A 40,966-nucleotide genomic window follows, 5' to 3' on the forward strand; every position below is an offset into this window, starting at 1 on the left:
TCTCAGGTATTCCACTTCTGTGTTACATCGATTTAAAAGGGAACAACCATTTCTACATCAATGTGCCTTGAATTGAAAAACCTGAGAGACTCTGAACTGACCAGATATTTAATGAGATTGGTATTACCTAAGGTGTTTGTTAATACAAGGTGCTAAAGCGGTTGCATCAAGAACTGGCACCAAGCATGACAAGTTGAGCCAATGGCTCAATGAGCTTGTGCAAACTCGGGGACATAACCGCGCATGTGTGGCTTATGCCAACAAAATGGCGAGAATGTCCTGGGCTATAACGGTATCAGGCAAAGATTATTCAACCATAGAAATATAAGTAGCAATAAAAAGTAAACCGCTCTTCAACGAATTGCGTGGGTAAAATGAAGCGATGACATAACAGGCAAAACCTGCATATTGAAAACCTGGCGAGTTCAGTGGTAGCAAATACCGATAACCTGATAAAGACAATATGCGCGGAATACATCGAGGTCAGAAGTAACAAACTTCATTTAAAGACCGTTAATATGACAGCAATCCTGTCCCTGTTATCGATGAATGACACCTTGCAATAAGGGAGGAGACCATATATGAACTCAGTCATTCATACTTCGCTCGATAGCAATATCCGCATAACGATAACCAAACTTGTTCATAACATTATGCGATACGTTGACGAGATGTCGTCACGTAAAAACGGGGATACTTTTAATTTGAAATGTCATCAGGGGGATATTTTGCTGTTAATTATTATTCTATTCCAATCCAGATTGAATAAGTTAACCACAGCAACCGTATCGCTACTACGAAGGCTCTTCGATACACCAAACCTACAGAGATAGCACATAGGGCGTAAAAACGCCGTTAACGGCGTTTCAGACCAATTAAACAAAAAAGCCACTCTAATGAGTGGCTTTTTTGTTTAATTGGTCGGTGATAGAGGATTCGAACCTCTGACCCTCTCGTCCCAAACGAGATGCGCTACCGGGCTGCGCTAATCACCGTAAATCTATAATTCATTAAACTATAACAGCTTAATACGCTTAAAGGCGTCAATTGGTCGGTGATAGAGGATTCGAACCTCTGACCCTCTCGTCCCAAACGAGATGCGCTACCGGGCTGCGCTAATCACCGAAATATACATAAAACAACAAATTGAATGGGGTGACTGATGGGGCTCGAACCCACGACAACCGGAATCACAATCCGAGGGTTACTATAGACAGGGCTTTACTGGACTGAGACTGGCATTATTATGATGTTACTTGGCTTAACTCCGCTTGATTACAGTTAGATATATTTTTGCAACTAATCTGCAACTGGCTCTAATCAACACTATAAATACGATGTTTCCGCTCCCACCAAACCATATAGAAATGAGCGTTTAGCACAACACCCCATGCTCGCTTGGTGTTACCCAAACGGAAACGAAATATTTCATCAAACTCTTCAAATCCCAAATTAATCCAACGCTCTACAGCTTCATCTGCTATATCAACGACATCATGCGAGTGGTGCATTAAATGACCCGAATCAGAACTTTGTTGTTGTATCTCTTTCCAATCTAATCCTTCAATATTATTTAAACCATTTAATATCGTACCAGTCCATTCAACGTCATCCCATGCCCTTGGCTCGCCCCATGACCAATCGCCCTCAGAATCAGCTTTTCGAGCACACCATGTCATTGTGAGGCCAAAGCGAGAGCCATTTGCGTTAACTCTAACTTGTTTGGGGGTATCTAAAGTGCTAATGCTTGCTTCAAATTTAGGGAGTTTTTCTATATCAGGTAAAACCTGAACTTTAGGCTCTTTTAGCGGGTTGTTTTCGATGAAATTTGTTTGAAGTTTAATGGATTTTTTATTTCTCTTTGCAGCTTTTTCTGCTTTTCTAGCAGCCCTATCGATAGCAACCATTATAGAGCTGAATAATATTCGTCCATTGAACCTTTGGTTATTATATTACTAGATGTCTGCATTGGTTCTAAGCCTTCTCGGGCGATAATCCAAGGCTGCTCTTTGTGTGTTAAGTCGCTTAACCACTGTGCAGTTTTCGATCCAAAGAAATCTAGAACTTTATCAATGCTATCAACTTGTTCTTGGCTAAGTTTGTCGGTGTTACCACCACTTACAATCTCACTACTAACCTTGAATTGTCCGCGATGTAAATTGTATAAGGGCTTTAAAACCGGGCCATTAGCCCACGCTTCGAAATCATCATCGAAAAGACACGCTTCATCCCAAACTAGTGACCATGCTTGAGAGTAATACATTAGCTTTTGCAGCTTCATCGCTGACATATCACCTTTTTTCTCTAGGATGTATTTAGCTACATCTTGAAATGTAATATCGCTCATATATCTCTCCAAAAATCACTAATTTAACGTAAATCAATCGGCGGCAAATTATACAGCCTTTGTTTTATACTGTCATTAAAATCAGTATTTATCAAACAATCCAAAAGGTAAATAGAATTCATTAGTTATTGTGTGCTAATACATTTCCCTATTAAAAACTGAATCAATCTCACCCAATAGTCGCAGAGATCGCTTGGTCTTGCAAAATTGGTTGCTATGACGTTGGGTCGACGTTGAAAAATTTATCTATTGTATAATGATAGTTTCCCCTACGAGCAAATCCTACTTTTATTTAATGCTCTACTTATCAGTAGGTTGCACAAAAAGTAACTCACTAACAGTTACTAAATATTTTTAGTGCTCTCTTCATCTAAAATTCAATAAATATTTCCTTACTCACTTTGACAATCGGTTGTTTATTGTAGGGGCATAGTTAATTTGGCCACCTAGTTACAGGCTCTAGCTAATTTCTGGACAAATATTAGTTAGAGTTAAAATTCAACTGTAATTGGCATATCGATTTTATCCGAATACTTATTCAAAAACATAAAAAGTACGAGATAGCCAGTTCTGGAGCTATCTCGTTAGAGGAGAAGTGCGTTATTCTTCTAGGTATGTAGCAAAAGTATTAAAATTATCAGCCTTAACAAACTTAGCAGGGTTCTCTATGGCTCTACCGTTTTTGTCTTGTGATAACGCTTTAAAGTGCTCAATACCACAATCAATTTTAGCTTGCTCTGAGGAGCGTAATTCATCAGAAAAAATACTTGATTTGGTTTCAACGACAAAATAGAGCTGTTCACCCATACCATCATCTTTGTCTATTAATACCGCCCAATCGGGATTGTAACTTCCCAATGGTGTATCTATTTTAAACCAAGCAGGTAGTTTTGCGTAAAGCTTAACATCCGTCGACTCTTCGAGTTTCTCAGCAAATTCAAACTCTGTCCCCGAATCACAAACGATGTAATCATAAACAGACTTTTTAGCTTCAACCATATCCTTAAGGTATCCGGTTAATTCTTCCTCTTGGAAGAGCTCTTGAGCATAAAAATCATCATCTCCAATTCGATGATATGAAATGCCATCAACAATAGCTAAACGCATCTGTTTACGAATGACTTCACTAGCTAACTCAATGAATTTTTGAGGGTTATTTTTAAACGCCTCTAATTTATCACCAATACCAAGCAGTATGTCTACAACGGTTTTACGGGTAAGGTTAGTGTATGATTCAAGATAGGTGACAATATCAGGAAGTTTAAAGTTACGATTACGGTAATATTGAATTTTTGATTGTTCATCAAATGTTTCCAATTCAGCCTCTGTTATTGCGACTTTCACCTTTTTATATTCAAACTTGGCACTACCTACTGCGACAGACGATCTAATTTCTTTGATACACTTCTGTACAAGCTCACCAACACTGAAATTAACTCGATATGCAGTTTTATACTTGATACGTTCCCAAAGCGCTTTAAAATCATCGCCAAGCACAATTTGCTTACCATTATCTTCACGTAGTCTAGCTGTTTTCTTTTCTTCGTGTTTTTTGATACTCAACCCTTTAGCAACTTTACTTAGAGTCGCAAGAATTGCTTCAGAATGTTCTATAACGCTTTCAGGTAAACTCACTGTATTATCAGCTAAATCAACTTTTAGGGAATCTTGAATTTTACCTTTTTTATCAATATAACCTTTAGCCGCTAAGTGTTGATAAATCTCTTCAGATTTTTTCGCTCCAAGAAACTGTTTAGTATCATGTTCACCATAGATCACAATATTAGCAAATTGATGCTTTTCTACTGCACCAAACTTAATACCCTCTTCTTCTTCAATTTCTTTTTGAAGTGCTGCTACAAATTCCTCATAAGATTCATTCGCCATAACCGTTAGCGTATTTACTTCAAATCCATAAGGTACACGCTCACCAGACTGATCGACAGCTAAACGCAAACCTCGGCCAATCTCCTGACGTTTTTTCATCACGGAATTAGTTTCGTTAAGGGTACATATCTGAAATACGTTAGGATTATCCCATCCCTCTTTAAGGGCCGAGTGACTAAAAATGAAACGTAACTTCTCATCCATTGAGAGTAACTTTTCTTTGTCTTTCATAATCAAGTTATAAGCAGATTCATCAGCAGCAGTTTTGCCACCTTCTCCCTTTGCTGAAAGCTTAGACTCTGCAAACAAAGGATTACCAGATGAATCTTTTTTCTTATCTTGTGCAAAGTAGCCATTATGAACAGAACTCGCTAATTCTTTGAGAGATTGCTCATTAACAATGAACTTGTCCCCGTTTTTATCCCATACACTAGGATATAGGATCCTATACTTTGGCTTTCTAAGCTGTTGAGTAAACTCTTCTTCAAACCACTGTGCAAATTTACCTTGTACAGGCACACCGTCTACAGAGTAACCTCGATAGTTGGCGACTTTGTCAATAAAGAACAAGCTCAGAACCTTGATCCCTTTTTGGCTAATAACCTTGGAGTGCTCCATCACATCAACACCTTGAGTGATTTTTTTATAAAATCTCAACTCTTTTTCAAGATGCTCTTCAACCGTTTTTGATACTTGAAGTCGCTTGTAAGTATCTTGGTCAACTTCACCAATAGCTTGACCTAGTTCAATGATGTCATCACGACTGGTAAAATCGATATACTCATTGCCTTCTTCACAATAAATGTCGTTAATCACATAGCCTTCGTAAATACTTCGTCCATTTGAAGCTTCAAATAAATCAGTACCACTTTTTACGGTTATTGTTTTACGGGCTTGCAATTTTCCCGTTTTAGTTTGAGCATCAATTTCAACTTTAGCAGTAATTGGTGACTTCTTGTTATCAACACCAATCAGCTTAATATAAGCTTGGTTATGATTGTCCTGAACCTCAATCGACGCTACTTCAATCTGTTTAACCAACTTACGCTCATATGCATCAATCGAATCAAGCTTGTAAAGCATATTTAAATTTTCAGTTAGCGTTGCTGAATAACGGAAAGTGCATAAAGGGTTCAAGCTCGCAATTGCTTGTTTGCGATTAGCGGTAGATGCTACTGATTGAGGTTCATCAATTAGCACTACTGGGTGTGTCGCTTGGATGAACTCAATTGGCTTCATACCGTTTAGACGATCGTCTGTACGGTGAATTAAGTTAGCAGTAGACTCTTTTTCAGGATCAACAAATGACTTACTGAAAGCATCAATGTTGATAACCATAATCTGAATATAGTCATTGGTAGCAAAGTTTCTGACTTGCTCACGTTTTGAAGAGTCATAGACAAAGTAATCATACTGCACGTTTTTATATTCTTTTCTGAAATGATCTTCAGTCATTTGCAGCGATTTAAAAACACCTTCCTTGATCGCTACTGATGGAACAACGATGATGAACTTTGTTAAGCCATAACGTTGATTCAACTCAAATGCGCTTCGCAAGTAAACGTATGTTTTACCCGTACCGGTTTCCATCTCAATAGTAAAATCAAGACTCGGCAGTGCTTGCTTCGTTGTTTCAGTTTGAGGTAAACCGTTAACTAACTGAACATTTCGAGTATTTTCATATAACTCTTCTGGTAACAAGCTCAAGGCATTAGCAACACCGATACCATCATTTTTCTCAAACATATCCGCTTGAACAGCATTTGATACAGAAAAATTAGATTGAAATGTTTCTTGCCCTTCAAACACACCTACAACGGCGTTAATTGCATCTTTTTGATGAGTCAGATCTGGGTCAAACTGTATCTTCATTTCAGACATAATTTACCCCTTAAATGCTTTTAACATCGCTAATACCTGCCTGCTTCAAAATCTGGATTGCATTGGTTTTTACATTGCTATCAGCAAATCCAGCATCTTTAAATACAACTTGGGTAGTCTCTGGGTTTAGTTTTTCTTTTAACTTGGCAATACCTTCTACCACTTCGGCTGTAATTTCATCATCTAAACAGACAATTAACGCTCCAGCACCAACAACAAAAACCTGTCGATCATTTCCAAAATAGTCGTTTACCATTTCAATATCTACAGGTGTAGTTAATTCATAGCCATACTTTAGAAAAATTTCATACAGTACATCTTCACTAGAACGATCTGATTTAATTGATTCAGTTGCTTGTTGAAGTACTTGCTCAAGATTATCGAAGTCTACATTCCAAGGTTTTATATTTGTTTCGCTTAACATAAATTTCTTAAACCCAGAATCAATCTGGCTATTTTCTAAACTAATTTTTTCTCCAGCTCTAGTTATACGTTTACAAGTTATATCACTTATTTTCTTATAATTAGTAGTTACATCTGAGAGAGGTTCTGGTAGTTGAATCGCAACAAATTTACGGTTCCCATTATCTTTTAAGTTTCGACTCATCACAGCATGTGCAAGTGTTCCTGAACCAGAAAAAAAGTCCATGCAAATTTCATTTGAATTAGGTGGACAAGAATAAACTACTAAATCTTCTAAAAATTCAACTGGCTTTGGGTTATCAAAATCAACATCAGGCATTAAAGCTCTATACTTTTTCGTTGCTCCATCTGTAGAGTAGTCTTTCCCAAACATTATGGACTTTGGCTTAATTCGCTTAATTTCTCCTGATTGATCTAAGTAATCCTTCTCGTAAATATTATATTTTCCAGAATCTCTCACGGTTTTACCAATTAAGCTTGATAAGCGTAAGCTTGCAGTACTTTTTCCCCAGCGCCAACGACCATCAACATTATTGGACTTAGTAGGCAATGCTTCTATACAAAAACGTTCGTTCTTTTCCAAGCTAACTTCGGACGTTAATGGATCGACATAAAACGGGTAGTACATGTTCGGCCTTTCCTCTCTTGTATCCGCCCCACCACGTTTACGTAGCTCAATCAGCCTATACTTTCCGTTATCATCAGTAAGTTTGTAATCTTTTATTTTATCTTCTGGCAAATCTAAACCGTATTCTTCAAATAAATCAGATTTTTTGTACATCATCAGTCTTTCATTTGCTGTAGCTATATTCTTTTTGTCATTTCGGCCTTTTAAATTATTGACAACACATACATCAGCAACAAAGTTTATTTCACCAAATATTTCATTCATAATATTTCGGAGGTTTAATGATTCGTTATCATCAATGGATATAAAGATAACACCATCATCTTTAAGTAAATTTCGTGCAAGTTTTAACCTAGGATACATCATATTCAGCCAATCAGAATGGAATCTTCCCGAAGTATCAGAGTTTGTATTGGTTTTTTTTCCTTCATGATCTAGCTGACCAGTTTGTTCTAGGTAATTTTGGATGTTATTACGAAAGTTATCTTTATAAACAAAGTCTTTACCTGTGTTATAAGGAGGATCGATGTAGATCATCTTTACTTTTTTATGGTAAGATTTTTGCAGTAACTTAAGCACTTCAAGGTTATCGCCTTCAATGAATAAGTTTTCGGTGGTATCCCAGTTTACGCTTTCCTCGATACATGGCCTTAATGTACCTGTCGAAGGTGTTTGAGAGATTTGGCGAGCCTTAGTCTTACCATGCCAAGTAAAATTGTAACGTTCTTCTGAATCATCTACTGCTTCACCAAGTGCAGTTTTAAGAGCTTCGAAGTCTATTTTATTTTCTGAGAAAACGTCAGGAAAAAGCTGCTTTAGTTGCTCAATATTTTGCTGTGTGATATCTAAGCTTTTTGCTTCAGGGCTGCTGCCCGTGATTTTATCTATTCCACTCATTTTCATACTCACTATCTAAGCCAAATTTGTTTGTATCGAGTTGTATAAAATATTGAATAAACAACTACGTTCTATTTTATGTCATATCATTTCTTTGGCTCACTTTATGCCAATTGAGAAGTGATTGCTGAAATTGCTTGTTTTATCTTTCTTGCTTCTACATTGAGTTTCATTTTTGTATTCATTTGCGTCTCTTTCTTAATCTTGTTCCTGATGCTGCTTAACTCAGCTTCTAATCCTGCTAACTCACGGAGCAAAGCTGTTTTATCCTCATTGCTCTTTTCACGAAACGTTAAACATAAAGTTGATTCCAATAGTGAATCATGTTGTAGCGTATAGTCTTGTGATTCAGATTGTAGATTACCCTGTTCAATTGAAAAGTTCTTAGATGAGCCATCTATATTCATATAGCGACCTGAAATCTTACTTGTTTCCAGCCCTATGAGCATTGCTATGAAATCTTGATAAAGCTCAAAGTAATTGAGGTTTGACGCGTTTTTTAAAGAGAAATCATTAAGAAAGTCATTGTGAGCTTTTGTTAGGCTCGATGAGTTTAACCAATCACTATTATAGATATGCTCTATAACCAATTTGGTTTTATCGGCTTGACTAATACGCTTATCAGCTAGACTGATAGATAATTCATCAGCTAGCTCTAGCAGCAGAATTACTGGGTATGGAATTAAAGTATGTAAAAGTTTAGAAACTTTCTTTAAGGCATTAGATTTAAGTTTGCCTTTGTCCTTATTGCTTAGTTCTTGAGGCAACTTTAACGTAACTCGTATCACAGCTATCTCTATATATTCAACTATATCAGTAGTATAAACAGGAATATTAAGCGTTTCTGGCTTAAGTGTGTTTAACCACTCGATAGATTGAATAACATCCGTCACTAATTTTTTATCATTAAGGCTTAACTCGTTCCCATTGTGACTAGATGAATCTAAGAGCATTTTCTTAGTGATTCGTGTGCCTAGAAACGTAGAATCAGGTAGTCCCAAGTGCTGACGTACCTTGTCAGCTAATCTGTTTGGTTTAGCATCATCTAATAGACGAAAATCAATATGCTCTATCATTTTTTCCATTACACAATGACTATATAACTAACGACTTCAAAATCATTCACGTTTTGAGTGCTAGATGATAATAAGACAGTACCACCTCTACTAAACAGGCTTGTAGCACCAATTTCTTCACTTTTACCAGCAATGTTCTCTACCGCTTTTGCTAAAAGATTTTGATAATGATTCATTTTTTTACCATTTTGAGTGCAGTTAGCAAACTGGTGATAAGCATCAGCTGATTGTTCCATGTCGATTAGCTCTGAACCCAACTTTTTACATAAATCGAGTATTTGTTTTGACTGGGTGAACGAAAGCAAAACTTCTCCGTCGTCAGCGATATAAGCAAGGTAGTAAGGGGCAAGAGAGTAGCTTTCCTCAACCTGGACTTTGCCTTTAATATCTTTTAGGCAGAAAATTACCCCTGATTGAATTTCATCACATATTTGCGAGAATTTGCTCGTAAATTGACTTGAATTAGAAATAAAGACGGGAGCAAACAACCCCACTGGAGATTGCTCTAATAATGCTGAATTATCTTGATCTTTGTTACTAAGAAAGCTTGAAAGATCCATTCTAAAATCATTCAGCGTCAAATCGGTTATAGAGACACCACCTGTAATTTCTTCGAGGTCTACCACTGCATTTTGAAGCTGTTCAAGTTGCTTCCTGCGGTACTCTAAATCATTCATCCCTTTGTTTTTCTTCGAATCTTGTTCACTGTCAGTTTCAATCAAGTTCTCTTCACCAGTTGCTGAAATATCAAGTAGCACCATTCTTCCGCTCACCCTAGCTTCTAGATTGATATACTCGTCCAATTCCATATTAGGCCAAAAGTTCACCAGCTGAATGACATCATTTACTGAACCTAAACGGTCTATACGTCCAAAGCGTTGAATAATACGAACGGGATTCCAGTGAATGTCATAGTTTATGAGATAGTCACAGTCTTGCAGGTTCTGACCTTCTGAAATACAGTCTGTTGCGATTAAAATATCAACTTCTTCTTTGTATTCAGGGTAAACCTTCTCTCGTTCTTTGGATTTGGGTGAGAAGTGGGTAAGCAAACTATTTAAGTCTGATGTAAACCTTTTACCTACTTTTCCATTTTGGCTAGGAGTACGCAGCGTTGTCTCAGTTCGTTGCCCTGTTATAACAGCTGAGTGAAGGCCAAGTTCTTTTTCAGCCCATGGTGCAATGTTTTTGTATAAATATTCAGCGGTATCGGCAAAAGCTGTAAAAATGATAACTTTTTTGTTATTGCCATTAATCGGTTTTCTGGATTTTTCACTATAAGCTTGCTTTAACATTGATAATTTTGCATCACGTTCAGCATCAATGCTTTTTGATTCTTTAACAATTTCTTGAAGAAATACTCTGTCAGCTTCTAGATCCTGTGAAAATCTGATTAAGTCCATATCTTGAATACGAACTTTGGTTTTATTTCCTATAAGATATGGAGCAAGTTCAGGTGAGTTAAACTCAAGATCATCTATTTCTTCTATTGGTGGGGCCACGAATTCATAAGTAAGGTCGTCTGTTAAGCTGGGTTTTATGTTTGCATTGAAATTATGGATCTTTGTTAGTAATGCATCGACCTGAGTCAATATTTTTTCTGATGTTAGAGTAAAAGAATGGATTGAACTTTCCATGCGCTTAAGCATGTTAATACGGATCAAATGAATCAAGCTTTCTTCACGGTCAACCTGTTTAAATACGCTCTTACCCCCCTTTACTTCTTGGTCATATCGTCTTGCATATTCAGCTTTTTTATCCATTCTCACGTATTTCATTGGTGAGTAGAACGCAAGTGACAGTCTACGGATAGTCTTATTTACTTCTTCCAAAGGGGGAAATTGATCTTTAAGGTCAATAGATGCCTTCAAGTTTACAGGTAGGAGGCGTGTAGGAAACTTACCTATATCGGCAGTGCCGTAATATTTTTCGATATGCTTCCGTGAACGTGCAATAGTATAAATATCGAGCAACTTGAAATAATCAAAGTTCATCGAATCAAGCAATTCTTTAGATGTTCTCACATAAGGATCTTGTTCAGCCCATTTAGTAAAGCGAGCTTGGGCTTGCTTTAATGTACTTTCAATACTGTTAATACCATGTTCCGACAACGCTTGATCATTTGCTTCCGTAATAAACGCTACTTGATTTTTCATATCATTTAAGCGGTTATTTACAGGCGTAGCAGAAAGCATCAGGACTTTGGTTTTTACACCGGCTTGAATGATGTCTTCCAGAAGTCGTTGGTAGCGATTTCGCCCATCTTTCTTGGGGTTATTATTGCGGAAATTATGTGATTCATCGATTACAACGAGATCGTAGTTACCCCAATTAATTGTTTCAAGGTTAATATCGCCTGAATAACCAGCTGTACGGCTCATATCGGTATGGTTAAGTACATCGTAATTAAAGCGATCACTCGCGAGTAAATTACGTTTGTCGTTTTGCGTATAAATAAGCCAGTTATCACGTAGCTTTTTAGGACAAAGAACAAGCACCTTATCATTGCGAAGCTCGTAGTATTTTATTACTGCAAGAGCTTCAAATGTCTTACCTAAACCAACGCTATCAGCAATGATACAACCATTAAAGTGTTCTAGTTTATTAATTGCCCCTAACACACCATCCTTCTGAAATTTATACAATTTATTCCAAACTAATGTATCTTTAAATCCTGTTTTTACTTTTAAAATCTTGTCTTCTTGAAGATCACCGACAAAATCTTTAAAAATATTATATAAGGTAATGAAATAGATAAATTGTGGTGTTTGATCACAGGTAAACTTTGCAAGTTCAGCTTGAAAAAGTTCGGTGGCATCTTTGACTTGTGCTTTACTCCCCCAAACTCGGTTAAAGAAGCCTAAAAGTTCTTGTGCTTGATCTGCTTTTGCAAGGCTTATCATATCAAAGCCTGAAGATACCGTTAGCCCCAGACCTTGCCCATTAAATTGAGCACCATTAATTGCAATTGAGTTTGATTGAGAATTGACATGGGTGATATGTTGCTGAACAGCGCCTGCTTGTTGAACCAAGCGAACCGATGCTTTCTCTTTCAACCAATCAGCAAACTCTTGCGCTATCGCTTTTTGGTTCAATTGATTACGAAACTTGTTTTCTAGAGTCGTACCATTAAGAGCACCAAAAGGCGATTCACGGTCAAAGGAATCAAATGAGTCGAAACCTTTTGCTTGAGAAAATAGTAGTCTAATTGATTCTAATTTGTTCAACGACTCTTTCAAGTGATCGAAAGCGTAGATAGAAAAAAGCCCCGTCATAACGGAGAGCTTATCGTTGGTTTTAATCGTTTTTGAAAGTGTATCAGCTACTTTATTAGTAACGTTGTCAATTAACATACTGTTTAAACCTTCCTTGTATCTAAACCAGCAGCTTTGAGCCTTGTTGTAAGATTTCTCATCTTACTAAACTCAGTGGCGTAACTAGGCCTCAATCCGACTTCCTCACAAAATTCTCTAGCCGTAATATTTCCTAATTCATCAGCATATTTGATGGACTGAAGATGTAATTCGGCCATGTACTTATTGCGAGGGGCGGAGGCAAGTGCTTGCTTAATTTCTTCTATAATTTCTTTGTTCACAACGTATCCACACTAGGCAAAACAGCTTCTAGCTATTTTAGCTATTTTTGCAAAAATAGCTAATCGTAGTGATTAGGTTCTTAAACCAACAATGGGGCAGAAGTAAGTTAGAACTCAAGACCTGAAAGCAACGACAGACGTTGGGTCGACGTTGCGAAATTCATCTATTGTATAATGATAGTTTCCCCTACGAGTAAATCCTACTTTCACTTAATAATATATTTATCAGTAGGTTGCACGATAAAAAACTCACTAACAGTTACTAAATATTTTTAGTGCTCTCTTCATCTAAAATTCAATAAATATTTCCTTACTCACTTTGACAATCGGTTATTATCATTGCTCTATTACAGCAAGGAAAAGCAGATGAAAGATGATTTCGAGGAAAGCTATCTGGATGCTCCTGAGAAGCCAGAAAATAACAGTACTGCTGAGGCTGATGATTTAGAATCAAGTTACGGCATTGATGATAAGTCCAGCTCTAGTAGAAATCGCGATAATATTAAAAATAATAATATGCGAGAAGTTAAATCAAAAAAACAAATAAGCAAAGAACGCCAAATAGAGATCAGAAAACACCTTAAACAAAAGCGAATCCCAACGGCATTAAAGCCAATTATATCTATCGATACAGAGTATGAACAAGATGGCGAGCAAAATAATGTTTTATCGTATCAATATGTTGTGAGTTTTGAGGGTAGACGTTGCCAAGGTATATTTTTCACAGACTCAGGACATAAGAAGCATAGGCTATCGTTTGAAACCTTCCTAGCTAAAGTTATTCAAGCTGCCATTCAAGAAAAAGTTATCAGTAAATGGCCCGAACACATATTGTTGGTGGCACATTATCTAAAAGCAGATTTATTCACCTTCAGTAATGCGTTTAAAGATATCAAAACACTCGTCAGCTCGGTGCGAAAAACCGTAGCAAGTTTGCGAGATGGTTACGCTGTAGATCTAGGTAAAGAGTTTAAAAAACGTATAGATGACAACCCCTTTAAGCTCAATGATGGCAGTAATAATACATACCCAATATTAGTGACATTCTACGATTCCATGCTCTTCGCGCCAGCAGGTTTCCAATCATTAAAGAAAATTGGAGAGCTTGTCGGCTGTCCTAAAAAAGAGATACCACCACCATATGATATTTCACGAATGGGTGAATACTTAAACAAAGATAGAGATGGTTTTACAGAGTATGCAATAAACGATGCCATGATTGCGTGTTTGCACATTGAGCAAGTCATCCAGTATGAATGCATTGAAGGTGGGAACCCCCACTTATCGTTTACGATAGGAAGTTTAGCTGTAAAAGCATTCAAAGAAACACTGCTTGTACGGTATAAAGAAATATTTAATATCGAAGAAGATGTGACGCTTAAAGATGAATCATTCAAAGAATACTTTAATAGCATTTTCGGTAAAGAAAAAGTTGTCACTGAAAGATGGATTAAAAAGTCAGGCTCAACAGAGTTTCAACCCATAACGGATAAACATTATGCACTAAAAAGTGTCCCTCACCTTTTCGAGACGATGGCAATAGAATGCTACCACGGTGGCCGCAATGAGTGCTATATCACGGGGCCTACAGGCATTGACACATGGTATGATTTCGATGCCCCAAGTTGCTATACGGTGATTTTGAATGGGTTGAGAAGTCTGGATTTCGATCGTATTAAAATATCGGATAACATTGAAGACTTTCTTGGCGATGTTTACGGTCTTTTGAGGGTAAAGTTTAAATTCAAAGACGACACTATGTACCCTTCTTTACCTGTAAGAGCAGACCCTTTTGGACTCGTTTATCCATTAGAAGGTATTTGTTATTGTACAGCTGCTGAAATAGAAGTAGCGCACTACCAAGGAGCCCAAATAGAGATACTACAGGGGTTTCGGATCCCGTGGCTCGATGATGAGCGAATTTTCACCCCATTCATGAAACTGGTTAGAGCTAAAAGACAACACTACAAAACGAAGCAGTATGCCAATGATTTTCTGGAAAAATTCTGGAAAGAAAAAGGAAATAGTTGTTACGGCCGTCTAGCAATGAGTTTAAGACCTAAACGCGTTTTCGATATTAAATCGGGCAATATGAAATATCTAGAACAGGGCGAATTAACAAACGCTTTTTTCGCTGCATATGTATCAGGCACCGCTCGCGCTCTTCTCTCATCGCTTTTATTAGGCGTTCCGAAGGATAAACAAGTAATAGCGTTAACTACAGATGGTTTTACATGTAATTCAAGCCTTGAAGATATCGATAAAAGCAGTCCTGTTTGCAATCGCTTTAGGTCGTTGTTCCATATGATAGATCCTAACGGGGGCGACATATTAGAAGAAAAACATAGAATGCAGCAAGTCATCGCTATGAAAACAAGAGGTTATACAACTGCAATTCGTGATGATGATCCTGAATGGAATTCAAAATTTATTAACGCCCGTGCTGGTGTTCAACTACCAGAAGAAGCTGATGAAGAAAATCCTGAAGTGTGGGTGCTCAATAAATTTTTAGACCGTACCCCAGATAGCACCTATATAAATAAAAGTTTAACGCCATCACAAGCCATGTTTTTATTTGATCGCGATATGATCTCAATTGAAAAGAAACAGCTACTTAACTACGAGCCCGACTTTAAAAGAGATCTTATACCAAATGGTATGGTTGACGTTCATGGCAAAAGTCATCTTCAATGCCTCAGTAAACCCCACAGAACCGTTGAAGATATGAAGCTCAAACGATCTCGTTTTGACGCATGGCGCATCAACAATTGCCTTAAAACGGAAGAAGACTGGGATAACTGGGAGGAGTATTTTAAATTATCTACGAGCTTACAACGCATAGGAAAAGGTAATTTTATGAATATTAAAAAAGGGGAAAATATTACCAATGTGTTTAAACGTCTATTTTTGCGGGTATGGGTTCAAGAACTATGTGGCGTAACTATTGATGGAATGAAGCAAAATGCCTTTGCTAAATGGATGAGTGAGCTCGATGAGGGTATCTATCCTGTTAATGCAGCTGCAATAAGTTCAGCAAAAAAGTCAGAGGTTTTTTATGGCAGGTTCCCCGTTACGCATCGCGTCATCAAGTTACTCAAACATTTAGTCAAAAAATTCCCAACGTTTGATTATGAAAAATTATTTTTGCCTGATGATATAGAGGAGTTAAGGCGGTTGATGCAACAGTAGTGTTGTGTAAATTAATTAATAAGCCCAGTAATGATTGTGGGCTTATTAATAATTGAAAGACTTACGCCAGGTATTCATCCCATTTAAAATCGGATTTTCTGCCATTTGATATATCAACAAGAGCTTCTGATAAGGCCTTTAGCATCTCATCAAAGTCACTAAACCAATCGTGACCTGCAACATATATGATTGTTCTCGGCGCTATTGACGAAATAATCAAACAATCCGTTTTGGTACTCATGTAGATTTCATCGATAATATCCACGCTTATCTTGCCACCATCAGGTAAAGGAAGGCAACGACGTGTACCTATGTTGTCTGCTATTTTTTCAAGCATTGCATCTTTCTTCTCAGGAGACACATCACCACCAAGAAAATATGATCTATGGCCATCAGAACCAAACCCAATCAACCAATCGCCTGCGGCTTGTGTATCTGTAGGATCTATCCCATCGCGATTTACAGTAGTAATACCTTGTAAACGCGTTACATTTACGGCTTTACCATTCGAATCTATATCAAATATTGCTTTAGTCATTTTAATACTCACTTGTTTTTAAAAGTTATGTAGCTAGTCACTACGATTATCATTAAGGTTTACCAATTAAATCGGCGTATAAAGTGTGTTGCTGTAACTATTTATCCTGCATTTTCAACTCCCAATCTCTTATTGCTTGAGCAGAAAATAAGACCTTCCTACCAACCCTAAATACTGTGGGTAGTTGCTCAGGATGACGGGATACATTAGCTCGCACCGTTTTCTCATTCAGACTAAACATCTCAGTGAACTCAGCGATGTTAAAAGCACGTTTTTGCATAAATTAACCCTCCAAAGGGTGTTTAATAAAAGAAGATAGAGAGTGACCAGCAAGCATGGCCTCGCTCGTTTTAGTGTTAGCATCAAGTAATTTATCGTTTTGATTCAAGGCATAAATCAGGGTAGTTTTTACATCGGCATGGGCTAGGTTTTCACGAACAATGTTCAAATCCCCAGTAACTCGAAGCTGCATAGTGGCAAACGTACGCCTCAGATCATGTGCATAAAAATGCTCGGTATTACCTGTTTTTTCTTGAACGATACGACGAATACGAGCCATACATTTAGTTGGCTTACTCATGAATTTACCGGGAATACGACTAGGAAACAGGTACTTGCCATCACTATGAGGAAGTGCCAACTTTATAATATCGCTAGCAATTGGGCTCAGCTGAACATCAATTGGATTTCCAGATTTAGAATCTGGAAGATGAAGAACAGTTAAATCTTTAGTTAACATGCTTATTTCAATCGATCTAATATTTCCCTGGCGCTGACCTGTAACAGCGGATAGAGCTAAACAGTTACCATGTATTGGGTTTTCATCATTAAGCGCAGTTTTAATAAAATGAAATATTTCTTCATCGGAGCAACAACGCTTGCGGCTAGGATTCTCCCTAGGTTTTTTAATGCCTAAGCATGGATTTCTATCAATGATTTCATGGTCAACTGCTAGCGACATAAATTTTGAAATCGCAGCTTGATACCTGGCAATAGTTGGCGATGAGCGTTCGTCTGATAATCCATTTAGCAGTGTAACAATGTGGAGCTTAGTGATATCGCTTACATAGTCATCACCGTGAGCTGCAACAAACGGCCTAAGACGTTGCTCAAAACCCTTACTATCCTTATGGTGTTTTTTTGAGTATAGCCGCACAACATCATTAAGAAATTCGTTAACCGTAATGGTAGGTCTCGTTTCAAATTCTCCATTAACGATCTTTCCAATAAAATCGTAAGAGCGTTTCTCTAGCTCTTTCCAAGTGTTGTCACGTAAGTTTCCAACCGTTTTATAGTACCGCTCACCGCTATAATTCATCGCAACAACAATAGGCGTTCTTTTTAAATTTGGCACTGCTAGAATCCGCTCATCCCCTCCCAAATAAGCAACTTTATCCTCACCGGGTTTGAGTAAAGGCAAGTTTTCTAATTTCTTCTGGGTAAATTTCCCAATCGATACTTTCTTCATGATTTTGTCTCAAAGTTAAATAGTGTTAATCCGTGTAATCTGAGAACAAAGATAAACGATAACCACTTTAAAACCAGTTACTTAGAGTCAAACCTAAATAAGTTTTTATTGGACAAAATACCCGAACGTACCTTTATGAAAAGTCGCCATTCCACGTATTACAAGGCTTAGATGTAAATCACATTTTTTATGTTGCTTTTTAATGAGTCGAGGAAGATAGCTTGAGACAAACGAACGCCGTTAACCATTGATTCTTATATCAATAAACAAATTATTCACTATAAAAAAAAGATTTTTTATAGTGAGTTAAATATTGTTGGAATTAATAGTGAAGTGGTTTTGAAGTGTTTTTGCTAATATGTATCGCTATCATATTGGTAATATTGACGAGTGAGTGGATTATGGCGAGGGCAAAAGAAGCATATTTATTCATTGATAAAAAAATGTATGAGAAATGGCTGCAAACAAGTAAATCGACTATCGAGCCGACGTTAACCCTTACCCTAATATTTTTGATGAAACGTTTTAAACTATCCCACCGATCAGTAATTAGTCTATTTAATCAAACGTTCGATCAAAGCATTAAATTACCAAGCAAATCAAAGGTGTTTAAAGAAATTGCACACTTAAATAAAACGCACAACTATATGAAATCCTTTTCATATACATATTTAACAATAGACGGTGTTGAAGATGTGCCGAATATCAAAGCAAAACGAACAAATAACGAGGGCATTAACGCAGATAACGAGGTGTTTTCACTTTCGGGTAGAATACGCAATAATCACATATTCTTCGATCATCTAGCCCCTCCAAATAACAGCTTCCCACTCTTAAGTCATGCAACCCAAAAAAATGTGATAAAAAAAGAAGTAAACAAATTAGATCAAAGCCTAACGTGTTGGTTTGAAGATAACCATTCATTAATTAAAACATTCAAATCTGTCTTAAATATCACCAATAATGAAGACCTATTTGACGCGTTAATCCCTTTCTTGATAAAGAAAAAATGGAAGTCACACGGCTCGATAAATAATAGCTGGATAATTAATAGGTTAAATACAATAAAAAGCAGTCATCTACAGTCAATACCAGATAAATCAGCATACATATCTCTGGCACTCAATAAACGCAACACCATACCCACTCAGCCAACCTTCCAAATAGGCTCATTAACGATTTCATTAATTGCCCTCGCATACAAAGAAAATAAGCCTACTTACGCAGGAGATCCCTTCGCTAAAAGGTTATTGCTATGGTGTCGATGTAATAATAGCGGTATGAATTTCACCAAATTACTGGATAAATGGTTGAAGACAGACGAACAATTGACTTACTCAATAGAGGTCGTTAAAAAGAGTAATCGTGTAACTATAAGCGCCATCGACAACAAAATTGATATTCCATATGTAAAACAAGGCATTAAAAGAGACCAAGTAAAAACAAAAAATAATAACTTTGGCTATGCAAGCAGTACGACGCTGAACAATTTCGGTCACGATATACCGGACGATTTCCAAACAAACCCTGCGAAAACAGCACTAAAAGCAACACCTCTCGAAATAGCTAGCTATGAAAAACTTGATGAAGATAAGCTTAAAGAGCACTTAACCCTATGGGTATATTACCTAAACTCATTATCAGACCTAAGTGCCGATGATAAAATCCACTTTGATAAATCCGAATACATAATTAACATTCAGAACTAACAAATACAGATGAATTAGTGTTATCCCCTACGAGTAAATCATACTTCCTAGTAACCAATTGTTTTTAATTACTTTACTCAAAATAAAGCGAACTAAACAACTATTCTATATCCAACAAAATCACCCCAATTTCAATTAGAAATTAGGGTGGCTATCAAATAGGTTAGTAATATTCCTTTATGTACCCGTAAGCTCTATCAAACAGCACTTGATCGGTATGCAGCTTGTACTTAAGCAAAGCTTTTCGAAGAGACTTTTGAACTTCTCGCTCGCCACCTGTGGTGGTTTGCCAACCAGGACTGCTCAAGCTGGGAGAGTGTTATTTTTTCAATTGCCGTTTATCACTTCTTCGAATGTAATTATTCTCTATCCCCCAATAGAGAAATTACATACTGTATTAACTTCATGATTAAATTAACTAATCATAGAATTCCCACTTCGCACTATCCTCTGTTTGCGTACAAGAGGTAAAAAAAATATGGGATAGCCAGCACAGTCCAAGCTATTAAAATTCTATTTTTTAGCGCACTGAAAAAAAAATGAGCTCGCCCTACCTGCCCATTTTTTAAATTAATGATTAATCATCCATAACAAACCCAACAACACCACCAATAATAGCCCCAACAGCCATACCCTGTGGGCCAAATCTTGCGCCAATTAAAATACCTGTGGTTGCACCTTTTACAGCGCCATTTGAAAGCACACCATTGTCTGAATTTGTGTTGCTCATTGTCCATTTCTCCGCTGTTATACTGCTCGCCGAATGATTAATCCGGCTTTCAGTTAGATTGACTTGAGGTAAGCAAGCCATCACACCACTATTTCCTTGGTGTAATGACTGGCATATTTTGACTCTGATTTTTCTTAAACCTACCCCTGTCTATAAAAGGCACTTCTGCTCAATCAAACGAGATTTTTACGCTGAATATTTCCATCTCTACATAGCTGATGAAGTTAGTCAGTAATAGTTCGATAAGCTCATTTCCATCTTCTTTTTCTAAATAACCACCGTATAAGGTATAAACCTGCTGTGTGATAAAACATATATCGATCTCTTTAACTAGCTCAGGATAAGGTTGTCCTTGAAAGCTAAAGTCGGTGATATATTCAAAACCCCATTGACCATTGTTGCTGGTGGATTTGATGACGCGAATTTCCACGGGGTGGAAACCGCCATCATCTGCTGAGTAACCAGGATCTCTAAAATTAAAGGTTATACCTGTTATCTCTTCCTGCAGAACCGTTACCTTGGATAGTTCGTTGTTGAATATGCTGTAAAGCGCTTCGGGCACACGAAAGCTCTGGCTTGGATTAAAAGTCAGTTTCATTATGTTTTCCTAATTTGAGTTTGTGTAGGGGAGTTAGCGTTAACGTCGCCTATGAACGCTGATTATTCGGGGGAAATTAATTTTGAGAGACCGTTGGCAATGGCGTTAACTTAGACAAATCATCTCTGTGTTTAGCCCAATCAGTGTGAACTACATGTAGGAACTGGTTTCTATTGGATTGCACTATTAAGGCGATCCCTTCACAACGCAAAACCGCTGATAAGAAGCTCACATTGTTAGCCGAGCCACCTTTGATGACAGTTTTAAACGTAGAGGATCTAAATGGCTTCTTACCAGCAAGCCCCTCAAGGAGCATATATATTTTGTCTAAACCAACCCACTCTTTACTAAATAAACCACCAGAATCATTACTTGTTAGACGAATATACAGGCTCTGATCATCTTCATTCAACGCCACCTCATAGCCAATAAGACCAGTAGATTTAGGTGATAGTTTTGGGGCTAGACCAACAAGTATTGTTTTGTACTGCATATCTACATCAACAGTACTTTCTGCCGCTTTTAGGCTAGCTCCATCTATCTTATTTTCAGGGTTTGCCACTTCTTTCTTACCCGTAACATTACCAATTTTTGCATCGGTATTGACGTTTTCACCAGTCCCACCTTTAGTGTGCTTTACTGTTTTCGTATTCATGATTTATTTCCTGTTTTTTAATCGGATTAATGGGTTATTTGTAGTTATAAATACGGCGCTTAGGCCGTAGAATTAAAGGTAAACCTGTATGACAACTGATCCGTACTAAAGGGTTATTAGTCATTAGCCTTGCTCAAGTCCAAATTAGCAGGCTTTATTAGATACAGACCTCGGCCTTCATCATCGGTAATCGTTAATGACAGTTGGTAGCCATCTGGCAGGCTCTCGATAAACTCCGGCAAGTGTTCGGAACGTTCGATAAAATAGCGAGTGACATCATCAAGGCAGGCTAATGATTTATGGGCATCATCATCGGGATCAAACACGACAATCGTTGATGTGTAGCCACGCCAAAATTCAATCGCTTGTACTCGAGAGCCAAAGGGCTCTAGCAATAAATCAACAACGCATTGAGCCACGACAGGATTTAATGCTAATTGTTGCTGGGTAGGTAAATAATGAAGTATTTGCATGGTCCATTCTCCTAAATGAAAAAAGCCCATTCATCACAACCTTAATAGGTATAGATGAATGGGCTTTAGAGTGGTTTTTTATAGACAGCGAATTAGCTAAACAACTCAGATAGCTTCTCACTGGTTTTTCGCATGGATTCTGTGGTTAATTTTGCATACCGTTGAGTCGAAAGAATCGATTTATGTTGCAACTGCTCTTGCACTAAACGCAATGAAACGCCAGCACTAACAAGATTCGATGCCGCTGAGTGACGTAAAGTATGTAAGCACACACCATCAGGGTTGATCTGAGCTTTCTTAAGCAATTTGATAAAGGTTTTCCTCGCACTCCCTAATGGCTTTCCTTTTGCTTTCCCTGCAAATAGATAAGGGTTATCAGCGGTGAGGGGAATATGAGCAATAAACGACAACATGGCATCAGTTAAGTAAATACTGCGGGCCTTGCCGTTCTTTGTGATGGGGATATGTATCACGCGCTTGGACACATCAATATCTTTAACTTTTATATTCGCGACTTCGCCACAACGTAAACCCGTTAAGGCTAATATTGCAATGTAACCCGCAAGCGTTTTATTGGAATATTCTCGACAAGCAGTCAGTAGTCGTTTTACTTCATAAACATTTAAAAATCGTGTTCGAGCATTATTCAATCTAAAAAGTTTTACAGGCAAACAAACGTCATCATCAATAACACCTAAGTTGACAGAATATTTTGTCATAGATTTCATTAACATCAATGCTTGATTACAGGTTGCAGGAGCATAGGGAGTACCGTACTTGTTAACTTGGTCTGCTAGAGCAAGGTGAAGCTGCTGAACATCTATGGTGCGTAAATCTCGATAGAAAAGATTACCAAGCCGAGGTGCGATCATTACATCATACCTATATTGGTCATCTCGCCATGTTTTTTTACGTTTCTTAATACTGGGTAGGTAATGCTCAGTAAAAAACTCATTAACAGTTAAGTGAGCCGTGCTATCGCGTTCGGCTTTTGGGTTAATCCCTTCACCTAAACTAACTCGATGCTTTTGCGCTATCTGCCGCGCTACCGCAACATTAATATCACCTAAACGACCCAAACTAATACTCTGCTTACGACCGTTGTAGGTATAGCGAAAGAGGAACCGTTTACTGCCAGTTTTACCTACCAGGCATTTAAGCCCTTGAGTTACGGTGTCAGTCACTTCTAATTCAGTCGAATTAGAAGTGCGAGGGTTATCTGGTAAGGCTTTGATGGCCTTATCTGTGAATTTGAATTTCTTTAACATACTAAGTCCTCAATAGAATCTATCTACTAACTTAATATCTATTTATTTGCTGAGTAATTACGGCTATCTCAATTTTTGTTAAATCCCCCCATTAGTACTAATGGGGGGATAAAAAAGTGCTTTTGTCGCCCTTTTTTTTTATGAACAAGTAATTAGCCCAGAATAAGTGAAATATCTTCGCTTAGGCTAATAAATTACTAAGGAAAATAATGATGGAAGATTTAGCCATTAAAATACTATTTATAAGTTATAAAGGGGGTGTCGGTAAATCTGCACTAGCCATTAATTTAGCCGCTGAAATCGATGCAGATTATGTCACTAATGACTTAATAACCACCAGCACCAATGCGATTCAAATAGACTATACAAAGCGTAAAATCCCTAAAGGCTTACTCTCTCTTGATCGCGTAGTATTTGATTTTGGAGCTATGTCAACTCACCTTGATCCTAAAGCGGTTCAAGCGACGCAAGTTGCTGATGTGATTGTTATCCCCACCTTTACTGATAGAAGAAGTTTAGAAGCGACAATAAAAACGGTTCTGCTCATTAAGCCAATGAATAAACCCATTGCGATTGTGATCAACCATTTCACTAAACAAAAAGAATTCGATGAAGCTGTTACCTATCTAACTGAAAGCCTCGGAGAGTTACCTATATTTGCAATCAGAACCACAACACTCTTTGCTCGAGTAGCAAAAGATGGAACTGACTGGTTTAAACAGATCCACAATCAACATGGAGAGTGGCAATTAAACAAATCACGATTAGCTCATGAGGACGTTTACAATGCAATTATTGAGTTAGGGCTTCCAGCATGAAACTACAAACATTAAAAAGTTTAGAAGATTCCATCGGCGGCAGACCTAAAGCACTAGCACCCAAACAACGCCATACCTTTTACTTGAACCCAAAGGAGTCTGAATTATTGAAAGCGTATGCTCGTGATAAAGACATCTGTGTGAGTCAATTAGTGAGGAACTTGATTAAGGAGCTTGTGGAAGTGCATACTTAAATAAAAATAAAAAAGAGATAGTTCCCATGAACTATCTCTTCCTTTATAGGCATTGGTCGAGAAAGCCATCTCAGTCTAATAACAGCTGTTTACCATGGCCGTAAACATTAATTGAAATAGTCTGCTCATCTAATAATGGGCAACAACTCTATTAAGTACTTTTTTAAAAGTGACTGACAGATGAACACCTGAACAAAAAGCTATAAAACCCTCAACTCAGAAAAACGCCTTAAACCAGACCGTAAACGCCCAAAATTAACTGCAACTAATCTGCAACTGTCGATGCTGACACATAGCCAAAGCGTTAACTTTCATTAGCACTCATTTGCGTTATTTTTCGTTCTTTGAGCACAGGATATGCACAGGAGCGGTTTATGGCTAAGGTATTTTTACTTATAAAAAGGAGTTTAATCATGAAATGGTAAATAATTTAGTAAAAGCGATAGGATTAATAAGAAGAAGTAATGCAATACAAGCTGTTGGCGGTAGAGGGTAGAGGGTAGAGGGTAATCTTAAAAGCAAAAAGCCCGTAACGCTTTGAAAACGTTACGGGCTTTCTAAATTGGTCGGTGATAGAGGATTCGAACCTCTGACCCTCTCGTCCCAAACGAGATGCGCTACCGGGCTGCGCTAATCACCGAAATTTACTTTAAACTGTGCAGTAAACCAATTAATCAAGTTAACCTGTTCACTTAAATGTGGTCGGTGATAGAGGATTCGAACCTCTGACCCTCTCGTCCCAAACGAGATGCGCTACCGGGCTGCGCTAATCACCGAAATATACATAAAACAACAAATTGAATGGGGTGACTGATGGGGCTCGAACCCACGACAACCGGAATCACAATCCGGGACTCTACCAACTGAGCTACAATCACCACTGACTTTCAATTCTACTAACCAATACGACAAAACAATACTTGCCGAATGGTGCGCCCAGAAGGATTCGAACCTTCGGCCTTACCCTCCGGAGGGGTACGCTCTATCCAGCTGAGCTATGGGCGCTCGCCTTGGTTAGCGACGCATATAGTAGGGATAAAACACCCTCACGTCTAGCCCTGATTTGCTTTTTTTAACTGACTGATTAACTTTTGACTCATTTTCGCTGACTATTTACGCATTTGTAATTGTGACTCACTTTATACTCACATTAATTTTGCTTGGATCACACTTGTATTTATGGTAATTATAATGGTTGTTCAATAATAATTCTTCACATAATTAATAGGATAAGAAGAAAAGGAAGTCATGGACAAGGATATAAGCCACTCCACCGCAATTCAACGAGTTGAGCACCTACAAAAAAGGGTGACTCGCTTAAAAAGCTTGGCTAAAAAATATAGACGCTCTGAGATTATTCAAAACGCGCTACTTGGCATTTCAAATATTGCTACTCAGGTCACGTCACTTGATGATTTTTATCAGCGAGTGCATTTGCATCTGCAAGATCTCATTCCTGCAGAGAATTTTTTTATTGCCTATAAAGACCCTCAAACAGGGCTTATGAGTTTGCCGTTTTTTGCCGACCAACAAGATTCTCATCCAACTGAGCTTTACCCAGATCAAGAAATATCGGCATTACTCAATAGTGGCTTAACAGGTTATGTGCTCCGCAAAGGCGAACCTTTATTATGCGACGATAAGAAATTTGAAGAGTTGATAGCCAGTGGCGATATTAAAAGTCTTGGATCCCCAAGTCATCAATGGCTCGGTGTTCCCATTAAAAACCAAGATATCATTAGCGGTGTACTGGTAGTACAAAGTTATAACCCAGCCAACACCTACGGTGAATTAGAATTAGAACTAATGGGCTTTATTTGCCACCATATATCTGGAGTCATGGAACGACTAGAACACCATGAACAGCTCGAACAAGCCATTGTGGCGCGCACAAAAGAGCTCAGCAAAGCGTATGACAAAGTCAAAATAGAAGTTAAAGAACGAGTCAAAGCAGAAAAATTACAAAAAGCACTATTTGAAATTGCTGATCTTTCTGCATCGAATGTGCTCCAACAAGACTTTTATTTACGACTTCACCGTATTATCAGTCAGTTAATACCTGCAAATAATTGTTTTATTTCATTGATTGGTGATGACAATATGCTGTCATTTCCTTTTTATGTATCACAAATGACAGCAGAATACCCCGCATCACGACCGATGCAAGATGGCTTAACCGAGTATATTTTACAACATAAGTTACCACGCTTGCTGTCAGCAAAAGACATCGCGAAAATGGTTTCTATGGGTGAAATTTATGCAAAATCGCCGCAGTTGAATAAAACCCAAAGAATGCATCAATGGATCGGTATCCCGCTCATCATAAATGGTGACATTGCCGGCGCATTAACCATATACAGCCTCGATGATGAACATATATATCAATCTAAAGACTTAGAGCTACTTACCTTCGTGTCACAACACATAGCCAATGCTATTGAGCGCAAACAAGCTGTCGAGTCACTCAAGAACAGTCACGAACAATTAGAAGATAAAGTCATAGAACGAACTCGTGCGCTGGCCGAACTCAATAATAATCTTCAACAAGAGATCAATCAGCGCTGTAAAATTGAAGATCAATTGGTCCACGACGCGCAACATGATGGCTTAACGGGGTTACCCAACAGAAATTTTTTAATGGAACGCTTATCACAAGCATTAAAACATCTTCGCCGACACGGATTAGATCAATTCGCTTTATTGTTCATTGATTTAGATAGATTTAAGATGATAAATGACTCATTTGGTCATTTAGAAGGAGACCGCTTTTTAATTGAAACGGCACAGCGATTAAAATCATGCATACGTGATAACGATACTCTGGCTCGAATGGGCGGAGATGAATTTGTAATATTACTCGACTCAATTAATGCAACTGAAGATGCTATCGACGTCAGCGAACGAATTTTGCAAGCTTTATCAATGCCCTATAAATTGGCAAAACAAGAATTCATTTCTGGTGCCAGTATTGGGATAGCATTTAGTGGCCGCGATAAACTAGTCACAAGTGAATCTTTGCTTCGAGACGCTGACGCCGCAATGTACCAAGCTAAAGCCAATGGCAAAGGTTGCTATGTTATTTTTGATGACAAACTCAGTGCACAATCCAAACAACAGCACGATTTGGAAATTGATTTCAAGAAAGCACTAGAACAACAAGAGTTTAAGATACATTATGTTGAAGTGGTCGATTTTACTACAGGTGAGATCATTGCTATCGAACCACAAGTTGAATGGCACCATCCTGAGCATGGTGTGATTGAACACGATAAAATGAAGCGCCTTGCCGCACAGTACCAACTCACATTAAATGTCGATGGTTATATTTTTGCTCATTTGAGCCGTCATTATCCTTCACTCAAACTGCAATATGGGCCCACTGTATATTTACACTTATCAATTAGTAGCCAACATATTAAGAATAAGTTTGTACTGCGTAATTTAAAAAACACCATTAAAGGAAGTCGCATTAATCTTGATAAATTAATGCTGTTTTTTAACGAAAAATCCCTAGTACAAGACACAGAAAACCACATCAATGGCTTTGAACTTATCTCGCAACTGGGAGTACAGTTAGGTATAGATGGTTATGGGACAGGTTATAGTTCATTAAGTTGTTTAAGCTTCTTACCCATTAGAGCATTAAAACTCGACAATGACATTAGTAAGCACTTACTTAATGAGAAGCAACTGCAATTGGCTAAAGCTTACCAGTTGACTGCAGAGACACTTCAGTTTGATATGTACGCTACAACAGTCGACACCCAACAACAAGTCCGCCAGTTTTTAGAACTAGGATATTTACGTGGTCAAGGACGTGCTATCAGTAAATTATTTACTGAAAAAAAAAAGCATTATGAGTCCTGCGCTTAAAGAGTTAAATAGGCAAAGTGAAACTATTTTTTAAACATATCACGTAAATTGGCAATATGACTTTTCCCCGTTTCGACCCTCTGCTGTTCAGTTTGTGCAGGCTTGCGATTTTCCCAAATAAGGTCATCTTGTGGCAATTCAAGTAAAAAGCGACTTGGTTCGCAACGCATCGTTTCACCAAACTGACGCCGTTCGCGACATATCACAAACCATAATTCACGCTGTGCACGGGTAATCCCTACATAAGCCAAACGTCTTTCTTCGTCGACGTTGTCTTCATCAATACTCGACTGATGTGGTAAAATTCGTTCTTCCACTCCCACCATAAACACAAAGGGATACTCAAGCCCTTTTGATGCATGCAAGGTCATAAGTTGTACCTGATCGCCGCCTTCGTCTTCATTGTTACGTTCCATCATGTCGCGCAGCGTTAATCGAGTAACCACCTCTGGCAGTGTCATCGGCTCATCTAGATCATCCCCTTCTAACATTTCAGTCACCCAGCGGTATAACTCTGAAATATTTTTCATCCGCATTTCTGCTGCTTTAGCACTGGTGCTGGTCTCGTATAAGTAATCTTCATAGTTTATTTTACGAATAAGCTGCTTAATCGCTTCAACAGGCTCTCCACGCGTTGCTAACTCACCCGTATCAACAATAAACTTACCAAATTGATAGAGCGAATGAATCGCTGCAGGCGCTAGATGATGATTAAGTTCAACATCAAAAATCGCTTCAAACAAAGAGATATGTTTTTGATTGGCAAAATTACCTAAACGTTCCATCGTTGCGGGACCGATGCCGCGCTTTGGCAGGTTAACCACCCGCAAGAAAGCGTTGTCATCGTCAGGGTTCACCACCAGACGCAGGTAAGCCATAATGTCTTTAATTTCAGCTCGGGCAAAAAACGAAGTTCCACCACTTAACTTATAAGGAATACGGTTGGTCATCAATGCACGTTCTAACAAGCGGGATTGATGGTTACCTCGATATAAAATGGCATAATCACCAAACTTAGTCCGCCCTACAAACTTATGACGAATGATCTCTGCGACTACCCGTTCAGCTTCCTGTTCTTCATTAGCGGCGATAAGCACTCTTAGGGGCTCACCATAAGCTAACTCACTAAATAACGCTTTATCGTAGACGTGAGGGTTATTAGCAATCAAAATATTGGCTGCACGAAGAATACGTTGGCTAGAACGATAGTTCTGCTCTAACTTAATGAGTTTAAGTTTTGGAAAGTCGGTACCCAATAACACGAGATTTTGCGGTTTAGCCCCACGCCAAGAATAAATAGACTGATCGTCATCACCCACCACGGTAAAACGAGCTCGCTCGCCTACGAGTAATTTAACTAACTCATACTGACTGGTGTTGGTATCTTGATACTCGTCTACCAGCAAATATTGAATCCGGGTTTGCCAACGAGTACGCACCTCTTCATTCATTCGCAACAATAAGGTAGGAATTAAAATTAAATCATCAAAATCAAGTGCATTGTATGACTTCATATGTTGAGCATATCGCTGATACAACATAGCAAATAATTGGCTTTGTTCATCTTTTGCCATCTTAATGGCTTGCTGTGGGATCACCAAGCCACCTTTCCAATTGGATATTGCTGATGCCAAAGATTTGATCAAATCTTTATCTTCATCCAATTCATCTTCGGTAAGCTCTTTTAACAGCGCGAAAGTATCTTGATCATCAAACAATGAAAAACCCGCTTTCAGCCCAAGCACTTTATGCTCACGCTTGATGATTTCGAGTCCCAGAGTATGAAAGGTAGAAATCCATAATCCACGGGCTTCTTTACGGCCCATAGACTGTGCTACTCGCTCTTTCATTTCACGAGCAGCTTTATTAGTAAACGTTACTGCAGCAATATTGCGGGCTTTATAGCCACATTTTTCAACCAAGTAAGCGATTTTATTAATGATGACACGTGTTTTACCACTGCCAGCACCAGCCAGTACTAAGCATGGACCCGAGACATAATGTACGGCTTCATTTTGCCCTGGATTGAGTTTCATTAATATCGACACCTTACTAAATCTAAACGAAGGCGGATCATAGCAGAATCACCTTGAGACGGTTAACGAAAATCACACTTTGGTTTTGGAAAAGCGCTCACCTCGGTTACAATTGAGCCAATATATCAGTAGGGGATCATTATGATTAATCCAAAGAAAATTGAAGAACTAGCTAAACAACTTAGCGACAACCTGCCTAACGGTGTTAAGCAGTTTGCTGGTGAGTTTGAAGAACGCAGTAAACAAGTATTACAAAACCAACTGATGAAATTAGATGTGGTTTCGCGTGAAGAATTTGAAGTCCAGCAACATGTGTTGCTTAAAACACGCGAAAAACTTGAAGCATTACAAACACAAGTTAATGAGCTAGAAAAAAAGTTAACAGAATAACGATTGAAGTACAGATTGGTATCAGTCTTTTACAAGCATAAAAATGACGCTATTCAGCGTCATTTTTTTTACTCGACATGTTTCATTATTCAGTCTAGTCCTGATTAAGAGACTCTTCTAAAGCACGTAAGCAAAGTGCCACATTTTCATGGCGAGCACTAAAGCCCATCAAGCCAATGCGCCACGCTTTACCTGCTAATGCGCCAAGCCCGGCACCAATTTCTAAATTATACTCTTCTAACAAGTGTTTACGTACCGCTGCATCATCAACGCCATCAGGAATATATACCGCATTTAGTTGCGGTAAGCGTGATGCTTCCTCAACGACAAATTTAAATCCAAGCTGGGTTAATCCGTCACGCAGTAATTGATGCATTTTACGATGTCTTGCCCATGCATTTTCGAGGCCTTCATTGGCTAACAAACGTAAAGACTCATGCAATGCATACAGCGCATTAACGGGTGCAGTATGATGATAGCTGCGTTTAGATCCGGCACTATTCCCCCAGTAGCCCATCACTAAAGTTTGATCTAAAAACCAACTTTGTACTGGTGTAGTACGTGCTTTTAACTTAGCAACGGCTTTAGGCGAAAACGACACTGGGGATAAACCTGGCACACATGAAAGGCACTTTTGGCTACCAGAATAAATCGCATCAATGCCCCATTCATCTACGAGTAATTCAACACCCCCCAATGATGTCACAGCATCAACAATGCTAATACAATCGTGTAATTGCGCTAAGGTACACAAGGTTTTGGCGTCAGACAGTGCTCCGGTTGAGGTTTCTGCATGCACAAAAGCTAAAAATTTAGCATCGGGATGTGCCACAAGTGCAGCTTCAACTTTATCAGGGCATACAGGCTCACCCCATTCATTGTCGACCACAACGGCAACACCACCAACGCGTTCAACATTTTGGCGCATACGCTCACCAAATACGCCATTGCGGCACACAATCACTTTTTCGCCTGGTTCGACTAAATTAACAAAGCAGGTTTCCATTCCAGCGCTGCCTGGCGCTGATACGGCTAAGGTCATTTCATTTTTAGTCTGAAAAGCATATTGAATCAGACTTTTAAGTTCGTCCATCATACCGACAAATAATGGGTCTAGATGGCCTATAGTCGGTCGAGATTGTGCAGCAAGCACTTCAGGATACACATCAGATGGGCCTGGGCCCATTAAGATTCGGCGCGGCGGCATAAAAACTGGAATTGTTGGCACGGGTAACATCAATGTCTCCTTAAAATGAGGTCGTATACGCTCTTATTACAAGCATATGGAAAAATTTACCCTACATATAAAGCAACCCACCCCAATCTCATAATGTAATAACAGCATCGTACATTGGTTGTGTTGGTTCTCGCCCACGAATATTTTTTCGTTTTGGGCGCAATGACAATACCACATTGAGATACTAAATCACCTCAATGTGGTTATTTTTTAACACTTCGCATTGCTTAAAAATAACTTGTAAGCCGGACTGTTTGTTTCTTCTTGATAAACAAAGCCTAAATCTGTTAAAAACTGCGCAAAAGCCGTATTATCTTTTGCTGGCACCTCAAACCCCGCTAGCACACGTCCAAAGGCCGCACCATGGTTACGATAATGGAATAAACTGATATTCCATTTGCTTTGTAAGGTTGTTAAAAACTTTAATAATGCGCCAGGATGTTCAGGAAACTCAAAACTAAATAAGCGCTCTTCTAGTGGTTCTGGCGGATGACCTCCAACCATATAACGCACATGTAATTTGGCAGTTTCATCTTGGGACAAGTCTTGTACTTCAAAACCTTCTGATTCTAAATTAGCAATAATTTCGCTCAGTTCGGTTTGACCACCACTGAGCCGGATACCCGCAAACACTACGGCCATTTCTCGACTACTGAAACGATAATTAAACTCAGTCATGGCGCGCTTATCAAGCAATTCACAAAAACGTAAAAAGCTACCTGGTTTTTCAGGCACTTTCACCGCTAAGACCGCTTCTTTTTGCTCGCCTAATTCGCAACGTTCAGACACATAACGTAAGCTATGGAAATTCACATTCGCACCACTCAAGATTGCAGCCACTTTTTTAGGTGCATCAAGATTGTCGGCGTGTTGTGCCATGTACTTTTTCAGCCCCGCTATCGATAATGCCCCAGCAGGTTCGGCTATTGCTCGAGTATCTTCAAATATATCTTTAACCGCCGCGCAAATTTCATCAGACGTCACGGTAACCACGTCGTCAACGTATTCTCGCGCTAAACGAAATGGCTCATTACCAATACGTTTAACCGCCACACCATCAGCAAACAATCCTACTTGAGCTAGGGTGACGGGTTCATCAGCTTCTAGAGCCGCTTTTAAACATGCAGCATCTTCTGGTTCAACACCAATAATTTTAACTTGTGGCATCACGGCTTTGTAATAAGCTGCAATACCAGCAATTAGTCCACCTCCGCCAACGGGCACAAACACCACTTCTATATCACGTTGCTGTTGTACCATCTCTTGGGCAATGGTGCCTTGTCCCGCAATAACGGCTTCGTCATCAAACGGAGCAATATAAACACGCCCTTCTGTTGCCGACAGGTTTTTAGCATAGTCATTTGCTTGGTCGAATGCTTGTCCGTGTAGCACTACCGTTCCACCCAAACGCTTTACCGCATCAATTTTAATATCTGGCGTTGTACTGGGCATAACAATAACCGCATCGATACCACGACTGGCCGCAGACATGGCAACACCTTGGGCGTGATTGCCCGCCGATGCGCACACTACGCCTTTGTTGCATTCATCTTGAGTAAGCGCGGCAATACGATTGTATGCACCGCGCAACTTAAACGAATGTACCGGCTGCATGTCTTCACGCTTTAAATACACCTGACAACCAAAGCGAGCAGACAATTTATTCATGCTCGACAATGGCGTCACTTTCGCCACATCATAAACAGACGATAATAAAATTTTCTGCAAATAATAATGGGCTAGATCTAGTTGAGTTTGAGACGCCAGTGCCAACATACTACCCCTCCAACTTAGTGCGATCGCGTACGGCACCTTTATCGGCACTGGTTGCTAGTAGCGCATACGCTTTTAGTGCCAAAGACACATAACGCTCACGTGCTACTGGCTTCCAACCTAATGGACCTTTTGCGTCCATTGCTTTACGGCGACGAGCTAATTCGTCTTCACTGACATTTAATTGAATGCCTCGCTGAGGAATATCAATAGCAATTTGATCGCCATTCTCAATGAGTGCAATGGCGCCACCTGATGCCGCCTCTGGTGAAACATGGCCAATAGACAAACCTGAAGTTCCACCAGAAAAACGACCATCTGTGATCAATGCGCATTGAGTGCCAAGACCACGAGATTTAAGATAAGTGGTTGGATAAAGCATTTCTTGCATACCCGGACCACCTTTAGGGCCTTCGTAGCGAATAACCACCACGTCACCAGCCACCACTTCACCACCTAAAATACCGGCAACCGCGTCGTCTTGGCTTTCATATACACGAGCGCTGCCCACAAATGTTAAATTAGACTCATCAACACCAGCGGTTTTCACGATACAGCCATCAACAGCAACGTTACCAGACAACACTGCTAAGCCACCCTCTTGACTAAAGGCAAACTCACGCGAGCGAATACAGCCATTTTCACGATCGTCATCAACGCTATCCCAGCGACAATCTTGACTAAATGCTCTAGTGGTAGGAATACCGGCAGGGCCCGCACTGTAAAACCGAATAACATCAGGATTGTCTGTCTGTTTAAGATCGTATTTAGCTAACACTGATTTTAAATCGCCGCCATTGTCTGCCGCCACATGTGGAACATCGTTATGCAATAAACCTGCACGATCCAACTCGCCTAAAATACCCATCACACCACCAGCACGATGCACATCTTCCATATGATATTTAGGTGTGGATGGTGCAACTTTGCATAAATGAGGTACTAAGCGCGATATGCGGTCAATATCCGTCATGGTAAAGTCAATTTCCGCCTCTTGTGCCGCTGCCAACAAATGCAACACAGTATTAGACGAACCACCCATAGCAACATCTAATACCATGGCATTTTCAAACGATTTTAATGAAGCGATATTGCGTGGCAATGCTGTTTCATCATCATGATGATAATAACGCTCGGCTAATTTCATCACGCGGCGACCCGCTTCTAAAAACAATTCACGACGATCTGCATGGGTTGCTAACATGGAACCATTACCAGGCAAGGATAACCCTAATGCTTCAGTCAAACAGTTCATTGAGTTAGCAGTAAACATACCTGAACACGACCCACAAGTAGGGCAAGCACTACGTTCTATTTGCTTACTGTCTTCATCACTTACATTAGTGTCTGCACCTGCAACCATCGCATCAACCAAGTCAAGTTTGATAAGCTTGTCAGATAACTTGGTTTTACCCGCTTCCATTGGGCCACCAGATACAAATACAACAGGGATATTTAATCGTAGCGCGGCCATTAACATGCCAGGAGTAATTTTGTCACAGTTTGAAATACACACTAATGCATCGGCACAATGTGCGTTAACCATATATTCAACGCTATCGGCAATTAACTCACGTGACGGCAAGCTATAAAGCATGCCGCCATGGCCCATTGCAATACCATCATCCACGGCAATGGTGTTAAACTCTTTGGCAATACCGCCTACTTCTTCAATGGCACTGGCCACTAACGCTCCCATGTCCTTCAAATGCACATGACCTGGAACAAACTGAGTAAATGAGTTGGCAATAGCAATAATTGGCTTACCAAAATCGGTTTCTTTTACCCCAGTGGCACGCCAAAGTGCACGGGCGCCTGCCATGTTGCGGCCTTCGGTACTGGTTGCTGAACGTAATTTTGGCATTGCAAATATCCTTTTATAATGTGGTACTCGTTATAGTGTCATCACTGATAACGATAAAATAATGAGTTCTAGATTAAGCTTAACTGTTGGCGGCTTGGTTTAATGAAACGGCTGGCATGACTTTGCATTGCATCACATCAATCAATTTATCTAATTGGGTACTTAGCAGCTCAATGGCACGGTCGGCCTCAACCCATATGTCTACAGCCATACTAGCATCGTCATTGATTCGGACCTGCATCTGAGTGACTTTAAATCCCCGATGGCGAGTGACACGCAATACACGCTCTAGCACTTCTGGACGTTGTTGAACGGTTAATTCAAGATTATGCATCATGTTTGCTTCTCCATTTGTTCCATCATGTCACTATTACTGGCTCCTGGCGGCACTAATGGCCAAACATTAAAGGCATCATCAATCGCCACGTGCAGCATGTACGGTCCAACACTATTAAGCATTTCATCTAACGCTTGCTCGACTTCATCGGCATGATTTATCGTGCGGCCAGGAATATCAAATGCAGACGCCATTAATACAAAGTTGGGGTTGTCAGATAAATCTGTTTCACTGTAACGTTCTTCAAAAAACAGCTGTTGCCACTGCTTCACCATACCCAGTTTTTGATTATCAATCAGTAAGATTTTTACCGGCAACTTACGACGTTTGATAGTGGTTAATTCTTGCACGTTCATCATAAACGAGCCGTCGCCAGATACCGTGACCACTGTTGCATCTGGTCGTGCAACTTGAGCACCAATAGCTGCAGGTAAACCAAATCCCATCGTACCAAGGCCAGCACTGGATAAATGATCTTCAGGGCGACGAAACCACATATGCTGAGCAACCCACATCTGATGCTGTCCCACGTCACAAGCTACGACGCTGTCTTCGGGTAGTTTATTTGCCAAACGGCGCAACATGGCAGGGGCATAAATTAGCTCACCTGGATGATGATAATCCCATTGATGTTGACGTGACAACACCTCTACTTCAACTTGCCATTGACTGATAACCAACTTACCGTTAACAGCCTCTGTTAATGCGGGTAACACTTGACGAAGTTCTGCGGCTATGGCTACGTCAGGTTGACGCAATTTACCTAATTCGGCAGCATCAATATCCAAATGCAACACTTTGGCATTACTGGCAAAGCTGGCTAAACGTCCCGTCACCCGGTCATCAAATCGTGCACCAACCACAATCAATAAATCACACTCTTGGACGGCTAAATTTGCGCCTTTACCACCGTGCATTCCTAGCATACCTAAATAACCTTTAGTGCCATGAGCAACGCTACCTAATCCTTTTAAAGTTGCAACTGATGGTATCCCAGTCACATCAATAAATTCACGCAAATGCGCAACAGCACCAGCCATACCTACACCACCACCCACATATAGTATTGGCTTACTTGCCTGGGTTAATAGTGCTGCAGCAGCATCAAGATCGGCCAGTGTTGGTTCAAGAGCATCAGCGACACTTTGTAATGGCGTCTTATATTCAAGCTCCGCCAGTTGGATGTCTTTTGGTATATCGACTAACACAGGACCCGGACGCCCTTCTGCGGCAATTTCAAATGCACGGTATAAAGTAGGAATGAGCTCATTAATGTCAGTAACCATAAAGCTATGCTTGGTACACGATAGCGACATACCTAGCACATCAATTTCTTGAAACGCATCGGTGCCGATCACGCTGGTAGATACTTGACCAGTAATAGCAACAAGTGGAACAGAGTCTAATAATGCATCTGCTAATGACGTAATTAAGTTTGTAGCGCCAGGGCCTGAAGTCGCAAAACAAACACCGGTTTTGCCACTGGCACGAGCATAGCCCACAGCAGCAAACGCTGCGCCTTGTTCATGTCGACTAAGCAAGTGCTCAACTGGACCACCATAGAGTGCATCGTAAATTGGCATGATGGCACCACCAGGATAACCAAACACGGTAGTTACACCATGGGCTGCTAGTACTTTGATTACTGCATCTGCGCCGCGCATTTTCTGTCCTGCTTCCATAATTTTGTCTCTACTTCGTCAATGTATCTACTTGCTCTATTAATGTGATATCTAGCTGTTGCCGTTTTGCTTAACACTAAAATGAAAAAACCCCCGGTCCTTTCGGAGCGGGGGTTTTTGCAATCTGTGTGACTCTTAAGTCAGTCTAGTTGCCAAACGCCACCCCCGCTGTGACTTAATAATCACTACGGTAATAATCACGAGAATGAGCATAGCTGCGTGGTTTAGCATTTTTAGACTGTATCCTAAGCTTCTAGTATTAATTCGTTTGGTTATGTTCAAATAACAATACGGTATTACTAACAAATACCATAAAAGATTTACCCAACACAACTAAAAAATCGTCTTTGTAAAAAAAATTCAGCTTCCCTGCCGAGACAATGCAAACAACAACAAAAAACTTAACACATGAGTTTAACGAACAAACTCAATCTAACTATTTGTTTTTTCCGCGCTCCAATTACCGTCATTGGGGCGTTTCGTTTGATGCCTGTCCGACAACGATGCTAGATTTCTAGCCAAAAAACTCTGAACAGGTACAACATCAGTTCAATTTAATACATTAACTCGCTTCAACAATACCTTTCATATCGGTCATGTAACCACGTAACTCTGCACCGATAAACTCAACATCTGTATGACGAATTTGCTCATTCACTTCAATCAAACGTTGGTTATCAACACCATTTGACGTAACAGCAAGTCCTGCGCCTAAATATTCAGATGACATGGCATTAACATAATCACGTAACATTGGTACTGCTGCGTGATTGAACAAGTAACACCCATATTCAGCCGTATCCGAAATAACCACGTTCATTTCATACAAACGCTTACGTGCAATAGTGTTAGCAATCAAAGGGGTTTCATGTAATGACTCATAGTAAGCCGACTCTTCAATGATTCCTGCTGCCACCATGGTATCAAAGGCTAATTCAACGCCGGCTTTGATCATTGCCACTAAGAAAATACCCTTATCGAAATACGTTTGTTCATCAATATGTTCAGATGACGTTGGCGCATTTTCAAATGCTGTTTCGTTGGTTTCTGCTCTCCAACGTAATAAGTTAGCGTCATCATTGGCCCAGTCTTCCATCATCGTGCGAGAAAACTCACCACTAATAATATCGTCCATGTGCTTTTCAAATAAAGGCTTAAGGATTTGTTTTAGCTCTTCAGCCATATCAAATGCTTTGATTTTCGCAGGATTTGACAAGCGATCCATCATGTTGGTAATGCCGCCGTGCTTAAGCGCTTCTGTAACGGTTTCCCAACCTTGCTGAATAAGCTTGCCGGCATAACCTGGCTCAACACCATCAGCGACCATTTTTTCATAACCTAAAATGGCACCCGTTTGTAACATGCCACATAAAATGGTTTGTTCGCCCATTAAGTCAGACTTAACTTCAGCAATAAATGACGACAACAATACACCTGCACGGTCACCGCCAGTGGCACTTGCATATGCTTTAGCAATCGCTAATCCATCACCGTTTGGATCATTTTCTGGATGCACGGCAATCAAAGTCGGCACACCAAAACCACGCTTATATTCTTCACGAACCTCAGTGCCAGGGCACTTAGGCGCAACCATAATGACAGTGATATCTGAACGAACTTGCATACCTTCTTCAACGATATTAAAACCATGAGAGTAAGATAAGGTAGAACCTTGCTTCATTAATGGCATAACAGCATTAACAACATCAGTATGCTGCTTGTCTGGTGTTAGATTTAACACTAAATCAGCAGCAGGGATAAGTTCTTCAAATGTACCCACTTTAAAACCGTTATCGGTCGCTTTTTGCCAAGATGCACGTTTTTCTGCGATTGCTTGTGGACGCAAAGCAAAAGAAATGGTTAAACCAGAGTCACGCATATTCAAACCTTGGTTAAGACCCTGCGCGCCACAACCTAGAATGACAATGTTCCAATCTTTGATATATTGGCAACCATCACCAAATTCGGTACGGTCCATAAAGCGGCATTGTGCTAATTGAGCTAATTGTTGACGTAAATTCAGAGAGTTAAAATAGTTAGCCATCTGATACCACCTATAAATTTTAGTAATTGGGGACTCAACATCTTATAAGTCAGCGACCTTAAGCGTTGTGATTGAAATCACTATAGCGCATGCATATGATTGCTTAAAATGATATATTCGCCATATCATGTTGCATTAAACGCAACACAATTGTTTTTAATTATATTCTAATCTCCAATAAGGCATTTGTATGAATATTCGCTCACTAAAATGGTACTTAAACCTGTGTGACAGTTTACACTTTGCCAAAACAGCAGAACAATCTCATGTAAGTCCATCGACGTTGAGCCGCGCGTTACAGCGCTTAGAAGACGAAGTCGGTAGTAAATTATTTGAACGCGATAACCGCAGTGTCACCATTACCCACGCAGGCTTAGAATTTAAGCGTTTTGCCGAGCAAACGTTATCTGAATGGAGTCAGCTTCGTAGTCGAATAGATCCCAACCAACAGTTTTTACGCGGTAATCTTAATTTATATTGTTCTGTGACAGCAGCATACAGCCACTTACCAGCCTTGTTAGATCGATTCAGGCGTGAGCATCCTAATGTCGATATTAAACTGACCACTGGCGACCCAGCCAATGCGGTAAATCAAATTCAAAAAAATCGAGCGGATATTGCCATTATTGCTTTGCCAGAAGTATTGCCGAGTACTCTACATTTCACCGCTATCGATAAAGTCCCCATTTCAGTTATCGCGCCGACCATGCATTGCCAAGTCCAGCAATGGGTTAGCCAACCTAACATTGATTGGGAAAAGCTGCCTTATATCGTGCCAGATCACGGCCCAGGTAGAAAACGTATTGATCAGTGGTTTAAACAAATGGGCATCAAACCCAATATTTACGCACAAGTGTCAGGCCAAGAAGCGATTGTGTCTATGGTTGCACTGGGTTGTGGCGTTGGCATCAGCCCAGATGCGGTAATCCATAACAGTCCAGTGCGCGAGCGAATACAAACCCTAGCCTCACCAGTTGAGATCCCCGCATTTGAGTTGGGCTGTTGCTGCAAAGAAAAACGCACCAACGATCCAATCATTAGTGCGTTTCTGGACATTATTTAACATCAATGCGGGCTAGAGGAGATTGTGTTTATCCCGTTCTAAGGTTATTTACTAGGGCCTGTTGATCTTTGCTGGTTAAGTTTTGTTCGAGATAAAAACGTTTTAATCGATGCGAGAGGATTGCAGCCTAGCAATCTAATACCAATCCTATTAAATATGTGGTCTATCAGCGGGAGTTCAAAGTGCTGTAGGCAAGGCAGATGATTGAAGCGAATAGTGATCCTCGGTAACAAGCTCCTGCGTTACTCTACCTCCAGCATCTGACCGCCATGGATGGTGGGAATGTGTTATTT

Annotated in this window: 29 protein-coding genes and 6 tRNA genes; 7 read left to right on the plus strand and 28 right to left on the minus strand. The window is 39.5% G+C overall.

The features are described 5' to 3' along the window. Positions 1-918: 918 nt before the first annotated feature. The 9 genes from ACWXWT_RS07435 to ACWXWT_RS07475 form a co-directional block, all read right to left on the minus strand. Positions 919-995: transfer RNA gene (locus ACWXWT_RS07435), tRNA-Pro, on the minus strand. Between the two features lie 53 nt (positions 996-1,048). Beyond that, positions 1,049-1,125: transfer RNA gene (locus tag ACWXWT_RS07440), tRNA-Pro, on the minus strand. A 191-nt stretch (positions 1,126-1,316) separates the two neighbouring features. Next, a complete protein-coding gene (locus tag ACWXWT_RS07445) occupies positions 1,317-1,907 on the minus strand; it encodes a hypothetical protein (protein ID WP_162022187.1) in 591 nt (196 codons plus the stop codon). Next, positions 1,907-2,347, minus strand: coding sequence for a Panacea domain-containing protein (locus tag ACWXWT_RS07450; protein ID WP_162022186.1), 441 nt, complete (start codon positions 2,345-2,347; stop codon positions 1,907-1,909). The genes ACWXWT_RS07445 and ACWXWT_RS07450 overlap by 1 nt, the downstream gene beginning before the upstream one ends. A gap of 600 nt (positions 2,348-2,947) precedes the next feature. Next, positions 2,948-6,115, minus strand: coding sequence for a type III restriction-modification system endonuclease (locus ACWXWT_RS07455; RefSeq protein WP_456040986.1), 3,168 nt, complete (start codon positions 6,113-6,115; stop codon positions 2,948-2,950). Between the two features lie 10 nt (positions 6,116-6,125). After that, entirely contained in the window at positions 6,126-8,063 is a 1,938-nt protein-coding gene (locus tag ACWXWT_RS07460; protein WP_456040987.1) for a site-specific DNA-methyltransferase, read from the minus strand. Positions 8,064-8,167: 104 nt separating this feature from the next. Next, entirely contained in the window at positions 8,168-9,148 is a 981-nt protein-coding gene (locus ACWXWT_RS07465; protein WP_456040988.1) for a DUF4391 domain-containing protein, read from the minus strand. Then, positions 9,148-12,492, minus strand: coding sequence for a helicase-related protein (locus ACWXWT_RS07470; RefSeq protein ID WP_456040989.1), 3,345 nt, complete (start codon positions 12,490-12,492; stop codon positions 9,148-9,150). The genes ACWXWT_RS07465 and ACWXWT_RS07470 overlap by 1 nt, the downstream gene beginning before the upstream one ends. A gap of 5 nt (positions 12,493-12,497) precedes the next feature. Beyond that, positions 12,498-12,734 carry an HTH-like domain-containing protein gene (locus ACWXWT_RS07475; protein ID WP_432363836.1) on the minus strand — a complete coding sequence of 79 codons (237 nt, stop codon included), beginning with the start codon at positions 12,732-12,734 and terminating at the stop codon, positions 12,498-12,500. 366 nt (positions 12,735-13,100) lie between these two features. Between ACWXWT_RS07475 and ACWXWT_RS07480 the strand changes: the two genes are divergently transcribed. Continuing rightward, positions 13,101-15,923 carry a DNA polymerase gene (locus ACWXWT_RS07480; protein WP_456040990.1) on the plus strand — a complete coding sequence of 941 codons (2,823 nt, stop codon included), beginning with the start codon at positions 13,101-13,103 and terminating at the stop codon, positions 15,921-15,923. Between the two features lie 61 nt (positions 15,924-15,984). Here the strand turns inward: ACWXWT_RS07480 and ACWXWT_RS07485 are convergent, their stop codons facing one another. From ACWXWT_RS07485 to ACWXWT_RS07495, 3 genes are all read right to left on the minus strand, one after another. Next, entirely contained in the window at positions 15,985-16,461 is a 477-nt protein-coding gene (locus tag ACWXWT_RS07485; protein ID WP_456040991.1) for a hypothetical protein, read from the minus strand. Positions 16,462-16,558: 97 nt separating this feature from the next. Further along, on the minus strand, positions 16,559-16,741 hold the full coding sequence (locus ACWXWT_RS07490) for a helix-turn-helix domain-containing protein (protein WP_162022179.1): 183 nt from the start codon (positions 16,739-16,741) through the stop codon (positions 16,559-16,561). A 3-nt stretch (positions 16,742-16,744) separates the two neighbouring features. Continuing rightward, the gene (locus tag ACWXWT_RS07495; protein ID WP_456040992.1) at positions 16,745-17,929 is read right to left on the minus strand and encodes a tyrosine-type recombinase/integrase; all 1,185 of its coding nucleotides are present in this window, start codon (positions 17,927-17,929) and stop codon (positions 16,745-16,747) included. Positions 17,930-18,330: 401 nt separating this feature from the next. Between ACWXWT_RS07495 and ACWXWT_RS07500 the strand changes: the two genes are divergently transcribed. Further along, positions 18,331-19,638 carry a hypothetical protein gene (locus ACWXWT_RS07500; RefSeq protein ID WP_456040993.1) on the plus strand — a complete coding sequence of 436 codons (1,308 nt, stop codon included), beginning with the start codon at positions 18,331-18,333 and terminating at the stop codon, positions 19,636-19,638. Positions 19,639-20,215: 577 nt separating this feature from the next. On the opposite strand, the gene ACWXWT_RS07505 is transcribed toward ACWXWT_RS07500, so the two are convergent. From ACWXWT_RS07505 to ACWXWT_RS07525, 5 genes are all read right to left on the minus strand, one after another. Next, positions 20,216-20,368 (minus strand): glycine zipper domain-containing protein, encoded by a 153-nt coding sequence (locus tag ACWXWT_RS07505; RefSeq protein ID WP_174839621.1) that lies wholly within the window; start codon positions 20,366-20,368, stop codon positions 20,216-20,218. A 169-nt stretch (positions 20,369-20,537) separates the two neighbouring features. Beyond that, the gene (locus ACWXWT_RS07510) at positions 20,538-20,966 is read right to left on the minus strand and encodes a DUF2787 domain-containing protein (RefSeq protein ID WP_456040994.1); all 429 of its coding nucleotides are present in this window, start codon (positions 20,964-20,966) and stop codon (positions 20,538-20,540) included. 76 nt (positions 20,967-21,042) lie between these two features. Beyond that, entirely contained in the window at positions 21,043-21,621 is a 579-nt protein-coding gene (locus ACWXWT_RS07515) for a hypothetical protein (protein ID WP_456040995.1), read from the minus strand. Positions 21,622-21,737: 116 nt separating this feature from the next. Continuing rightward, complete coding sequence (locus ACWXWT_RS07520; protein ID WP_456040996.1) at positions 21,738-22,094, minus strand: hypothetical protein; 357 nt, start codon at positions 22,092-22,094, stop codon at positions 21,738-21,740. 92 nt (positions 22,095-22,186) lie between these two features. Then, a complete protein-coding gene (locus ACWXWT_RS07525; protein WP_456040997.1) occupies positions 22,187-23,362 on the minus strand; it encodes a tyrosine-type recombinase/integrase in 1,176 nt (391 codons plus the stop codon). Between the two features lie 209 nt (positions 23,363-23,571). Here ACWXWT_RS07525 and ACWXWT_RS07530 point away from each other — a divergent pair, with 209 nt between their 5' ends. Together ACWXWT_RS07530 and ACWXWT_RS07535 are read left to right on the plus strand one after the other, a co-directional pair. Continuing rightward, complete coding sequence (locus ACWXWT_RS07530) at positions 23,572-24,180, plus strand: ParA family protein (protein WP_157822799.1); 609 nt, start codon at positions 23,572-23,574, stop codon at positions 24,178-24,180. Further along, positions 24,177-24,374, plus strand: coding sequence for a hypothetical protein (locus ACWXWT_RS07535; protein ID WP_456040998.1), 198 nt, complete (start codon positions 24,177-24,179; stop codon positions 24,372-24,374). Before ACWXWT_RS07530 ends, ACWXWT_RS07535 begins: the two co-directional genes overlap by 4 nt. 563 nt (positions 24,375-24,937) lie before the next feature. On the opposite strand, the gene ACWXWT_RS07540 is transcribed toward ACWXWT_RS07535, so the two are convergent. The 4 genes from ACWXWT_RS07540 to ACWXWT_RS07555 all read right to left on the minus strand — a co-directional run bounded on the left by ACWXWT_RS07540 (position 24,938) and on the right by ACWXWT_RS07555 (position 25,379). Next, a tRNA-Pro gene (locus ACWXWT_RS07540) sits at positions 24,938-25,014 on the minus strand. A 59-nt stretch (positions 25,015-25,073) separates the two neighbouring features. Further along, positions 25,074-25,150, minus strand: a tRNA-Pro gene (locus ACWXWT_RS07545). A gap of 26 nt (positions 25,151-25,176) precedes the next feature. Then, positions 25,177-25,252: transfer RNA gene (locus ACWXWT_RS07550), tRNA-His, on the minus strand. Between the two features lie 50 nt (positions 25,253-25,302). Next, a tRNA-Arg gene (locus ACWXWT_RS07555) sits at positions 25,303-25,379 on the minus strand. A gap of 243 nt (positions 25,380-25,622) precedes the next feature. Between ACWXWT_RS07555 and ACWXWT_RS07560 the strand changes: the two genes are divergently transcribed. Further along, positions 25,623-28,247, plus strand: coding sequence for a sensor domain-containing phosphodiesterase (locus tag ACWXWT_RS07560; RefSeq protein WP_456040999.1), 2,625 nt, complete (start codon positions 25,623-25,625; stop codon positions 28,245-28,247). 23 nt (positions 28,248-28,270) lie between these two features. On the opposite strand, the gene rep is transcribed toward ACWXWT_RS07560, so the two are convergent. Next, positions 28,271-30,283, minus strand: coding sequence for a DNA helicase Rep (gene rep / locus ACWXWT_RS07565; RefSeq protein ID WP_456041000.1), 2,013 nt, complete (start codon positions 30,281-30,283; stop codon positions 28,271-28,273). A 141-nt stretch (positions 30,284-30,424) separates the two neighbouring features. Here rep and ubiK point away from each other — a divergent pair, with 141 nt between their 5' ends. Then, positions 30,425-30,673: a ubiquinone biosynthesis accessory factor UbiK gene (gene ubiK / locus ACWXWT_RS07570; RefSeq protein ID WP_456041001.1), complete on the plus strand. Its 249-nt coding sequence runs from the start codon at positions 30,425-30,427 to the stop codon at positions 30,671-30,673. 94 nt (positions 30,674-30,767) lie between these two features. Here ubiK and ACWXWT_RS07575 read toward each other — a convergent pair whose 3' ends face one another. The 6 genes from ACWXWT_RS07575 to ilvC all read right to left on the minus strand — a co-directional run bounded on the left by ACWXWT_RS07575 (position 30,768) and on the right by ilvC (position 39,610). Next, positions 30,768-31,910 carry a pyridoxal-phosphate-dependent aminotransferase family protein gene (locus ACWXWT_RS07575; protein ID WP_456041002.1) on the minus strand — a complete coding sequence of 381 codons (1,143 nt, stop codon included), beginning with the start codon at positions 31,908-31,910 and terminating at the stop codon, positions 30,768-30,770. Positions 31,911-32,120: 210 nt separating this feature from the next. Then, positions 32,121-33,686, minus strand: a complete 1,566-nt coding sequence (gene ilvA, locus ACWXWT_RS07580; RefSeq protein WP_456041003.1) for a threonine ammonia-lyase, biosynthetic — start codon at positions 33,684-33,686, stop codon at positions 32,121-32,123. A gap of 1 nt (position 33,687) precedes the next feature. Beyond that, positions 33,688-35,547, minus strand: a complete 1,860-nt coding sequence (ilvD, locus tag ACWXWT_RS07585; RefSeq protein WP_456041004.1) for a dihydroxy-acid dehydratase — start codon at positions 35,545-35,547, stop codon at positions 33,688-33,690. Between the two features lie 79 nt (positions 35,548-35,626). Beyond that, positions 35,627-35,884, minus strand: a complete 258-nt coding sequence (gene ilvM / locus ACWXWT_RS07590) for an acetolactate synthase 2 small subunit (protein ID WP_456041005.1) — start codon at positions 35,882-35,884, stop codon at positions 35,627-35,629. Continuing rightward, positions 35,881-37,566: an acetolactate synthase 2 catalytic subunit gene (ilvG, locus tag ACWXWT_RS07595; protein WP_456041006.1), complete on the minus strand. Its 1,686-nt coding sequence runs from the start codon at positions 37,564-37,566 to the stop codon at positions 35,881-35,883. Before ilvG ends, ilvM begins: the two co-directional genes overlap by 4 nt. A 562-nt stretch (positions 37,567-38,128) precedes the next feature. Continuing rightward, positions 38,129-39,610: a ketol-acid reductoisomerase gene (gene ilvC, locus ACWXWT_RS07600; RefSeq protein ID WP_456041007.1), complete on the minus strand. Its 1,482-nt coding sequence runs from the start codon at positions 39,608-39,610 to the stop codon at positions 38,129-38,131. A gap of 190 nt (positions 39,611-39,800) precedes the next feature. Here ilvC and ilvY point away from each other — a divergent pair, with 190 nt between their 5' ends. Then, on the plus strand, positions 39,801-40,673 hold the full coding sequence (gene ilvY / locus ACWXWT_RS07605) for an HTH-type transcriptional activator IlvY (RefSeq protein ID WP_456041008.1): 873 nt from the start codon (positions 39,801-39,803) through the stop codon (positions 40,671-40,673). The last annotated feature ends 293 nt before the right edge of the window (positions 40,674-40,966 follow it).

This window comes from Shewanella sp. A22 (assembly GCF_053850585.1).

Bases quoted from the DNA above. Each gene is read 5' to 3' on its own strand.
- ACWXWT_RS07445 (WP_162022187.1), bottom strand. From the start codon at position 1,907: ATGGTTGCTATCGATAGGGCTGCTAGAAAAGCAGAAAAAGCTGCAAAG.
- ACWXWT_RS07450 (WP_162022186.1), bottom strand. From the start codon at position 2,347: ATGAGCGATATTACATTTCAAGATGTAGCTAAATACATCCTAGAGAAA.
- ACWXWT_RS07455 (WP_456040986.1), bottom strand. From the start codon at position 6,115: ATGTCTGAAATGAAGATACAGTTTGACCCAGATCTGACTCATCAAAAA.
- ACWXWT_RS07460 (WP_456040987.1), bottom strand. From the start codon at position 8,063: ATGAGTGGAATAGATAAAATCACGGGCAGCAGCCCTGAAGCAAAAAGC.
- ACWXWT_RS07465 (WP_456040988.1), bottom strand. From the start codon at position 9,148: ATGGAAAAAATGATAGAGCATATTGATTTTCGTCTATTAGATGATGCT.
- ACWXWT_RS07470 (WP_456040989.1), bottom strand. From the start codon at position 12,492: ATGTTAATTGACAACGTTACTAATAAAGTAGCTGATACACTTTCAAAA.
- ACWXWT_RS07480 (WP_456040990.1), top strand. From the start codon at position 13,101: ATGAAAGATGATTTCGAGGAAAGCTATCTGGATGCTCCTGAGAAGCCA.
- ACWXWT_RS07485 (WP_456040991.1), bottom strand. From the start codon at position 16,461: ATGACTAAAGCAATATTTGATATAGATTCGAATGGTAAAGCCGTAAAT.
- ACWXWT_RS07490 (WP_162022179.1), bottom strand. From the start codon at position 16,741: ATGCAAAAACGTGCTTTTAACATCGCTGAGTTCACTGAGATGTTTAGT.
- ACWXWT_RS07495 (WP_456040992.1), bottom strand. From the start codon at position 17,929: ATGAAGAAAGTATCGATTGGGAAATTTACCCAGAAGAAATTAGAAAAC.
- ACWXWT_RS07500 (WP_456040993.1), top strand. From the start codon at position 18,331: ATGGCGAGGGCAAAAGAAGCATATTTATTCATTGATAAAAAAATGTAT.
- ACWXWT_RS07505 (WP_174839621.1), bottom strand. From the start codon at position 20,368: ATGAGCAACACAAATTCAGACAATGGTGTGCTTTCAAATGGCGCTGTA.
- ACWXWT_RS07510 (WP_456040994.1), bottom strand. From the start codon at position 20,966: ATGAAACTGACTTTTAATCCAAGCCAGAGCTTTCGTGTGCCCGAAGCG.
- ACWXWT_RS07515 (WP_456040995.1), bottom strand. From the start codon at position 21,621: ATGAATACGAAAACAGTAAAGCACACTAAAGGTGGGACTGGTGAAAAC.
- ACWXWT_RS07520 (WP_456040996.1), bottom strand. From the start codon at position 22,094: ATGCAAATACTTCATTATTTACCTACCCAGCAACAATTAGCATTAAAT.
- ACWXWT_RS07525 (WP_456040997.1), bottom strand. From the start codon at position 23,362: ATGTTAAAGAAATTCAAATTCACAGATAAGGCCATCAAAGCCTTACCA.
- ACWXWT_RS07530 (WP_157822799.1), top strand. From the start codon at position 23,572: ATGATGGAAGATTTAGCCATTAAAATACTATTTATAAGTTATAAAGGG.
- ACWXWT_RS07535 (WP_456040998.1), top strand. From the start codon at position 24,177: ATGAAACTACAAACATTAAAAAGTTTAGAAGATTCCATCGGCGGCAGA.
- ACWXWT_RS07560 (WP_456040999.1), top strand. From the start codon at position 25,623: ATGGACAAGGATATAAGCCACTCCACCGCAATTCAACGAGTTGAGCAC.
- rep (WP_456041000.1), bottom strand. From the start codon at position 30,283: ATGAAACTCAATCCAGGGCAAAATGAAGCCGTACATTATGTCTCGGGT.
- ubiK (WP_456041001.1), top strand. From the start codon at position 30,425: ATGATTAATCCAAAGAAAATTGAAGAACTAGCTAAACAACTTAGCGAC.
- ACWXWT_RS07575 (WP_456041002.1), bottom strand. From the start codon at position 31,910: ATGTTACCCGTGCCAACAATTCCAGTTTTTATGCCGCCGCGCCGAATC.
- ilvA (WP_456041003.1), bottom strand. From the start codon at position 33,686: ATGTTGGCACTGGCGTCTCAAACTCAACTAGATCTAGCCCATTATTAT.
- ilvD (WP_456041004.1), bottom strand. From the start codon at position 35,547: ATGCCAAAATTACGTTCAGCAACCAGTACCGAAGGCCGCAACATGGCA.
- ilvM (WP_456041005.1), bottom strand. From the start codon at position 35,884: ATGATGCATAATCTTGAATTAACCGTTCAACAACGTCCAGAAGTGCTA.
- ilvG (WP_456041006.1), bottom strand. From the start codon at position 37,566: ATGGAAGCAGGACAGAAAATGCGCGGCGCAGATGCAGTAATCAAAGTA.
- ilvC (WP_456041007.1), bottom strand. From the start codon at position 39,610: ATGGCTAACTATTTTAACTCTCTGAATTTACGTCAACAATTAGCTCAA.
- ilvY (WP_456041008.1), top strand. From the start codon at position 39,801: ATGAATATTCGCTCACTAAAATGGTACTTAAACCTGTGTGACAGTTTA.